Source organism: Rhodococcus qingshengii JCM 15477 (assembly GCF_023221595.1).
Taxonomy (GTDB): domain Bacteria; phylum Actinomycetota; class Actinomycetes; order Mycobacteriales; family Mycobacteriaceae; genus Rhodococcus_F; species Rhodococcus_F qingshengii.
The window spans coordinates 4,057,935-4,115,605 of sequence record NZ_CP096563.1 but is presented as its reverse complement, the minus strand read 5'-3'; the positions used below and the strand labels follow the sequence as shown (position 1 = coordinate 4,115,605).

The following is a 57,671-nucleotide window of genomic DNA, read 5'->3' as shown; positions in this document are numbered from 1 at the left end:
GGATCAGACGTCCACAGCCCGGCCATGTGATCGACGAAACTGTTCAGGAACCGCAACCAGTCGAGCGAGGGTACTTCGCCGCCGAACTGAGCAAGCTCGTGCTGGACCCCGACGAGGTCCTGGCGGTTCAATTCGCACACGATGACGTACTTGTTCGCGAAGAACTGGTAAAGCGTCCCAATCGGGACGTCAGCACGTGCCGCGACTTCTTCACAGGTGAACGATTCGAAACCGACATCGGTGAGGAGTTCCCGTGACGCAGCCAGGAGTGCGTCGAATTTACGCTGGCTGCGCTCTTGCGTCGGACGCTTGCGCGGCAGCAGTTCCTGCGGTTCTTCGAGGCTCTGGGGATTCTCCAGTGCTGGGTCGACTCGTCGCCGCGCGCGGTGACGAGTCGTGGGCTGCACGTCTTCCAGGCTATCGGTGTTTTCTGTCGAATTTGGGACTTGTGCATTATCCGGTGTCATCGGCCACCTACTTCGGCGGTCGTGATCGGTCGAAACGCACCGCGCAGGTGCGCGCACACGAGTCCCGATGCTGTTGCCACACCTCGATACTAGGTGACCAACTGTCCAGTAGCCGAAGAGGTTGCTGCGCGGTGTGGCGCAACGGCGATCCTGGCGCCTGCCTACGTCCGATTCGGGCAGACTGAGATTCTTCGGGCACACCGAGATTCGATGCCGAGGAGAGGGAGACGATGACGGAAGAACTGCGAACCGCGGTACGTGAACTCATGCCGCGTGCCCGTGAGGATCTGAGTGCACTTGTGGCGATGAAGTCCGTCGCCGATGCGCGGCAGTACCCGCCGGAAGAATGCGCGGCCGCTGCGCATTGGGTCCTGGAGGCATTCCGGGCTCAGGGTTTCGCCGATATCGAGGCGATCGAGACCTCCGACGGTTCGGCCGCGGTTGTCGGGCGTCGACCAGGCCCGGGCGGTGCTCCGACCGTTCTGCTGTACTGCCACTACGACGTTCAGCCGCCCGGAAACGAAGAGCTCTGGGGCTCCCCGCCTTTCACGCTCACCGAGCGCGACGGACGGTGGTACGGACGGGGCGCTTCCGACTGCAAGGGCAACGTCGTCATGCATCTGACAGCTCTGCGAGCGCTCGCCGCAGCCGGTGTGGATCCGAGCGTCCACCTGACGCTCGTCGCCGAAGGATCCGAGGAGATGGGCACTGGCGGTCTCGAGGATCTGGTGCGAGAGCGGCCCGAACTTTTTGCAGCCGACATGATCCTGATCGCCGATACCGGCAACACCGAAGTCGGGGAGCCGACGATCACGACGTCATTGCGCGGGATCGCGAACGTTGTGGTCCACGTGTCGACGCTCGAGGGTGAGATTCACTCCGGTGTCTTCGGTGGACCGGCGCCCGATGCGATCACCGCGCTGGTGCACATACTCTCGACGCTGCACGACAGCGCCGGAAACACCACTGTCGAAGGCTTGACCAACGACCAGGAATGGGCGGGTGTCAGTTATGACGGCGATCAGTTCCGCTCCGACGCCGGGGTGCTCGAAGGGGTGCAGCTGACTGGTTCCGGTTCGGTCGCCGAGCAGGTGTGGGCTCGTCCGGCGCTGACCATCCTGGGTATCGACTGCCCGCCGGTCGTGGGTTCGGCGGCGGCGATCACGCCCCGCGCGTCGGCACGCCTGAATCTTCGTGTCCCGCCTGGCACGGATCCGGCGCAGGCACAGAAGTTGTTGACGGACCACCTCCGCGCGGCGGCGCCGTGGGGCGTCCACATCGAGGTCGTTCCGGAATCGACGGGATCGCCGTTCTCGTCCTCGACGGAGGGTGCAGGTTTCGCGCAGCTGAAGTCCGCGCTCACCGATGCCTACGGCCGCGAAGTCGGATTTGCCGGCCAAGGGGGATCGATACCGCTGTGCAGTGCACTGGCCGAGCAGTTCCCCGACGCGGAGATCGCGTTGATCGGCGTCGAGGAACCGCAATGCCGCATTCATGCGCCCGACGAAAGCGTCGACCCGTCGGAGATCGAGAATCTCGCTTTCGCGGAGGCTCTGTTCTTGAGCCGGTACGGGCGTTAGACCGACAGATCGCGTCGTAGCTTGGCGACGTGGCCGGTGGCCCGGACGTTGTACTGGGCCACCTCGATCTTGCCTTCCTCGTCGACGAGGAACGTCGAGCGGATGACGCCCTGGACGGTCTTGCCGTACATCTTCTTCTCACCGAACGCGCCCCAGGCTTCGAGCGTCGCCTTCTCGGGATCGGAGAGCAGCGGGAAGGTCAACTCTTCGGTATCGCGGAACTTCGCGAGTTTTGCGGGCTTGTCCGGCGAGATTCCGATGACTTCGAGGCCGGCGCCGTTCAGCTCGGCGAGGCTGTCACGGAAGTCGCAGGCCTGCTTGGTGCACCCCGGGGTGCTGGCCGCCGGGTAGAAGTACACGATGACCTTGCGGCCGCGGTAATCGTGAAGGGAAACCTCGTTGCCATCGGCGTCTGGGAGCGTGAAATCCGGCGCGACGTCGCCGGCGGACAATCTACTGTTCTCGGTCACGGGAATCGAGGTTAGTCGAGAAATTGCGCGGCAGGTGGGCGCGAGGGCATTCTGCTCCTCTACGGTAGAGCGAAGTGTCGGCGCGCTGCGTCCGCACAGCAGACCCGCACACAGAGCAGCAGAACACAGACAAGTTGGAGGACACGTGCCCAGGGACACCGAGAGCATCGAACGCGAGATCGAGAAGGCGCGTAACCAGCTCGCGAGCACACTCGACGAACTGACGGTCCGCACCAACCCGAAGCGGCTGGTCGAGAACACCAAGAAGACGGTGCTCGCCAAGCTCAACGAGCCGGCAGTGAAGTACGCGCTGATCGCAGTCGGTTCAGTGGTGGGAATACTCGTGGTCCGGAAGATCATTCGCTGACCCGAGTTGTCGAAGACAAAACATGAAGAAGGCCCCCACCTGGTGAGGTGGGGGCCTTCTTGCAAGTGCGCCCACAGGGACTCGAACCCCGGACCCAGTGATTAAGAGTCACTTGCTCTACCAACTGAGCTATAGGCGCTCGCTCTTGCGAGACAGAACATTAGCCGACAGGCTCAGGAGTTTGCAAAACGCGTGTTCATCGTGGTGACGATGGTTACATCGCTTCCGGAATTCACGAGTGTGGAGGGTGCGAATCCGGCCAGCGGACGGTGCTTTCCAACTGCTGTGCGACGGCGAGAATGGTCGGTTCACCACCGCTGCGCCCGACCAGTTGGACGCTCAGGGGGAGTCCGCGTTCGGAGAACCCGGCGGGCACAGCGGCCGCCGGGTTGCCGCAGACATTCCAGATCGAACAGTACGCGGCGATCGGCAACGCCTTGCGGACTGCTGACAGAAGGCCGGTTCCTTCGAGTTGTCCGATCGGGCGTGGCAGCGCGGGCGTGGTCGGCATCAGGACCAGGTCGAAGGTGTCGAAGACCTGGTTGACCGTCGCTGCGATTCGCTCACCTTTGCGGTAAGCGAATTTCCCGACGCGCGCGGGAGCGGCTATCCGGCCGATCGACGCGAGTGCTCGTGTGCGCTTCTCGAGTAACGCTGGATGATCGACGCGCAGTGCTTCGTCGCGGACGCCGCCGAGCACCTGGGGGAGAAATGCTGCAGTTGCGTCCGGGTACTCGGGATCGTGCTCTTCGACGTGATGTCCCAACGCGCTCAACATCTCTGCGATCGAATGCACCGCGGCAACGACCTCCGGGGACGGGCGGACGCCCCGGACCGGACTCCGGGTCGACACTGCAATGCGAAGCGGCCCGGGCGCCGACGCGGCTGACTCGGCAAAGCTGGTGCGGAGCGTTTCGGCTGTGTAGTCGTCGATCCCGGTGGTACCGGTTATCACGTCGTACACGAGCGCGCTGTCCTCGACGGAACGAGTGAGAGGGCCTAGCGTGCCGAGTCCGCGCCAGAGGTTTCGGTTCGGCGCGGTGCTCACCCGACCGCGCTGCGGTTTGAGTCCGAACAACCCGCAGAACGCCGAAGGCAGTCGGATGGAACCGCCGCCGTCGCCGCCGATTGCCGCTGCGACCATTCCCGACGCGACGGCCGACGCAGATCCTCCGCTCGATCCGCCGGTGGATATGCCGGTGTCCCAAGGGTTTCTGGTGTAGCCGTTTGCAGCAGTCTCCGTGAAGGGCCAGATGCCGAACTCGGGCATCGTCGTCTTGCCGACGATCACCGCGCCGGCCTCGCGCAACCGCCGGACGACCTCTGAATCGGCCGATGCGATGCGCGTTGCTGCCGCACCGCCGTACGTCGTGGGCGTTCCGGCGACGTCGTTCTCGTCTTTGATCGCGATCGGGACTCCGTGCAGTGGGCCCAGGCTGTGGCCGTCGGCCTGGCGCTGATCGAGACGTGTCGCTTCGTCGAGCGCTTCGTCTGCGAGAACTCGCACAAAAGCATTGAGCGTCGAATCGAGGCGTTCGATACGGCGAAGTGTGTTCTCGGTGAGCTCGCGGGCCGATAATTCTCCGGACCGGATCAGAGCGGCCTGACCCGCAACCCCGGCAAATGCCAGCTCGCTGCCCGGCGTGGTTTCGCGCTCGGTCATCAATCCTCCAGGCCGTGGTTCCGATAACTGTGAAGTCTATTCACCACAACCTGTCCACCACGACACAAAGAAAAATCCCCACCTTCCGAAGAAGGTGGGGACCTTTGCAAGTGCGCCCACAGGGACTCGAACCCCGGACCCAGTGATTAAGAGTCACTTGCTCTACCAACTGAGCTATAGGCGCTCGCTCTTGCGAGACAGAACATTAGCCGAATCGCCGGTTCGGGAGCAAATCGCCAGGTGGAGGCGTCACCGCTGTAGTCCGATCGGAGGAAATCCGCTGAAAGCGGTAACAAAACGGACGGTTCGGAGCGATTGATACTTGAACGTTACTGACGGCGTGGCCTTTCATGACCGTTGGTAACGAGCGCGCCTGGCATCATTGGTGCAGCGCAGTCATACCGCAAGTCCCACTTGCCTTCCGGTAAGTGGGATTCGCATGTGACGCGGAAGTTAGTCGGAGAAATTGTGAAGCGGAGTCGAACGATGAGTCGTCAAAGGTGGGGTCTGTCCGTGCGCGGGGGGAACGGTCGAGCGTCGAAGGGCGCGGCGATGATCGCGGCGTCTCTCGGTGCTCTCGTTCTGATGACCGCGTGCACGTCGGGCGGCAAGGACGTCAGTACCGAAGGGTCGGCGCCGATCGATTCCAATCCGCTCACCGAACTCATCAAGCCGAAGCTCACCTCGACCGCTGCCGACGGCGCTGTCGGCTTCTCGCCGGGCGACCCGGTCAAGATCAACGTCGCTGACGGCGCTCTGTCCGACGTGACGATGGTCAATCAGGACGGCAAGGCAGTTGCCGGCGCGATTGCTGCCGACGGTGCGTCGTGGACCACCACCGAGCCACTCGGCTACAACCGCAAGTACAAAATCGAGGCCCGCGCATTCGGATTGGGTGGCGCCAGTACGACGGTCACGTCCTTCACCACCAGCGCGCCCGGCAACGTCACCAAGCCGTATGTCTTGCCCAACGAGGGTGACGTGGTCGGCATCGGTCAGCCCATCGCGGTGCAGTTCGACGAGAACATCCCCGATCGCAAGGCTGCCGAAGCTGCGATCACCGTCACCACGACTCCGGCCGTCGAAGGTGCGTTCTACTGGGTCAACAATCGTGAGGTCCGTTGGCGTCCGGAGAACTACTGGGCACCGGGCACCAAGGTCGACGTGAGCGTCAACGTGTACGGGCGCAATCTCGGCAAGGGAGTCTTCGGGCAGGAAGACGCGAAGAGTTCCTTCACCATCGGTGATGCCGTCATCGCCACGGCGGACGACAACACCAAGCAGGTCACTTTCCAGGTCAACGGTGAGACTGTCATGACCATGCCCACCTCCATGGGCAAGGACAGCACTCCTACCGACAACGGCGTCTACATCATCGGTGACCGCTTCGCGAACATGATCATGGACTCGTCCACGTACGGCGTCCCGGTCACCTCGGCGCAGGGTTACAAGACCCCCGTCGACTGGGCGACCCGAATGTCCTACAGCGGCATCTTCTTCCACTCGGCGCCGTGGTCGGTCGGGCAGCAGGGCTACTCCAACACCAGTCACGGCTGCCTCAACCTGAGCCCGTCCAACGCCAAGTGGGTCTACGACAACACCAAGCGTGGGGACATCGTCGTCGTCAAGAACACCGTCGGCGGCACTCTCTCCGGCACCGACGGCCTCGGTGACTGGAACATCCCCTGGAGCGTCTGGAAGACCGGCAACGCGGACGTCTGAGTGCGTCCCTGAAGCCTTGAACGGCAGAATGCCCCCGACCGTCCGGTTGGGGGCATTCTGCATCTGTACACCTTTTGTGAGCGAAAGTGCCTCTCGGTCTATCTGAGGCGACGGGAGGTACGTTCGCTCGGTGTCAGCGTCGACCGAACGCGTCCACTCCGGTCATCTCAGCGGACAGTGCCCACAATCTGCGTGCGTCGGCAGGATCGGTAGCCCAAGGCTTCACGCCGCCGACGCTCATGTCATCAGTCTGCGCGACGTCCGCGATGTTGCAGTCCTGGAGATACGCGCCGGCGTGATCGGCGAGTATCGGTGCCGTCGCTGCCCACACCGTTGTAGCGGCGCCCTGGGAGGGAGTCTTGAACCCCGGCACGGCGTCGCCATTCGACGTCGTCCATCCGAGATCGTGTTTCTCCGATGCCGAGAAGTGACGTTGAAGGGGAGTGAGGATGCTCCCGGGAAGAACGGAGAACGCACTGATACCGCGTGAAGCACCGGAGTTCGCCAGCTGTACAGCGAATAGAGCATTTGCAGTCTTGGCTTGACCGTACGCAAGCCAGCGGTCGTAACCGTTGCGGAAATGTATGTCATTCCAACGCACTCCCGACAGAAAATGTCCCGCCGACGAGACAGCGACTACGCGAGAACCGTTTGCGGGCATGGCTGGCACAAGCAGGTTCACCAGTACAAAGTGCCCGAGGTGATTGATCGCGAATTGTGATTCCCAGCCGGAGCCGACACGGAGTTCCGGGCAGGCCATGACCCCCGCATTGCAGATGATGATGTCCGGAGTGATCCGGGATTCGAGAATTTCTCGCGCACACGATCTGACACTGCTCGGGTCCGACAGGTCGCACGCTCGCACTTCGATACCCGGAAGGTCGGCCACCGCCCTCCGTGCCTGTTCTGGTCGGCGGGCAAGAACTACAACTCGCGCGCCGACCGAAGAAAGTGACTGCGAAATCTCATATCCGAGTCCGGAGTACCCGCCGGTGACCAAAGCCGTAGTGCCTGTTAAATCTTGTCCGGCAAGTACGTCGTCGGCAGTGGAGACTCGGGAGTATCCGGTGCTGATTTTGCGCTGGATGGAATTCATGACTGCGACCGTAAAATCTGGAGTGCACTCCAGGTCAAGGAAAGGTCGCCAGGTAATGCGCGAACTGTCAATCGGTGACGTCGCTGTCCAGACCGGAATCAGTATCGATTCCCTTCGATACTTCGAACGTGAGGAATTGCTCGTTCACGAGGTGGCGCGCTCGGCAGGTGGGCGTCGGGTGTACTCCGAAAGCGATGTCTCTTGGTTGAAGCTGTGCAATCGATTCCGAGACTCGGGTATGCCGATCGCAACGATCCGCGAATTCGCCGCACTCGTCAGGTCAGGGCCGGGAAACGAGAAAGAGCGGCTTTCACTTTTGCAGTCGCATGAGGAGTTGATTCGATCCAGGATCGCTGCGATGCAGGAAAACCTGAACGTCATCCACGACAAGGTTTCGGCGTACGAGCGACATGTTCGCGAGGGGACCGTCGCAGGTGTCTGGGAGCCGCAACCGTCGCCCGAGTGATCGACGGCTGGGGCTATTTGCGGCGAATTCCAGCTACCCCGATGTGAGCGAAAGTGGCTTTCGGTCTATCTGAAGCGACCAGAGGTACGTTCGCTCGGCTCGGGCACGGGTTGCTCGGGAGCGCGCGATTTGTCGCGGTCGCCACCCCACCCGGCTGTGGAAGGGGAGATTGGGGCTGGCGCACAAACCAAAAGAACCCCCGAAGATGTCTTTCGACATCTTCGGGGGTTCCGCTTGGGTGAGCGACGGGACTCGAACCCGCGACAGCCAGGATCACAACCTGGTGCTCTACCAACTGAACTACGCCCACCATTGCCTCGGCCACCGGTTTGACCCGGCTGCTTTGACGAAAGAGATACTAGCGCGAAAGTCGGTCAGGAAGCCAATCGGCAGGTCAGGCGGGACCCAAGCCCTCTACGACGGCTGCGATCTCCGCGCTCGACGGTCCGGGCGCCGCGACGAATGCAGTGCCGCGGTAGTACTTGAGTTCGCGGATGGATTCCTTGATGTCGGCGAGTGCCCGGTGGGCGAGACCTTTTTCGGGCTGGCCGAAGTAGATTCGCGGGTACCAGCGGCGGGAGAGTTCTTTGATGGAGCTGACGTCGATCATCCGGTAGTGCAGGTATGTGTCCAGTGCCGTCATGTCCCGTGAGATGAATCCGCGGTCGGTGGCGATTGAATTGCCTGCCAAGGGAGCCGTACCGGCGACGGGAACGTGCTTGCGGATGTACGCGAGCACCTCTTTCTCCGCCTCGGCGAGGGTGACCGTCGACTTACGAACCTCTTCGGTCAGTCCCGACTTTGCGTGCATCTTCTTCACGACGTCGGGCATTGCAGCCAACGCGTCGTCGTCGGCGTGGATGACGATGTCCACACCTTCGCCCAAGATGTTCAAGTCGCTGTCGGTCACCAGAGCCGCAATCTCGATGAGTTTGTCCGACTCGAGTCGCAGCCCGGTCATTTCACAATCGATCCATACCAATTTGTCCTGCACCAGGAACACAGTAGTGCGCGCGGGCGCGGGATAAGGTCTGCGGTGGAAACTCGACGTGTGTAAGACGGCGTTCGGGTGATGACAAGAACTTCGCCGCATTGCAACGAGGAGGGCTTTTCGATGACCGTGGATCCGAAGGACGGAGCAGCGCCGCTGACGCCGGCGGAGAAGGCGAAAGCTGCCAAGGCTGCCGCTGCCGAAGCCGCTCGGATTGCAGCTGAAGCCGCTGCAGCAGCTGAGGAAGCCGAGAAGGAAGCGGCTGCCGCTGAGGCCGAAGCATCGGCCGGAGCCACCCCCGCTGCTCAGGTGCCCTCGGGTGCTGCCGCTGAAATCGCGGCGGGCTATTCATCCGAGGGGCGGGCACTCGAGCTCGGCTCGGTGGTGATCGACGGTGTGGCAGATCCCACCGCACGGGTGCGGATTCCGTTGGCGACGATCAACCGTCACGGTCTGATCGCCGGTGCGACGGGTACCGGCAAGACCAAGACGTTGCAGGGCATCGCCGAGCAGCTGTCCGCCGCGGGTGTGCCGGTTGTGATGGCCGACGTCAAGGGCGATCTCTCGGGTCTGTCGAAGGCGGGGGATCCGAGCGAGAAGATGAAGTCTCGCGCAGTCGAGACGGGCGACGATTCGTGGACTCCCGCTGGGATGCCAGTCGAGTTCTTGTCGTTGGGAACGGACGGAATCGGTATCCCGGTGCGCGCGACCATCACCAGTTTCGGGCCGATCCTGCTCAGTAAAGTGTTGGGCCTCAACGAGACCCAGGAATCGACACTCGGGCTGATCTTCCACTGGGCCGACACTCAGGGCCTCGCCCTGCTGGACCTCAAGGATCTGCGTTCGGTCATCGCGCACCTGACGAGCGCTGAGGGCAAGGCCGATCTGAAGGGTATCGGCGGAGTTTCCTCGGCGACGGCGGGAGTGATTCTGCGCGCGTTGGTCAACCTCGAAGCAGATGGTGGTGACACCTTCTTCGGTGAACCGGAACTCGAAACCGAGGATCTGCTGCGTGTCGTCGGCGGTGCCGGTGTGATCACGCTGTTCGAACTCGGTGCCCAGGCGGCGCGCCCGGCAATGTTCTCCACCTTCCTGATGTGGGTGCTCGCGGACCTGTTCCAGACGCTGCCCGAAGAGGGAGATCTGGACAAGCCGAAGCTCGTGTTCATCTTCGACGAGGCGCACCTTCTGTTCGCGGACGCGTCGAAGGCCTTCCTGCAGCAGGTGGAACAGACGGTCAAGCTCATTCGTTCCAAGGGCGTCGGCGTGTTCTTCTGCACGCAACTTCCGACCGACATTCCGAATTCGGTGCTGTCACAGTTGGGTGCGCGGGTTCAGCACGCCCTGCGTGCCTTCACGCCCGACGATCAGAAAGCCCTCAACAAGACCGTCCGCACGTACCCGAAAACCGAGCACTACGACCTGGAAAAGGCACTGACTTCACTCGGCATCGGTGAAGCCATCGTGACCGTACTCTCGGAAAAGGGTGCGCCGACGCCGGTGGCCTGGACCAAGATTCGTCCGCCGAGGTCGCTGATGGACACCATCGGCAACGACGCGATCAAGGCGGCCGCGTTGTCGAGTCCCCTGAATCAGAAGTACGGCCAGACCATCGACCGCGAGTCGGCGTACGAGAAGCTGACGGCCAAGGTGGCCGGTGCTCCGACAGCGGATCAGTCCCTGGATCTTCCGTCGCTGCCCGATCTGCCGCCACCGTCGCCGGCCGAGCCGGAGGGCCCCAACATCGCCGAGCAGATCTTGGGCAACTCGGCTGTCAAGAGTTTCCTGCGCTCGGCGGCTTCGGCTGCGGGACGCGAGATTTCGCGAAACATCTTCGGCACCGGTAGTCGCCGCAGGCGCTGAGGCTCAGGCGCCCGCGAGGTCAGATGCCGACCTCGCGGGCCAGCAGGTCGTTGATCGATTCGCGCCTGATCAACGGCCGCGCAATCCCGCCCAGCACGGCGACGACCGGCGGCCGGCCGACGCTGTTGTAGGTGGAGGCCATGCTGTGGTGGTATGCACCCGTACACGGCACTGCCAACAGGTCACCTTCATGTAGGTCGGCGGGAAGCCTTGCTCCGACGGCAATTTCGTCGCCCGATTCGCAGTGTCGCCCGGCGACGGTGACTTCCTGGAGCGGTGCGCGCGAATGTCGGTTCACCAGTTCGACGTCGTAGTGGCTGTCGTACAACGACACCCGAGGGTTGTCGCTCATCCCGCCGTCGACGGAGACGAAGGTTCGTCCCCCGCTGATCGACTTGATGTTCTGTACGCGATAGAGCGTGACTCCGGCCCGCGCAGCGATCGCTCGGCCAGGCTCGAGCACGATTTCGGGGCGAGGGAAGCGGTTTCGGGTGCACGCGTCGTCGAGAGTTTCGTCGATGACGTGAGCGAGGCGGGTCAGATCCAATTGGGCATCTCCCGGCACGTAGGCGATCCCATGGCCACCGCCGAGATCGAGTTCGGTGAGGATGATTCGATGCGTGCGTCGTATGTCGTCCATCTGTGCGATCATCGTCTCGATCGCGGGGCGGAAGAGTTCGGGATCGGTGATCTGGGAGCCGAGATGGCAATGCAGGCCGATGAGCTGCAGGTGCGTCGCGTTGGCGACGACGGATACCGTATGTTCCAGTTCTTCGGAAAACGCTGGTAGGCCGAACTTTTGGTCCACGATGCCCGTGGACACTGCCTTGTGTCCGTGTATGTCGATGCCGGGTGTGACTCTGACCAACACCTTCTGTCGGTGGGTGCACACCGACGCGAGCCGTACCGCTTCGCTGGGGGAGTCGAGGACGATCCGGCCGACACCCGCGTTGACCGCCGCCCTCAGTTCGGAAACCGATTTGGCATTGCCGTGCAGGATGATTCGGTTGGGGTCCACGCCCGCGGCAAGCGCGACGGCGAGTTCACCGGCGGAACAGACATCCACCCCGAGTCCCTCGTCGGAGACCCAGGTAGCCATCGCTCGAATCATCAGTGCCTTGCCGGCGTACACGATCTCCGAGTCGGGGAAGATCTCTCGATACGTGCGGCAGCGGTGCCGCACGTCCGCCTCGTCGACGACGTACGTCGGTGTGCCGTACTGGTCCGCGATCTCTTCGAGGGAGACGTCGCCGATGCAGACACGCCCGCTGTGGTCGTGGCGAGTACTGATGGGCCACAACGCAGGATCCATACGCGGTGTCATTGCGCCGCGTAGGGAGGGGAAGATTTCGAGTAGCGTCACGTCGATCTCCTGAAGGTGACCCGCCGTGTTGCGGGCTACTTTCAGATCTACTCCCGAAGATCACCGGTGGGGCGGATCTTGACGCTTACTTGACGCGCCGCCGAACGAGGTTGACGCGGCTCTGACGGCCTCGGCACTGTGCCCGTGGACTCACTGTGCCCGTCGCCGCCTCCATCCGAACCAACCGAGCACCGCGAGCAATGCCACCGCGGCGCCTCCGCCGATGATCGTCGATCGGTCGGCGGACACACCAACGGACGGAGTTTCGCCGGCACTCGGGGCGTAACCGGCGCCGTACACGGACTCGACCGCCGCTTGGATGTCGAACCCGGTTTCGGTAGCCGGCCCGCAGCTGTGCCCCTCGTGCTCGGCGTCGACGTCGTACGGCGCAGAAACGAACATCAGCTGCTCGGTGCCGAGCACGTAGCTTGTGCCACAACCGTTCCCGTTCGCGAGTGTCCCCACCGACGTCACCGATGCCAGATCGCCTTTGTAGACCCGGCTGACGTCGAACAGGTAGGTGTCCTCGAACCCGTCCGAAGTTTTCTCCGTCGGAGTCCCGAGGAAAACGGTGCTGGAGACGCTCACGGCTTCTTCCGGGGTAGCCGATGATGCGCACGAACATGCATTCGCTGCCGAGGGCAGCAGTAAGGGCAACCCTCCGGTCAAAAGAAGGATTGCCCCGACTGCCAGTGTTCTTCGCATCGCCATTAACCGACTATATGGTCTGCTATGGCCTGCTCTGAGAAGTTTGAGTGAATCAGCCGCCGAGCTTCTTGTAGAACGTGCCCACGATCGGCGCAACGACGGCACGCGGGCTGTAACCGCCCGCGACGGACATCGCCTTGCTCAAGATGCCCGGTACGACGCGCATCTTGTTCTCGGCCAGGCCGTCGAGCGAGACCTTGGCGGTGTACTCGCTCGAGATCCAGAAGAAGTCCGGGACGAGCTTGTCGACGATCGACGCTTCGGCCGGGTCCGGGGTTTCGGTGCGTACGGGGCCTGGGGCGAGCAGGGTGACGTTCACTCCGGTGCCCTTGAGTTCACCTCGCAACGATTCCGCGAAGGTGTTCACGAACGCCTTGGTGGCGGCGTACGTCGCGTTGTTGGGGATCGGCATGTTTCCGGCCGCGGACCCGACCATCAGGATGGCTCCGGACTTGCGCGCGAGCATGCCCGGCAGCACGGCCAGCGTGAGATCGTGCACTGCAACGGCGTTGAGCTCGACCTGGTCGCGCTCGTATGCCGGGTCCAGCTCGGCGATCGGCCCGAAGGTGGCGATACCGGCGTTGTTGCACAGGATGCTGATGTCGCGGCCACCGAGTTCCTCGACCAGAACGGCACGCGCCGCGCTGTCGGAGAGGTCCGATGCACGGACCTCCACCTCGACGCCGTGCGCGGCGCGAAGCTTCTCGGCGAGGACCTCCATGACCTCGCCACGACGGGCAACGAGGATCAGGGAGTGTCCGCGTGATGCCAGATCAGCGGCCAGGGCCTCTCCGATGCCGGAGGAGGCGCCGGTCACTACGGCGCGGGCTGTGGTTGTGGGTGTCGGCAGGCTCACGATCAGTCAGCGTAGCCGGTCAGATCTTCGCGGCCAGTCGTGTGCCCTGTTCGATGGCACGCTTGGCGTCGAGTTCTCCAGCGACATCCGCGCCGCCGATGATGTGGGTCACCACGCCCGCGACGGTCAGTTCGTCCACTAGATCGCGAACCGACTCCTGCCCGGCGCAGATGACGATGGTGTCGACCTCGAGAAGTCGGGGCTTCTCGTGCTTCTCACCGAAGGTGATGTGCAGGCCGGCGTCGTCGATGCGCTCGTAGTTGACGCCCGAGAGCTCGTGGACGCCCTTGTTCTTGAGGGCCGCCCGGTGGACCCAGCCGGTGGTCTTCGCGAGGCCGGCGCCGATGCGTCCTGGCTTGCGTTGGAGGAGGTAGACCTCCCGCTCGGAGAGCTCTGGTACCGGAGTGGTGAGAGCGCCCGGGGCCATTTCGGGTTCGGTGACGCCCCATTCCTGCTTCCACTCCTTGAGATGAAGAGTGGGGGAAGTGGGGTGCGTGAGGAATTCGCTCACGTCGACGCCGATGCCGCCGGCACCGATGACGGCGACGGACTTGCCGACGTGTTTGCCCTCTCGGACGACCTCGGCGTAGGTCAGCACCTTCGAGTTCTCGATGCCGGGGATCTTGGGAACGCGCGGCGTCACGCCGGTGGCAACCACCACTTCGTCGAAGGATCCGATGAGATCTGCCGGTGCGACGCGGGTTTCGAGCTTGACTGTCACTCCGGCCACGTCCAGCATGCGGGTGTAGTAGCGAATGGTTTCGGCGAACTCTTCCTTACCCGGAATGAGCTGTGCGATCCCGAACTGTCCGCCGATCTTGTCCGAGGCCTCGAACAACGTGACCGAATGACCACGCTGAGCAAGATTGAGTGCTGCGGAAAGTCCGGCAGGACCGGCGCCGACGACGGCGAGATTCTTGGTCCGCCGAGTGGGGGAGAGGATCAGCGTGGTCTCACGGCCCGCGCGCGGATTGAGCAGGCAGGAGACCTGCTTGTGAACGAAGGCGTGGTCGAGGCAGGCTTGGTTGCAGGCGATGCACGTGTTGATCTCGTCGGACGCTCCGCGCTCGGCCTTGTTCACCCAGTCGGGATCGGCGAGCATCGGCCTGGCCATCGAAATCAACTGCGCGTCACCGCGGTTGAGGATCTCTTCGGCAGTCTCGGGCATGTTGATCCGATTCGAGGCGGCTACCGGAATGTCGACGTGCTTCTCGAGCTTGCTCGTGATGTCCACGAAGGCTGCTCGGGGAACCGAGGTGACGATGGTGGGCACCCGTGACTCGTGCCATCCGATGTCGGTGTTGATGATCGTGGCGCCGGCAGCTTCGACTTCCTTTGCCAATGAGACGATTTCATCCCAGGTCTGACCGCCCTCGACCAGGTCTGCCATCGACAACCGGAACACGATGATGAAGTTCGGGCCGACGGCCTTGCGTGTGCGTCGCACGATTTCGACTGCCATGCGTCGACGGTTCTCGGAACTGCCGCCCCACTGGTCGGTGCGCTTGTTCGTGCGCTCGCAGAGGAACTGGTTGATGAAGTAGCCCTCACCGCCCATGATTTCGACGCCGTCGTAACCCGCGGACTTGGCCAGACGCGCGCAGCGAACATAGTTCCGGATCTGCCAACGCACCCCACGGCCGGTCAGCTTGCGCGGACGGAACGGATTGATAGGCGCCTTGATCGACGACGCGGAGACACTGAACGGCTGGTAGCTGTAGCGGCCGGCGTGCAGGATCTGCATGGCGATCTTTCCACCCGCGTCGTGAACCGCCTTGGTGATCCGGCGGTGACGGCGCGCTTCGATGCGGTTGGTCAGCTTGGCACCGAAGGGTAAGAGCCAACCGGTGCGGTTGGGCGCGTAGCCGCCGGTGATGATCAAGCCGACTCCGCCACGGGCACGTTCGGCGAAGTACTCGGCCAAGCGGTCGGTGTCCTTCGCGCGATCTTCGAGGCCGGTGTGGATCGATCCCATGACGACGCGGTTCTTCAGCGTCGTGAATCCGAGGTCGAGCGGTTCGAGCAGGCGGGGGAACTGTGTATCCGTCATGACTGAAGATGTCCTTCCGTGGCGTACTCGCCAGTGTCTTCGGTGGCGGGCTCGCCAGTGTCTTCGGTGGCGTACTCGCCGGTGTCTTCGATGGCGTACTCGCCAGTGGGCAATGCGTCCAGAACTTCCTGGCACCAGTCGGTGAATCCTTCTTCGACGCGGATGCCGCCGCGAAGTACGAGGTACTGGTGCAGTGAAGAGCCGGAAAGCGCTGCTGGATTGGGGAAGTCACGCTTTTCGATGAGTCGGTAGACGTCGAGGCGGGCGGCGTGGCCGTCGCGGTGGCGAGCGACTTCGCGTCGTAGAGCGGGGAGATCGGCGTGCGCAGCGGCCCTGATCTTGATGGCCAACTCGTTGCGCAGGTGGTTCGGTTCGGACGGCTCTGCGATCCATCGGGTCAGTTCGGCGCGGCCGGCATCGCTGACGCGGTACATCTTCTTGTCCGGTCGGCCGTCCTGCGCGATGGCCTCCACCTCCACCCAGCCTGCCTCGTCCATTCGCTTGAGGACTCGGTAGATCTGCTGGTGCGTCGCGCTGTGGAAGAAGCCGATCGACTTGTCGAACCGGCGTGTGAGGTCGTATCCCGACGCATCCTGTTCGGAAAGGGAGACGAGCAACGCATGTTCGAGTGCCATGGAAAAAGTATCTATGCACTCAGGTGCGTATGCAACTAAGTGCGTACTAACTCGGGTGCATAGAGCGTCTTGTATGTCGACTTCGGAGAGAGGCGCCGAGTCGCCCGCGCGCAGTTAGGCTTCGCCGTATGAGCGCCGAGTCCACGAGCACGCAGGCAGAGCCACCCGCAGGCATCGGCGGTGCGGCCACGAAGAGTCAAGTGTTCGCATGGGGGCTGTGGGATTGGGGATCGGCCGCATTCAACGCAGTGATCCTCACGTTCGTCTTCTCGGTTTATCTCACCGACGCGGTCGGTGACGACCTTCCCGGCACGATTTCGGCAACTACGTGGCTCAGCTGGGCACTCGGAATCGCCGGCTTCTTCATCGCGATTCTCGCTCCGATCACCGGACAACGTTTCGATGCGTCGGGTAAACGTAAACTCTCGCTCGCGATACTGACCGGCATCACCGTGCTCTCGATGGCGGGCCTCTACTTCGTCGAAGACAACTACCGCTATCTGTGGCTCGGATTGGTTCTGCTCGCAATCGGTTCGGTGATCTTCGAGCTTGCCGGCGTTCCCTACAACGCCATGATGCGGCAGGTGTCGACACCGGAGAATCTGGGTAGAGTCTCCGGCTTCGGCTGGGCCATGGGATATTTCGGCGGAATCGTGCTGCTGTTGCTGTGCTACTTCGGGTTCATCGTCGGCGACGGTGACACTCGGGGATTCCTGGGATTGACCACCGACGGCGGCATGAACATCCGGATGGTGGCACTGCTGGCTGCAGTGTGGTTCGCGGTCTTCGCAATTCCGGTGTTCTTCAAGGTTCCAGAGTTGCCCAGCCCCGCGGTCGATCCGGGAGCGTCCAAGGCCGGGTTCCTCGACTCCTATCGGGTGTTGTGGCGCGATCTGCGCGAACTCTGGAACGTCGACAGGCGCACGATCTGGTACCTGATCGCGAGCGCACTCTTTCGTGACGGTCTGGCGGGCGTGTTCACCTTCGGGGCCGTGCTGGCTGTCAACGTCTACGGAATCAGCGCTGCCGACGTCCTACTGTTCGGTGTCGCGGCCAACGTGATTTCCGCAATCGGTGCATTGGTGGCCGGACGCTTCGACGATCGGATCGGACCGAAACAGGTCATCACCGTCTCGCTGGCGTCGATGATCGTGGTCGGCGCGATCCTGATCGCGGTGTCAGGGCCGGTGATGTTCTGGATCTTCGGTCTCGCGCTCTGCCTCTTCGTCGGGCCCGCTCAGTCGTCGGCACGAACCTTCCTGGCGCGCATCACCCCGCCTGGGCGTGAAGGTCAGATGTTCGGCCTGTATGCGACCACAGGCCGAGCAGTGTCGTTTTTGGCACCGACACTGTTCGGCCTGTTCGCATGGCTCTTCGGTGCAGACCGTGCCGGCATCATCGGACTGCTGGTGGTTCTCGGCGTCGGTCTTGCCGCATTGTCGATGGTGAAGGCGCCGGAAGGGGACAGTGCGCTTCCCGTCAATCCTTGAAGTAGACCAACTGGTGTGTCGTAGCGAGCAATGCGCCGTCACTGCCCCAAATTTCGGCCGACTGATCGAAGTACCCGTTGCCGAACCGTTGGGTCCGCGCGGTTCCCAGCACGGAATTGTCTGCCTGTTCGGTCAGCGTCTGAGCGTCGGCGTGGAAGTAGATGGTCATCGAGACCGTCCCAGCCGGTGCCATCTTGCCTCGGCGCAAGAAAACTCGTGGGAAGAAGACATCGCACAGTGCAGTCAGCGACGTGAAGTCGAGAGCGCGAGCCGGCCGATCGCGCACCCAGAGCGTCGTTGTCGAGTCGGGATGCTCGCCCGACTCCAGGTCGGGGATTGCACCTTCGACAAAGCGCATCTCGTAGTTCTGTGCCCAGGCGATGAACTCGGGGAACGGCAGCAGCGCAACGTCTTCGGCCGACGGAACCTCCGGCATCGTGATTTCGGTCGACGACCAGGTTTCACGCCTGGTACCGAACACTGCCGTCGCGGTAGTGGCGACGGTTCCGTCCTGAGAAAGTTCGATGGACCAGTGTTGCGTCGAGCGGTTGGTGCGCACCGGCCGGGCGGAGATCTCGAAGGCGCCCTCGGTGATCGGACCGGCAAAGTTGACGGTCAACGACAGCGGATCGCCGAGGCGTTCGGGGTGCTTCAGTACAGATTCGAGCAACGTGGCAGCGGTGACGCCGCCGAACGGCCCGACCATGTTGTTGTACGCCGGATTGGTCTCGCCGGTCGACAGGCCGGCGGTGAGTGGCGTCAATCCGACAGCAGCGTCGAAAGGATGGGGTGGTGCAACGGTCTCGGTCATCGCAGAACTCCTGGTGATGGAATCAACTCGGCTCTATGTATGACAACATACATAGAGCCGAATTCGTCGCGGCGATCAGGATCCTGCACGTGCGAGGATCGTCTCGGCCAACTCTTCGGCTCGCTCTTCCGGAATCCAGTGACTTCCGCCGTCGAGCACGACGAACTCGTAGGGGGCGTCCACGAATTCGCCACAGCGTTCTGCGCCTGCGCGGCCGAGCGCTGTGTCGCCGGTGCTCCAGACGTACGTAGTCGGCACAGTGGTGCGATCGATGTCGCCGAAGTCGCGGGTCATCGCGCGGTACCAGTTCAAGGCGCCGGTCAGCGCGCCCTCCCCGCTCAGGACACGAATGTGCTCGTCGGCGAATTCAGGATCGATCTGGCCGTCGAACATGGCACGCAGCCGGCGAAAGTTGTCCTCCGACAACACTTCCTCGGCTTTTCCCTCCTGTCGGAGAAGTCCGATGTAGGACGAGCGTTGCTTCTGGTCCTCGTCCTCGCGGAGTGCCCAACCGAAGGCGGTGGGGTGGGGGACCGAGATCGCCGTCAGGCTGCGGATCCGGTTCGGATGGCGACCGACGACCTGCCAGGCGACCGCCGAACCCCAGTCGTGACCGACAAGATGCGCGTCGGACAGGCCGAGCGCGTCGAGCAATCCGACGACGTCGGCTACCAGGTGCTCGATCTTGTAGGCATCCACCCCTTCGGGGCGTGCGCCGGCGGAGTAACCGCGCTGATTCGGTGCGATTACGCGGTAGCCCGCTGCGGTGAGCAGTGGTGTGACCTTGCCCCAGGATGCGGCGCTCTCCGGGAAGCCATGCAGCGCTACCAGCGGAATGCCGTCGTCCGGGCCCGAGATCAGTACGTCGAAGGTGAGGTCGCCAACGGGGATTTCGTATGTACTCGTGGAAGACATGACTCTCACCGTACGTCGAAAAGGTGAACCCGAGGTCAGTTTCGAGGTGGATTCCAGGTGGCCATTCCGAGCATGATGACTCGCAGTTGCTTCTCGGCTCGTGTGATGACGGCGGCTTCGTCGCGATACCCGGCGGTCCCGGCGTCCAGCAGTTCGACGACAGCACTGAACATCGTCGAGACGATCAGGTCGGCAGCCATTTCCAGATCGTCCGACGACCAGCTTTCCAGTCCGGCAATTCTGGAGAGGTCGATGGTCAGTTCGCTGACGAACAACCGCATTTCAGTGGCTATCGCACGTCGTACCTCACTGACGCCGCTGTAGCGTTCGCGGCAGAGGAACCGAAACTGTCGCTCGTGTGTATGCACTTGTCGCACAAGGATGCCCAGGGACGTAGCGGCGTCCTTGGTGCTGGGATTACGCCTTGCGTCGCGCAGCATCTGGCGCAACATACGCATGCTCTCTTCGACGAGGACGACACCGACGTCCTCCAGTGAAGCGAAGTGGCGGTAGAACGCCGTCGGAACGATCCCGGCTTCCCTGGCTACCTCTCGCAGGCTGATTCCGGCGAAGCCGCGATCGGCCGAGAGGTCCATGGCAGTGTCCAGGAGCGCTTGGCGTGTGCGTTCCTTCTTGGCGGCACGACTTTCCGGTTCCCTGTTGCCGGGCTCCCTGCGCTCTGGGTTCACCGGTCCGGCCTTCGTCACGACGTCGAGTGTAGGTACAGGCATTCCGGCTCCTTTCGGCAACTCGTGTAACTCGGATCACATTCTTGTTGACATGTACTTGTGTGCACCTGTCACACTATCTTCGGTGAACATTTGTACACTGAATTCACGCAGTCGGGGGAAGCTAGCCCAGCAATCGATACACCCGGCAATCGAAGTACGAGGAGGGTCATGACAATCGCATCTGCTCCTGAGAACACGACACCGAAGTCCGCACCTCGGCGCGGACTGTCCTTGGTGGGACTGATCGAAGCCATGGCTGCTCCACATCAGATCGATCGGTACCTCGAGCTGGTCAACCCGATGGCGACGGTTCGTGACATCCGCGCGCAGGTTGTCGCCGTCGACCATCCGACGGCTGACTCAGTCACTCTCACGCTGCGCCCGACTCGCCAGTGGCGCGGTTTTCAGGCGGGCCAGTTCGTGCAGTTGGGCGTGGTGATCGACGGTGTTCGTCACACTCGCTGCTACTCGCCGGCCGGGGGTGCGTCTACGCGCAGTGGGCTGATCGAGCTCACCGTGAAAGCGCATCCGGGTGGCCTGGTGTCGCAGTATCTGTACGCCAATGCGGCACCCGGACTCGTTGTCAGCCTCTCGCAGGCAGACGGTGTGTTCTCCCTTCCCGTCGACCGCCCGCGTCGGGTGTTGTTGATCAGTGGCGGCAGTGGAATCACCCCGGTCATGTCGATGCTTCGGACGCTGGTGGAGGAGCAGCACTCGGGCGAGATCGTGTTCGTGCATTACGCGAACACCGATGCCGACGTGGCGTACACGCGCGCGCTGAAGACCATCGCCGAGCAGAACCCGAACGTGAAACTGGTACTCGTGTACACCGAAAGCGGTGGAGGTGACCTCGAAGGTTTCTTCGATCGCGGGCACCTCAACGCGGTGGCTCCTTGGATCGCCGATCCGGACACGATCGACGCCCAGGCTTATCTCTGCGGACCTCCCGGACTGATGCGGGGAGTGCGTGAGGTGTTCCGTGAGGTCGACGTCGAGCACTTGCTCAACACCGAGGAGTTCGCGCCGGCGGTGGCCGAGCCGGGGGAGGCCGGCGGCGAGGTGTCATTCACCAAAAGTGGGGTGGCGGCCGAGAACTCCGGCGAAACACTTCTCGAACAAGCAGAAGCTGCGGGCCTCAATCCCGAGTACGGATGCCGGATGGGAATCTGCTTCTCCTGCACCTCCGTCAAGAAGGCGGGCCGTACCCGAAACGTGCGCACCGGTGAGACAGACGACGAGCCGGACAAGAAGATCCAGCTGTGCGTCAGTGCTCCCGTCGGCGACGTCACCGTCGACATCTGAAGTCCCATTTTCCACACGACTGTCTGGAGACCGACATGTTTGGACTTTCACTTCTCACCCTCCCGTTCCTCGGCAACGGTTCCGATGCGAAGGACGACGCTCCCGTCGTCCTGACGTACGAGCAGGTCGAGGAGATCGGCCGCGAGTTGGACGCATTGCGCGATCGCACCGTCGCCTCGCTCGGGGCGGAGGATCGGGAGTACATCTACAAGATCATCAAGGCTCAGCGCGGGTTCGAGGTCGCAGGTCGCGGCTTGATGTACCTCGGCTTCCTGCCTCCGGTGTGGCTCGCGGCAGTCGGTGCATTGAGCGTGTCCAAGATCCTCGACAACATGGAGATCGGCCACAACGTCATGCACGGTCAGTACGACTGGATGCGTGAACCAGGGCTCAATTCCGAAGTCTTCGAATGGGATACGGTGTGCCCGGCCGACCAGTGGCGTCACTCGCACAACTACATGCATCACACGTACACCAATATTCTCGGCAAAGACCGTGACATCGGATACGGCATCCTGCGTATCGACGACGCGCAGAAGTGGAACCCCTATTACCTCGGTAATCCGGTCTGGGCCTTCGCCTTGATGGTGCTCTTCGAGTGGGGCGTGATGATGCACGATCTCGAGATCGAGAACGTCATCCAGGGCAAACGCAAGTGGCACGACGTCAAGCCGCTCCTGAAGGGCTGGTGGAACAAGGCGGGCAAGCAAGTCCTCAAGGACTACGTCATCTTCCCGGTTCTCACGGGGCCGCTGTTCGTGACCACTCTCGCGGGGAATGTCACCGCCAACCTGGTCCGGAACGTGTGGACGTACTCGATCATCTTCTGTGGCCATTTCCCCACCGGTGTCCAGAGTTTCACCGAGGACGAGACGGCCGACGAGACTCGCGGGCAGTGGTACGTGCGTCAGATGCTCGGCAGCGCCAACATCGAGGGAAGCCCGCTCTTCCACATCATGTCCGGCAACCTCTCGCACCAGATCGAGCACCACCTGTTCCCGGACCTGCCTGCGCATCGTTATCCGGAACTCGCTCCCCAGGTGAAAGAATTGTGCGGGAAGTACGGTTTGCCGTACAACACCGGTGGGTTCTTCAAGCAGATCGGTTCGGTATGGGGCAAGATCTTCAAGCTCGCTCTTCCGCCCGGTTTGGTCAAGTCGACGACCCCTCCCGGTGTTATCGTCGAGCGCCAGCGAACTGCAGCCTGAGAGGCACACACTGATGGTCGGGAAATTCGAACGCCGCAAGGACACGGTCCAGGAACTGACCGAAAGTGCAGCCAACCACGTGGGCTCGATCGCGATGATCATCGCCGGGGCCGTTCGAGACGTGACGCGCGAGATCGGCGACTGGGTGTCCGACGGAATCGAGATGCGTGAAGCAGCGAAAAAGGCTGCAGCTGACGATCGTTCGGAGTCCGTGACCATCGAGCACGACGACAGCGATCCACCTGAAGACTGGCGTTGATTCACCGCGGCGGACGGCCTGATCGCGTAACCGCGAGCCGTCTCGCCTGAACGACCGCGTTGCCCTCCGTCACAGATGACGGAGGGCAACGCGGGTTTCGTGGACTGCCTCGGCGGCCGAAGACGCGGATCGAACGCCGATCACAAGTGAGGTCCTAAGCAGCGCTGCCGAGGCTCGCCGAGTCGAAGCTGCCGAGCCCGGTGCTACCGAGACCGCTGCTACCGACTCCGCCCAGTGCGAGTGCATTGCTGCTGCCCGCGCTCAGTAGCTGGACGATGATGTTGATGACGATGGGGTCGCCGGTGAGCGGAATTGTAGGCACAGGGGGACCTGCTTTCTGTTTCGAGATGTGGTGAGAAGGTGAGCGGCGACGGGATCGTCGACGTGGTCAGGCGGGCTGTTTCAGCCACTTCCGGTGCTGCCGAGCGACACGATGGAGCCGTTGCCGAAGCCGAGTGCTCGGGAGAGTGAGCCGAAGTCGATGACCAGGCTGCCCAGGGTGTGCTGGTTTATCACGGTGGTTCCTGTCTGTGCCGCGACTGTGTGATGCGAGCGGGTAAGTCGATCAGGGAGCAGGCGTCGTGGGAGTTTCGCCGCCGCCGCCAATCGGAGAGTTGTCGGTGTAGAGGAAACTGCTGCCGGCGTTGAACATCTGTAGGACGGTGTTCAAAACGACGGCCAAAGCGCCTGTGGTTGGTGCGGCGATCATGTGCTTGCTCCTGGTTTCAGCGGTGGCGACGTGGTGGTCACCGTGGTCACCGCCATCACAGTGTCAGGCGGCTTGGAGCGGGCCCTGTGCGAGAGATTCTCTCGCACAGGGCCCGAGATTCGTCCTAGGAGACGCCGCCGCCATCCGTCGAGCCCGTGCCGGTGCTGCCCGCGTTGAAGAGCTGCAGGATGGTGTCGAAGAAGGCACCGAGGAGAGCGTTATCCTGGCCGTTGATCATGTGTTTCCCCTTAATTGTTACTGGTTTGCGCGGTGATTCGCACCACACTTTTATAGCCCGGTTCGGAGCGGAAAAGTGGGGTCCAGGCGCCACACGTGGACAGCTAATAGCGAGGATGTGAGTGTTCACATTTTCGCTGGACGATTGTCCACATCAGTGCTTGCGAAGGTCAGCGAGATCATGGCAGCGCGCAGTTTGAGCAGTTCAGAGGGCAGGGCCGGATCCAATCCGGTCAGGGTTGCGATGCGCTTGATTCGATTGTCGACGGTGTTGGTGTGCAGGCCGAGCGCCGACGCGGTGCGCTGACGATGCTGGCCGTTGGCGAGATGTATGGACAATGTCTGCAGCAGTTCCGGATTGCCGTCGAGTGGCTTGAGAAGATTGATCAAGCTGTCGCGGCCTGCGCCACCCCGAGTGAGTTGATACTCGAGCGCGAGGTCTTCCATTCGGTAGGACCGCGCCGGCAGTCTCAGGCGCCGCACGAGTTGCGCCAATTCGTGAGTGGTTGCTTGGGCGGCGGCGATATCTCGTACCGCGGCGTTCTCGGCGATTGCTGTGATCTCCACCCCGACCGTTGCGCGTGCGCGTTGGATGACCTCGCACACTGTTCCCCAGTCGGGTGTGCCCTCGATCAGGACCAGACCACGTTGCGGTGCAGGAGCTTCGAGCAGCGCCGACCCGAAGTGGGCCGCGATTTTCGATTGAGCGACGGAGAGGTCACGGTAGGCCTGTATGCGCTGGTGGTTGCCGTTGCGTGCTCCCGGGCGGATGGGCGGCAGGTTCACCAGGAGCCGCAGGACGAGATAGCGGGGTGCGAGTTCAACGCCCATCTGCAACGCAAGCTGGGTGGGATCGTCGCCGTCCAGCATGGCTTTCACGAGAGCGCCGGCGGAGTATTCCCCGAGTTGGGAACCGGCAGGAAGAGCCGAAAGATAGCTGATCGAGATGAACGAGTGAAGCCGCTGCGCAAGTGCGAACAAGAACTCGTTGAGATCCCCGAGATTGGCGGAGTCCTCGGCGTCGGCCCGGCTGAGGATGAGGGTGCGAAAAGTGCTGATGCCCTCGTTGGTCAAGTTGAGGATCGCGCTGAGTGGCACGCCTTTCAATGCTTGTTGGACGGTCATCGTGTGAATGCCGTCCAACTCTTGGTCGGTGGGAAGTTTGCGGTGATCCAATAGCTGGATCCCCACTTGGAGCCCCTGCACGATCACCGCAATCAGTTCCCGACGTACTGCCTCCGTTTGGAGGGAAGTCAACGTCGGGTTGGCACGGGACAGGTGATCTACGAGATCGCTTGCCAGTGGGATGACGTCGTTGACCGCTGTGGAGGCGGGCTTGCCTCCCAACATGAGCGGTCCCGGGTTGTTCAGCAGCGCTGGGGACATGGGTGGCCTCCTCTAGACAGGTGCGTCGCCTGGCACAGGCACCCGGAGGCTCGGCGCGTTACGAAGCGGGGTACACGCTGAGGCCTTGTTCGGGGGCATACTCGCCGCTGAAATTTGCGGATCGAATTGCGCCAGGCGTTGTGATTTCTACCACATGAACGATCGTCCAACTGTGAAATGGACAAATGTGAAGATAAGTCCATATGCCCCACGCGCTGCGGACCTAAACAATCGTCCACTTACGGTGTTTTTCGACGTCAGAGCGGAAAACGGTTTCGGAGGACACCACGAGTTCCGTCTGGGATCATTGCCGCGCCTACGGTGCTCGTCGCGGGCGATTTGCTCGGAGCAAGCTCGAGGGCCCTGGGTCCTCGCGGACCCAGGGCCCTCGAGGCCTAGGTATTGATTCGACCAGTCCGATGTACGGGAACCGGTTCAGGGTGAAATCACCCTTTTTGTACTGCTGTCTGTGGTGCGGAAATCTCTAGATGACGCCCAGTGAAATCATGGCGTCGGCCACCTTCACGAAGCCGGCAATGTTCGCGCCGTGCACGTAGTCGCCGGGCTTTCCGTACTCGGCAGCGGTGTTGATGGTGCGCTTGTGGATGCCGCGCATGATTCCGGCGAGACGCTCGTCGGTGTACTCGAAGCTCCAGGAATCACGCGAAGCATTCTGCTGCATTTCGAGAGCGGAGGTTGCAACGCCACCGGCGTTGGCCGCCTTGCCGGGTGCGAAGGCTACGTTCGCGTCACGGAAGAGCTGGATGCCACCGGGGGTGGTGGGCATGTTCGCGCCTTCGGCAACGGCCTGAACGCCGTTGGCGATCAAGGTCTTTGCGGCATCTTCGTCGAGCTCGTTCTGAGTCGCGCAGGGGAGTGCGACGTCGCACGGCACGTCCCAGATGGAACCGTCGGCGATGAACTCGGCATGCGGAACTGCGTCGGCGTACTCGCTGATGCGGCCGCGGCGAACTTCCTTGATCTCCTTGAGGAGGTCGAGATCGATGCCCTTCTTGTCCACGATGTATCCCGAGGAATCCGAGCAGGCGATCGCGACGCCGCCGAGCTGGTGGATCTTCTGGATTGCGTAGATGGCGACATTGCCGGATCCGGAGATCACGACGTTCTTGCCTTCGAGGCCTTCACCCTTCGCCTTGAGCATTTCGGCGACGAAGTACGCGACGCCGTAGCCGGTGGCCTCGGTGCGAACCTGCGATCCGCCCCAGGTGATGCCCTTGCCGGTGAGGACGCCCGACTCGTACGTGTTGGTCAGCCGCTTGTACTGACCGAACAGGTAGCCGATCTCGCGACCGCCGACGCCGATGTCGCCGGCCGGAACGTCGGTGTATTCACCGATGTGACGCTGCAGTTCGGTCATGAAGGACTGACAGAAGCGCATGACCTCTGCGTCGGAGCGGCCCTTGGGATCGAAGTCCGAGCCACCCTTGCCGCCGCCGATGGGCAGGCCGGTCAGTGAGTTCTTGAAGATCTGCTCGAAGCCGAGGAACTTCACGATGCCCAGGTTGACGCTGGGGTGGAAGCGCAGGCCGCCCTTGTAGGGGCCGAGTGCACTGTTGTACTGAACGCGGAAGCCACGGTTGACGTGAACGTTGCCCTGGTCGTCGGTCCACGGCACGCGGAAGATGATCTGGCGTTCCGGCTCGCAGAGCCGCTCGATGAGTCCGGCGTCGGCGTAGCGGGGGTGGCGTTCGAGCACTACGTGAAGAGACTCGAAGACCTCTGCGGCGGCCTGATGGAACTCGGGCTCTCCTGCATTGCGAACCAAAACCTGATCGTAAATCTGCGCTACGCGGTCACGTACGGACACCGCTCACCTACCTCGTTGTGAGAACTCTTTTACATTTCCGTTACATACTAGGCGCCTTTATTGCTGTATCGGACAACTGTCCTGTGAAGGTGAAATCGGACACAGCTGTCACTTGTGTCAGTTGAACGGGCGATTTATAACAATTTGCTCAGCTTTCACTCTCTTAACACAGTCCAAATGGTTTGCTTCTGCGGTCGGGGATCACTGTGCCTGTGGTCCGAACGAGTCGAAATGATCAGAGGGGCTGCACGTGCGTAATAAACACTCCATGTCGGCGATGTTGTCGATAGGCGTCGTCACGATTGCCGCGACGATTGCCGCAGCACCGTCTGCGTCGGCGATCGGTGGACCGTGCGGTTCGGGAGGAAGTGGTTCCGCCGGATCGATGACGGGTTCGCTCGGCTCGCTGACCGGATCGCTCGGCAGTGGATCCGCCGGTACCGGCTCCCTCGCCAACGCGCTGCCTTGGATCACCGGCGCCCCCAACGGTGCTCTGCCGGTGCTGACCGGCCGCACCAAGGCGATCGAAATGGTCACTGGCCCAGGCAGTCCCAACAACACCATCGAGCGGTTCAACGTGTCGGGTACCGACCTCGGAATCATGTGGGACAACGGTCTTTCGGGGCCGGATCACGACGTGCTGATGGCATTCGGCGACACGGTGGGCGACTGCGACACCCCGGGTGACGACTGGCGCAGCAACGTATTGTTCCGCAGCAACGACACCGCCATTGCCGACGGGATGAAGATCGACAGTTCTCCTTTGGACGGCCCCAATCATTCCAAGGAGATCATTCCGGGATTCGGCATTCCGGGTGAGTTCACCACCATCCCGACCGCTGGAATCTCTTACGGTGGTGTGCAGTACATCAGATTCATGTCCGTTCGGTCGTGGGACGAACCTGGAGCCTGGACCACCAACTACTCGGCTCTGGCTTTCTCCACGGACAACGGTGAGAACTGGGAACTCGATCCGGGGACAGTTCGCGCCAATACCGAAGGACTTGGCATTCCGGGGATTCCGGCAGTATCGCCGATCAATTCCAACTTCCAGCAGAGCGCCTTCCTCGACGGTCGGGACGGCTACATTTACGAATACGGAACTCCCTCAGGTCGTTTCGGTAAGGCGATCCTGGCGCGAGTGGCCGGCGCCGACATCAGAAATCTCGGTGCCTACGAATACTGGGACGGCTCCGGTTGGAGTCCGCGAGATACCGATGCCGTTCAGGTCATCAAGGCACCGGTCAGTGAACTCGCAGTGCAGTGGAACGACTACCTGAACAAGTACGTTGCCATGTACACCAGTGCCGAGGGCAACCTGGTGATCCGTCAGGCCGACCAACCGCAAGGCCCGTGGAGTGGTACGCAGACCCTGTTGAGTGGAATCACGTTGCCCGCGTTGTACGGCGGATTCATGCACCCGTGGGCGAGCGGACAGTTCCTCGAATTCGTCGCCACCACGTGGGACCGTTACAACGTCATCTACATGCGGACCGATTTGAACGGACTCCAGATGGCGTCGTCGGATTCGCGCGATCGTCCTGACCCCGCGACCACCGGTGAGGCTCGCGTACTCGAAGTCACGATGCCGGAAGACCGCTAGCCGAGCAAGATTCGACAACTATGGCCTGCAACTCGATCGAGTTGCAGGCCATAGTTCTGTGGGTAGTGATATTCGGGTGATACTCAGAGAATGAAGAGCATTTCCTGATACGTCGGGAGTGGCCAGTGATCGTCGGCGACGATGGTTTCGAGGAAGTCGGCCGCTGCACGTACCTCTGCCATGGCGGGCAGGAGTGCGTCCTGTGCGTGCTTGGCCTGATCGAATGGCGTCTCGCCGGCGTCGGTGTCGATTGCTGCGCGCAGGGCCGCGAGCGCTGTGCGCAGAGCCGCAACGGGCGCCGACACTTCTTCGAGCGGTGCTGAATCCGGTTCGAGGCCGGCAGACTTCAGTGCGACGAAGTTCTGCGCAACTTCCGTCTGGTGGCGCACTGCAGCCGGAAGAATCAGCGTCGTACCGATTTCGGCGGCCAGGCGTGCCTCGACGCCGATGCTCAGTGCGTACTGTTCGAGTCCGACCTCGTAGCGGCTGTGCATCTCCCGGTGGTTGAAGACCTTGTACTTCTCGAAGAGTTCCATCGAGGATTCGGTGATCAGTTCAGGAAGGGCGTCCAGCGTCGTGCGAAGGTTCGGCAGGCCGCGAGACTCGGCCTCGATCTGCCAGTTCTCCGAGTAACCGTCGCCGTTGAAGACAACCGCACCGTGGTTGGTGATGATCTCGGTGAGCAGATTCTGGACGGCGGTGTCGAAATCGGCGCCGTCGGCGACCGCGGCCTCCAGTTCGGTGGCCATGTAGTCCAAGGCCTCGGCCATGATCGTGTTGATGGTGACCATCGGGCCGTTGACTGTTTGCAGCGATCCTGGCGCGCGGAACTCGAAACGGTTGCCGGTGAAGGCAAATGGGCTCGTACGGTTGCGATCGCCCGGGTCGGTCGGTAGGACGGGAAGGGTATCGGCGCCGATCATCATGGTGCCCTTGTCCTTCGACGATGTCGCGGCGCCCTTGGCGATCTGCTCGAAGACGTCGGCCAGTTGATCGCCGAGGAAGATCGAAATGATGGCCGGGGGAGCCTCGTTGGCGCCGAGGCGGTGATCGTTGGTTGCCGATGCGACCGACGCGCGCAGGAGGCCCGCGTATTTGTGGACGGCCCGGATGACTGCGGCGCAGAATACGAGGAACTGGGCATTGTCATGCGGATTGTCGCCGGGGACAAGCAAACTGCCGAGTTCGGAGTTGCCCAGCGAGAAGTTGACGTGCTTGCCGGAGCCGTTGACACCGTCGAACGGCTTCTCGTGGAACAGACATTCCATGCCGTGCTTCTTGGCGATTGTCTTGAAAGTGGTCATCAGCAACTGCTGGTGGTCCGCGGCGATGTTGCCTCGCTCGAACATCGGGGCGATTTCGAACTGGCCGGGCGCAACCTCGTTGTGCCGCGTCTTGGCGGGGATACCGAGTTTGAAAAGTTCCCGCTCGGTGTCCATCATGAATCCGAGCACACGTTCCGGGATCGCCCCGAAGTAGTGGTCGTCGAACTCCTGGCCCTTGGGCGGCTTTGCGCCGAAGAGTGTTCGGCCGGCGTTGAGGAGGTCGGGGCGGGCGAGGAAGAAGTGTCGATCGATCAGGAAGTACTCCTGCTCGGGTCCGCAGAACGACACGATGTGCTCGGGATCGGTATGGCCGAACAACTTAAGGATTCGTTCGGCGTGGAAACCCATTGCCTGTTGTGAACGCAGCAGGGGAGTCTTGTGGTCGAGCGCTTCGCCGGTCATCGAAACGAACACGGTCGGGATACACAGTGTGTTGCCGTTGGGGTTTTCGAGAACGTAGGCCGGGCTCGTGACATCCCAGCCGGTGTATCCGCGAGCCTCGAATGTATTGCGCAGCCCGCCGTTCGGGAAACTCGAAGCGTCGGGTTCACCTTGGATCAAGGTCTTGCCGGCGAACTCCGCCAGTGCACTGCCGTCGCCGACCGGCTCGAGGAAGCTGTCGTGCTTCTCGGCCGTCAACCCGGTCAGTGGATAGAAGACGTGGGCGTAGTGGGTTGCGCCTTTCTCCAACGCCCAGTCCTTCATCGCCGACGCGACCGCATCGGCGACCATGGGATCGAGCGGTTTGCCTTGCTCGATCGTCGACATCACCGATTTGTAGACGAGCTTGGGCAGTCGCTTCTGCATGACCACCTTGTTGAAGACGTTGGCTCCGAACACCTCTCCGGGTGTCTCGTCGGTCGTGAAACTGACCACCGGAGGTGTGTAGGCCTCGACGTCCTTGATCGCTTGCAAGCGAACTGCATTTCCACTCATGTGCTTACCCCTCGCCCGGGCCCAGGGCTGCGCTGCTGATTGCGAGCCCGACTTCGGCAAACCCTACGAACCTCCGGTATCGGGGGTGTTTCGTAGGTATTGCGCCTGTCCGCAAACTTCGAGTCACAACGGAAATGTCGATCTGTCGGAGGTCTACGGCAGACTTCGAGCGGAGGGGTCAACGCGGGTCAGACGAATCGGAGAGTCTTTGTGATCAGGGTTTTGGTGCCAACCACAGTGGAGCAGGGCGATCTCGCGGAAGTGCTTCGGTTGTACGACGAACTTGTCACCGAGACCCGAAAAGAGGACGGCTGCATCAATTACGAGTTACTGCAGCGCACCGACAATCCCTGCGAGCTCGTGTTGGTGGAGGAATGGGAATCTCAGGAGCACCTCGACGCCCACACCCATACCGAGCACTTCGTCAGGTTGGTTGAGGCGCTGGCCAAGCTCGAGACGGCAGCGCCGGCGCAGATCTTCACGAAGGTTCTGTAGCGGCGGAGTCAGGTCTCAGTGCTCGCTCAGGCGTCGAATGAACATTCCGGAGAGCCTCGAGTGTCAACTAGGCGACCCGTTCCGACACACGCGGAAACTGGTTTGCATCGACACGCCAGAATCATCGTAGGTCCGTCGAGTCCGCTGTAGGACAGCGCCTTCGGGCGCCAGCCGGGCCTCGTGCCGGTGTCGGCCGACCTGCACGGGCGCTCTATACGGTGACGTCGGAGTAGGGCATATGCTCTGACATCCAAGGAAATACGAATTCCATGAGTAGCAGCACCACCGCGACCACGAGAACGATCGCCAGCAGGGCCTTCACTGGTCGGGGGCCGGGGAGCGCTCCCCAGAGGTATCCGTACATTCATTGCTCCTGGAATGCCGCGGGAATGGTGCCCGAAGTCTTCGAGATTGTTTCGACGAGAACCGCGTGGACGATCAAGCGTTCGCTGTTCGAGTAGAGCGGATGGCACGTGGTCAGTGTCAACATACTTTCCAGCGTGGCGTCGGGCTCGGCCCAAGGGCTTCCGGGCAGCGGGGTGACGACCGCAACATCCCCGGGCACGGTGATGCGCCGCCCGAGGAGATGGACGTAGTCGCCTTCGGAAACACGATCGGCTTGCTCGGGATTCAAGCAGGCTTTCGCCGCAGCGCGACGTTCGGGCGAGGCCTGGTCGAGTGGGAGCAACCGGTACGTCATCCATTGGAACTCGGTCTCCACGACGACGGCATCGCATGCATCGAGTCGATCCAGGTGCTGGAAGACTGCGCCGGAACCATTGCGGTGCCCGGCGAGCGCGAAGTTGCCGGCTTCGCCGGGCATCTGCGAGTCCGGGTAGTGGCCGGGGCCGGCCCGCAGGTCCTCGTTGCGTGTGCCCTCGACGATTGCGTACGCGGCGCCGAGTGTGGGGAAATGCACGCGCGCGAATCCCTCGCCGAGCACAGGGATCAGCGGGGACACCGGCTGACCATCGATCGCTCCTGAGGCTTCGGGGACTTCGGCCCAGGATTCCTCCAGACTGTTGTTGAGCTCGTCCTGCAGCCGCCCTGAGACCATATTGGTCCAGAACGCCTCATAGATGACGAACAGCAAGATGACGACCCCGGCCGTGAGGAGCAGTTCGCCGATTACCTGGCCTGCGCCCGGCCGCCGACGCCCTGGAACTTTGGTATCGCTCACGAACCGGGGTCTCCTCTTCACAGATCTACCGAGCTAGCTGATGTGTCGCATTGGTGCCGTATCGAACTAGCTGCCCGCGTCGATCGTGGCGCTCCCGGTACCGCCGAGGAGATCGTAAAGGAGTACGGACAGGCGACCGAGGCCGTCGATCACGGCAGAACCAGTGGTCTCGATGCCTTCGATGACGATCGGGAACGGGAGGAATGACATGGTGTTTCTCCTTCGAGGGGTGGGCCGCGGCGGCGGCCGCGAGATAGATGCGTCGTGACGGTGAAACAGGGCGGGTGCGACCAGGTGTATGTCGCACCCGCCCTGTTTCGGTATTTCTGGTTGGGAGTTACTCCTGGCCGGGTGCACGCTTGCGGTTACGCAGGGTGAGCCATGCGCCACCGCCGATCAGTGTCAGCGCTAGACCGGCGAGCCAGATGACGTTCGCGCCGGTTACCGGCAGGGACGATGACTGGTCCGGTTTGGCCTGAGCAGGATTTCCCGGAGCAGGTGTGCCCGGAGCACCGTTGTGTCCACCACCGTTATTGCCGGGAGCGTTGTTGCCGGGAGTCGACACGTCAGTGCCTGATCCTCCGGGTACTTCAGAGCCCGGCCATGTCGGGATTTCCCACGGCGGCAGCGGGATCGGGATCGGGATGATGATCAGCCCATTGCTGCTGGTTTTGTTCTCGAGTCCCAGGACCACCGACTTGTTTGCTTCGCCGGTGAGCTTGACGGAAGTTGCGGTCGGTTCGCCGTCGATCTTCGAGACATCCGCCTTGCCTTCCTTGACGCCCCAGATCACTTCACCCCACTTGACGTTGGTGACGTCGGTGTGAGCACCGGTTTCTGTGAAAGTGATGTCGGTGTTCAGCGGGAACTGGACCCGGCCGTCGATGACGGCTGCGTCGCACTGGGCGGTCGGAGTGACCGAAGCGCCCGGCTTGACATCGAGAACACAAGACCGCGCCTCATTGTCGATGTCCGTCCACGTAGCCGTGACCTGGAAGATCGTGGATCCGTCTTTGGCTACCTGGCTGCCCTTGGGGCCGGTCACGATCTTGTCGATATCCACCTCGGTGGTCGGGATCGGGCGGTTGTGGATCTCCACCACAGCCTTCTCACCGGCCACCGCCTTGACGGTGTCGCGGTAATCGGCGTCACCGGCATCCGCGGAGACGTAGTAGTACGGCCGCGCCCAGTCGATACCGGCCAGTGGCTTGGGGTCGACCTCGGAGAAGGTGATCACGGTGTTCCGCGGCACAACCTCGTCGGACGTCCAGCTCCAGTCGTTTGCGGCATCGAGGGTGATGGTCTGGCCCACTGCCGGGAAATCAGTTCCAGCGGGGAGTGCCGGATCGATCCCGTCGATACGGACCTCGAACGTCGCGCTGTCAGGCAGGTCGGCCTCGGGTGCGCGGACGGGCTTGCCGTCAGCGTCGAGGATGAACTTCGTGAATTCGACCGATCCGAATTTCCACAGCGCCTCGTTCGACAGCGTGATCAGCCGACCGTCGGTCGGGTCGTCGGAGACTATGCCCGTCGCGGTGCCGTCGAGGTTCGAGTGCAGCCACGATTCGCCTTCCGGGCTGGTGCCCCAGGAGATCGTGCCCCACTCGACTCCGTCGACATCGGGACGGCCGGTCTCGGTGAAGGTCACCTCGGTGCCGACAGGGAGGTCGACGCCGAGCGGTGTGGTCTGTCCCTGCTTGACGCTCAGCACCTGGGTGCGGTACTCCACACCGTCGCGCCAACGCGCCTCGACCGTGAACTCCACGTCGTCGCCGACGGCCTCGGCGGCCTCACCGCCGACCTGCTTTGCAATGCGCAGAGTGCCGTCGTTGACGTCGACGAAGTTCGACACCTCGATCTTGCGCAGATCCTTGCCGATGGTCACCACGGCCTCGTTGTCCGGACTGATCCTGACATTCCCGGAGTATGCGGGCACGCCATAGGCGAGACCATCACCGTTTGCCGGAACCAGCTCTGTCAGTGTGACTTCGGTGCCGCCCGGCAGGTTCTCGCCGAACGGAACCGGGGTGCCGTCGGACGGAAGTGACAGCGTCTTGCTCTGCGGGTTGTCGTCCGTATCGAGCCAGGTGGCAATCACGTCGAAGCTGGCCGGTACGGCCTTGTCGGAAGCCTTCGGGCCCGTGAGCTTTTTGCTCACTTCGAAGGTGCCTTGCGTGATCGTGGCCTCGTTGGTGACGGAGACCGTGTTCGCCGACGCGTCGGTGCCGATGGTGAGCGTCTTCGGGCTGATCACCGGCAGCGACCACGTCACGAGGTCGGTGTTCGTCGGTTGAACCTCGGTGAAGGTGACTTTCGCTCCGATGGGCAATTTGCCCAGGTCGTAGTGCTGACCGTCCTTCAGGGTGAATTGACGCAGCTCGTTGCCGGCGGCGTCGTCACCGAAGGCGATCTCTGCGTTGACGACGAAAGCCTCGAGCCCCGTGCGCGCTCCGTCACCGATGACGGATTTGGTGATCCTCGCCGATCCCAGGCTCGCTTTGTTGAGCAGTGTGACACCGACATTGCTCTTCGGCGTGATGGTCACCAGCGCCTCGGTGCGGTCCCCGTTGAGCGTCACACCCTCCGACGGGCGGAACGTCCCTCTCTCGAAGTACACACCGTCAACGGTCGGGAGGTTGATCTCGGACAGGCGGATCTGCCAGCCGGTTCCGCGGGGGTTGATCCCACTGACGGGTGTCCCGTCAGCCTTCACCTTGATCTCGTAGGAGCTCACCGGGGCGTCGGTCGCTGGATCTTGCCCGGGGGCGAACTCCTCGACTTTCACAGTGAACTCGGTGTCTTCCGGGAATTTCTCGGAGAAGGGAGCGATCTCCTTCAGAAGCGAGAACGAGCCCCGCGACACACCTTGGCCGGTGCCGCCGCCGCCCCATTCCTGCTTGACGCTCTTCGACAGCGTCTGCTTGCCGGCATAGGTGAGGGTGTTGGAGTATTCCGTGTCGCGCTGGTCCAGTCCGCCGCTGCTGGTGCACAGGGTGTAGCTGACGAGGTACTTCGTCTGACGGCTGTAACCGTCCGCGTCCCGAGGGAGGGTGAGATCGAAACCGCCGTCGGCGCGCGCCACCGAGGTGGCGTCGGTTATATCGCGTTTCTTGTTGCCGTCGAAGAAGTCTTGCGCGACGACCTTGAGATTGAGGTTGCTCTTGAGATCGCCGCCGATTTCACACACCGTCATGTTCGGTGAGAACCTGTCGTTGATGACCGCCGGTTCCGTAAGGCCCTCGAGATCGTGTCCGGAGATTTCCACGGTCCAATTGAGGGTGGTGCCTGCCGGCTGCTCCACACCGCCGATCGTCTGCGACGTGGTGTTGATCGCGCCGTTCTTGCCGCTCGTGAACCCAGGTCCCTCAGTCTTTCCCGTGATCGACGTCTTGTTGACGACCGCCGAGTTGGTGAGATGGTCCTCGGAGTCCGGCACCTCGGTGGTGGTCAGGCAGGTCCGGTACGTGAAGTAGTAATACTGTTCTTCGTTGAATGTGTCCGGGTTATCCACAGTGATCGCCGCGGTGAAGGTACTCGCGCCGGCTACTGCGCCGATGGGAGCAATGGTGAATCCTGCGGCAGGAGTGCGGTAGTTGGGTTCGTTCTCCCGCCCTGGGAGGTAGTCAGACTTCTCGATGACTACCTGCACGCCCGAGGCACAGACCGCATGGGGGCCGCCGAAGGTGTCGGTGATGTCGATCTTGTGGTTGTTGGCGGCAATGTCGGTGCCCGGAACCACAATCGTCCAGACGGCTTCCATATTGCGCTTACCGCCGTCGAGGTAGCCGCCCTTCCAGGGCTCGGTCTGCGGCGCGTAGTCCTGTCCCACGCCATCCGAAGCCACCGTGTTGTCACCGATCGTCACGGAGTTGGTGTACTGAGTCCCCTTGAGATCCACAACGCCGCTGGTCGTGCATGAGGTGTACTCGATGCGGTAGAGCTTGCTGCCCTCGAAGGGCCCGCCGTTGTTGATGTTGATCGTGACCTGATCACCCGCGTCGGGTTGGGTGACGGTGACGCCGCCAGGGGTCTCTTTGAGATCGCCCGGGCGACCGGACCACAGCTTCGCGTTGAGCAGGCTGCCCGCACACACCTTCATGTTGTCGGAGAGCTCGTCGCTCAGGGTCACCGAACCGGTGTTGCCTGTGTCCAACTTGGCCAGATCTGCGCCGGGGATGTCGATGGTCCACCGCACTGACTGCTTGTTGTCCTGGAGTTTGCCGGACTTCGTCGACTCGCCGATTACGCGGCCGTCGGTGATGCCGCCCGTGCCGGGCAGGTCGACCTGCGTGACCTTGTTGTTGATCGTGAAATCCACAGTCTCTGACGTGGTGTACTCGACTGCCTTCGTGTAGACGAAGAAATCGCCCTTCACCTCGTCCGGCCGATCCGCCACAGCGTCGGAGAGCACGCAGGTCATGTGATTGGTGGAAGCAGCCAGATCGCATGTGCCCCAAACCGTCCCATCGTCGCCCTCCAGCGCGATCGTCGGGTTGGACTGAAGCTTCAGCTCGCCAGGGAATTCAATGGTGAACTGGTCGCCCGGCTGCGGACTCGCGCTTGACGCGTCCCAAATGCCCTTCACCGTGACGGAGTCCCCGACCGTGATCTGCTGGTCGTTCTTTCCTTCGACCTGGACGTCGGTGATTTTCACATCGATGCCGGGATTGACTCCGCGTGCGGCCAGTCGCTGCGCCGCCACAGGAGTCGTCGACGAGGACGCCGTCGTGATCGGCGGTTTCGCAGAAGTGGGTGACTCCGACGTGGAAGTAGGCGGTGCCGTCGTCTTCAGTGGCGCCTCCGTCGTAGTCGCGGGCGGCTTCGGTGTGGTAGGAACTGTTGTGGTCGGAACTATGGTGGTCGAGGTCCCGACGTCATCGGCCGAGGCAACCTGGACGAAAGAGAACGACGATACGACCAGCGCCAGGACCGCAACGATCATCCCCAAAGCTGCCCACCGAGACACCACCCCCTCCCCGGCACGGCGTGGGAAGACACGGTTACGCATGACGAACACCTTTCGTTCAGAACACATGATTTAGGCCCCGTTTCCGGGGCCGTCGAATAGGGAAACGGGACCTTTGAGCCGCTCTGGAGCCTGGTTGCGAGCGTTGGTGATTCTCAGGCGACCTACTGCGGAGCCGAACAGTTGGTAATCGGACCTGGTTGGCGCCAGCGCAGACCGACGGCCGGCTCTGGGTAGGCCAGGAAATTCCAAGAAAAATCGACCGCCGGTATTACCTAACGCGACGACCTTCGAGGTACTAAAGGCTGCGGCCGAGGATCTTTCCTGCGCGATTCATTGCAGTTCGAGCATGAGCACCATCCCGGATAGCAAAAGCAACAGTGCGATGGCTCCGAGGGGGGAGTCTTCGTGCTACGTGCTTCGCTGCCGTGACGGTTTTCATGAAATTCCTTTCTTTGGCACAACGTAAAGAAATGTGCGCGGGGCCGTTCGCGAGAAGATGCAAATTCCGCGCAAACAACGCAGAAGGCGCAAACCGGGCGATGCGCAATCAGGAATCTAACACGAGCAAATCGCATAGCTGGACACGCCATGGACGTGCGTCCATGCAAGAAAAACTGCGCTTACCTGGGTATATCTATCTTCCGTTGATTTCTTTCAAGTTAACTGGCTGGTTCATCACAATCCGATCTCGACCATCAGTTGCATGCCTGCCTTGGCACTTGTCGACAATCGGTGAGCGGCCGAGCCGAGTCGGCGCTGCTGTACCGAATGAGCCTTTATGCAGTTCACTGCCCCTTATTTGCTGTCGGAACGACAAGGTGTGGAGCGAATTATCTGTGTACACACGCTCGACATAAATGCAAATCATTTTTCTGTGTATAGGAGGAGGGTGAATTAGGGGGTGAATTCAGTCGCGGGTCATCGAAACCCCTGTTCTGAAATGATCCAGAGATAGGGGTCACATTAGATTCGTTTTTCTTAGCAGATTGGATTCCGGCCTCAGTTAACTGTCGATAATGCTTCGGGGGCCGACAGGGCATTTCGAGACGAAGAATCGCCCAGCTTTTTGTAGAAGGCCTTCGGTACGGTTACGTCAGTCCATCTGATCACGCGCCGCAGCGACTTTGGGCGACGCTCTTGTGCGCACGGATGAGGCACTGCCTGGGATGTGTGTGGATCTCGGAAAATGCCACGTCGGAGGCTTCTTCGAAGATCTCGAGACCTCGCAAGTTCAGGTCGTTCTCGCGCATCTCGGCACGATGAAATGGCTTACTTTTCAAGCGCTTTCGATGCCCGGAGTCAAATGGTGACGGTCGTTGCGTAGTCGCTGACGGCGGATGCGGCGGGTTCGATCGGTGCGCAGTCGCCACATCCGAGCAACCGCACCGAGTAGCTGCGAGGTCCCAGAGCCGGCGCCTCTCACGGCTCCCTGGAAACTTCGCGAAATTAGAACTTCGAATCGAGTTCTCGCTCAACCATTCTGACGCAGCTTGTGTCATTGGTGCTACGCCCACGGCCGCCAGCAAGGTCCGACTACTCCGGCTGCTGTTATACGCCCTGGGATCCGGAGCCCAGAGATTCTGTGACACTGTGCGGCGGCTCTGCTGAGCGTGTTGCATGCGACTCGGCTGGCATTGGTGCATTCTTGGCTACCGGCTCGTTGTCGTAGAACTTCGTGAGACGACCTTGTCGCAGTCGCAGGGAAGGGCTACAACGATTGGTCTGGCCCGGTCAACGAGGCGGGACCGGTAGTCGGTTGGTGTGCGCCGGTGAACCTCTCGACGACGGATACCACGACGATCGCGAGTGCCAGGATTCCAACGGTCCGGGCGAGTGACTTCAGGGTCTTCGGAAGTGCCTTCTTCATGCGTGGCAGATTACTGCGGACGGCACGTAATTTGTGGGCTAGGTTTCGGTCCGTATCGGACTGCTCTGCCCAGTGGCCGCTCGTCCACGCAGTGTGACTATCCGTGAATCAAATCTTGTGGTGCCCCCGGCAGGATTCGAACCTGCGACCAAGAGATTAGAAGGCTCTTGCTCTATCCCCTGAGCTACGGAGGCGCGTGGAACATCATACTCGAGGGTTCGGGATGTGACGCGCGCCGCCCAACTCCGACGCGTTGTCGTAGTCGGTTCGCGAAGGTCCTACCCTTGAGGTATGGCTACACCCGACCTCGCGCCGACAGATTCCCCACCGGAGTCCACTCCGCACAGCGGTGCACCCGCTTCTTCGACCGCGATATTCGTGGTCAGTGGACTCATCGCAGGGCTCACCGCAGCCATCGTGGTGGGATTCTCCGCGTCGCAGGCACTGACTCTTCTGGGCATCCCGGATCCAGGCCCGATCACCACATACGGCCTGCCCGCGATGCGCGCACTGGGGGAGATCGCCGCAGTCATCGCGATCGGGTCACTGCTTCTGGCCGCGTTCTTCGTGCCGCCGCAGAAGTCGGGTGTCCTCGACGTCGACGGCTATCGGGCAGTCCGAACTGCATCGCACGCCGCGATCGTGTGGGCGATCTGTTCGTTCATGATGGTGCCTCTGACGCTCTCTGACACGTCGGGTCAGCCGTTTGCCGAAGCGATCAAACCGGCGAACCTGTGGTCGGGACTCGATCAGGTCGAGATCGCCGGCGCTTGGCGTTGGACTGCGATCATCGCGGTTGTTCTGGCGATCTTGGCCCGACTGACACTGCGCTGGTGGTGGACCCCGCTACTGCTGCTGGTCGGTCTTCTCGGACTGATGCCGCTCGCTCTCACCGGTCACTCGTCTTCGGGCGGGTCGCATGACATCGCCACCAACAGCCTGATCCTGCACCTCGTGGCGGCTTCGCTCTGGGCCGGCGGCTTGTTCGCGCTACTGGCACACGCGCGGCGCGGCGGCGATTACACCGACGTAGCAGCCCGACGCTTTTCGACGGTCGCATCCATCTGCTTCGTCGTCATGGGATTCAGCGGCGTCATCAACGCGATTGTCCGTCTGCCTCTCGACGACGTATTCACCACGACGTATGGACGATTGATCGTCGCGAAAACAGTTGCACTGATCATCCTCGGGTTCTTCGGTTGGGCTCAGCGGAGTCGGGCGCTACCGGCGCTGGCGGAGAATCCGAAGAGTCGCTCTGCCCTGATTCGATTTGCCGGCGCTGAAGGCATCGTGATGGCGGCAACCATCGGCCTCGCGATCGGCCTCGGTCGTACCCCGCCGCCCCCGCCGCTGTCGATTCCCTCGATTCCCGAGGTCGAACTCGGTTACAACCTTCCGGACCCGCCGTCGTTCATGGCCTTCGTGACGGACTGGCGATTCGACCTCATGTTCGGCACCGCCGCCGTTGCTGCGGCGATTCTGTACGGCATCGGCCTTCGCAAGCTGGCCAAGCGTGGGGATTCCTGGCCTGTCGGCCGAACCATCGCCTGGATGAGCGGTTGTGCGGTGCTCCTGATCGCCACGTCGTCGGGCGTCGGCAAATACGCACCGGCAGTCTTCAGCGTTCACATGGGTGCGCACATGGCGCTGTCGATGTTGGGACCAGTCCTGCTGGTTCTGGGTGCGCCGATCACTTTGGCTCTGCGGGCCCTGGATCCGGCAGGCAAGGACGGCGTGCCCGGCATTCGCGAGTGGATTCTGACCGCTCTGCACAGCCCGTTCTCGCGATTCATCACCCACCCGATCGTGGCTGCAGTTCTCTTTGTCGGCGGTTTCTACGCGCTGTATCTCGGCGGAATCTACGGTGCGACGGTCGACTCGCACAGCGCTCACCTGCTGATGAACCTGCACTTCATCCTCAGCGGCTATCTCTTCTACTGGGTGGCGATCGGAATCGACCCGTCACCACGTCAATTGCAGCCAGTGACCAAGCTGGCAATGGTCTTCGGCTCACTTCCGTTCCACGCCTTCTTCGGCGTGGCATTGATGAGCACCACCGCCGTCATGGGCGGCGCGTACTTCCGTTCGCTCGGCCTCGGGTGGAACAACGACCTGATCGGCGATCAGCAGCTGGGCGGCAGCATCGCGTGGGCGACCGGCGAGATCCCGCTCATGGTGGTCATGCTCGCGCTACTGGTTCAGTGGTCGCGCAGCGATGGCAGGACAGCGCGCCGAACTGACCGTGCGGCCGAGCGTGACCACGACGCCGACCTCGCTGCTCACAACGCCATGTTCGCCGAATTGGCCAGGCGGGACCGCGAGGGGTGGAAACCGCGTGAGGCTGCTGACGCGGAGACTGCAAGCGAGGACTCTGCGGACGAGACACCCAGCGAGAAGAAATCCGACGAATCCTCCACTAGCACCTAGCTCCGACACTGCCCGGGCTGTTTGGCTCGGGCAGTGCTGTTTCTCCACAGCTGTTCCACCGATGCACAGGTGGAAATCGAAGATCCCGAGCCACGCGTTTGTCGTTCCACAATCGAAACTGCCGACGCAATGATCGGCCCCGCGGCAGTTGGCGGGTTCTGGAGTTCGAAGGGGGATCGGACATGTACGAAACGCATGCAACGGTTGTCGGAACCGTCATCACCAATCCGGTGAAGCGGCAGACCACCAATGGCGAAGAGGTGCTGAGCTTTCGGATGGCGAGCAACACGCGTCGCAAAGACGCGGTGACCGGAGAGTGGACGGACGGAGCGACCCTCTATCTCACGGTCAGCTGCTGGCGGCGGTTGGTCACCGGCGTCGGCGCATCCATCATGAAGGGTGATCCGGTCATGGTGGCGGGGGAGTTGCGCACCAACGAGTACACGACCAAAGAGGGTGTGCCTCGTTCCGATCTCGAGCTACGGGCGACTGCGGTAGGCGCGGACCTTGCTCGTTGCATCTCGAAGATCGAGCGTCAGAGCAAGCCGACGTCGGCGGAGAATGTCGAGGACGCAATCGACACCGTCGCTGCGTGAGGACTCAGACCGAAGGTTTCGGGCAGTCGCGGGGCCGCGAGTCGTGCCCCGCGTCCACTCGCTCGAGAAGTTCGGTGAGAGTTGCTCGCTCCGATTCGTCGAGGTCGTCGAACACATCCGAGGATTCGCGTCGTTGAGCTTTCGCGACGTCGGCAGCGAGGGTAGCGCCGGCGTCGGTGAGCTCGAGTAATACAGCTCGCCGATCGTTCGGATCGGGAGTGCGGCGCACCCATCCGGCCTCTTCGAGGGAATCCACGACGTCGGTCGCCGACCGCGGAACGATGCGCAATCGCTCGGCAAGAAACCCGAGTCGAACCGGCTCGCCCACTCGGGTCAGTACTCGCAGCGCTCGGCTTTGCGACGGCGAGAGACCGAATGGTTCCAGCGCTGCCACCTGACGTCGGCGGATGAGCCGTGCCACGGACATCACGACGTCGGTGAGTTCGCGCTCTCGGGAATGCATGGCGTCAGTCTAGCGTTGTTGGTGTCAGCCTCATAGTGAGGTAACCTCATCAATATGAAACTAGGGTGAGAAAGCCTCCAGGAGGTAGAACGTGAAACCAGATCACATGCGAAACATCGAACGATCCGCTGTCGAGATCACTCCGGCGGAATCCGTACCGGCAAAGCGCGTACTCGGACTGTTTGCGCCGTATCGAACTCAGATCGCCATCGTCACCGCGGTCATCACACTCAGCGCGATCGTGGCGCTGGGCAGCCCGCTGCTCCTACGCGAAATGCTCGACAAGGCGATCCCGGACAAGAACCTCGGACTCGTGAGCGTTCTGGCCATCGGCATGATCGCTATTGCCGTGATCACGAGCTGTCTCGGCGTGGCGCAGACCTGGATGTCCAACAGCATCGGCCAGAAACTGATGCACCAACTGCGCGTGCGGGTCTACTCGCATCTGCAGAATCAGTCGCTCGGATTCTTCGCTCGAACCCGAACCGGAGAAGTTCAGTCGCGTATTGCCAACGACATCGGCGGTATGCAGTCGGTGGTCACCAACACGGCAACGTCCATCGCGCAGAATGCAACGACCGTGGCAGCCACCATTGTTGCTCTGTTCCTTCTGGATTGGCGGCTTGCCATCTTCTCGCTGGCGATCTTGCCGGTGTTCATCCGTATCGCACGCAAGATCGGTGACGAGCGCCGCAAGATCTCGGGTAAGCGGCAGAAGCTACTCAGTGATCTGTCGGTCCAGGTGGAGGAATCTCTCTCCGTCAGTGGCATTCTCCTCGGCAAGACGACCGGCGCGAAGTCGGCTCTGACGGATCGATTCACCGAGCGTTCAGCGGAAGTCGCAGACGTCGAACTCCGGGCCATGATGGCCGGCAAGTGGCGCATGGCGACCATGTCGATCACCTTCGCAGCCATGCCTGCACTGGTCTACTGGTTTGCCGGATTCACTCTCGATCACGGCAACACCATCACCGTCGGCACCCTCGTCGCATTCACCACGCTGCAAACACAATTGTTCCGCCCCACCATGATGCTGCTCAACACGGGCGTCGAGGTGCAGAGCTCGATGGCACTGTTCAGTCGCGTGTTCGAGTACCTGGATCTGCCGATCGACATCGCGGATCCGGAAGAGTCGAAGAGCTTCGACCGCACCAAGATGTCCGGCGAACTTCGGTTCGACCACGTCGACTTCTCGTATCCAGGAACCGACAGCAAGACCCTCGACAACATCGACCTCACGGTCCCGGCCGGCGGAACCTTGGCGCTTGTCGGCTCCACGGGTTCGGGCAAGACCACTCTCGGATACTTGGCCGCACGTCTGTACGACCCGACTGCGGGATCGGTGAGAATCGACGACGTCGATCTGCGGGACCTCGATCTGGCGACGGTCTCCGACCTGGTAGGTGTGGTGTCGCAGGAGACGTATCTCTTCCACACGACGATTCGTGAGAACCTTCGGTTCGCGAAACCCGACGCCACGGACGCCGAGATCGAGCAGGCAGCGCGCATCGCGCAGATCCACGAGTTCATTTCCGGTCTCGACGACGGGTACGACACCATGGTCGGCGAGCGCGGCTACCGATTCTCCGGCGGTGAGAAACAGCGCATAGCGATCGCGCGCACAGTCCTGCGGAATCCGCCGATCCTCGTCCTCGACGAGGCGACGAGCGCCTTGGACAATCGCACTGAACGTGCGTTGCAGGACGCGCTCGACGAGCTGATGGTCGGACGCACCACTCTTGTTGTAGCGCACCGACTCTCCACGGTTCGAGATGCGGATCTCATCGCGGTCCTCGACCAGGGCGTGGTTGTGGAAAAGGGCACCCACGACGAACTTGTGCAACAAGGTGGGCGATACGCACAGTTGCTTGCGGCCTCGGGTAGCGACGCCGTCGAACTCCCGTCGGAACTGCAGACCGTGTGAGTGTAAGAAATGTCGGCCATTTCACTTCCGCAAGTTTCTAGAACGTGTTCTACTTTAATGGTCGTTGATCGACTATCAATGGAGGCGGAAGATCATGGGTCAGGTTCTGGACAACATCTCACAGTTCGCCGACGAGATCCGCGCCGACGGGGTCGAGGGCGACAAGCTGATGCGCTTGACGGACGGCAGCGCGAAGCGTTTGCGCGACGCCGGCGTCATCCGGATGTTGCAGCCGAAGGAGTTCGGAGGCCTCGAGGCGCATCCGCGTGAATTCGCCGAGACGGCAATGGCTATCGGTGCGATGGATGGTGCCACGGGCTGGGTCAGCGGCATCGTCGGTGTGCATCCGTGGGAGCTTGCGTTCTTCGACCGCAAGGCTCAGGAAGAGGTGTGGGGAACCGATCCTGATACGTGGATGGCGTCGCCGTATGCGCCGATGGGTGTGGCGAGGCCGGTCGAGGGTGGGTACATCCTCAACGGTCGTTGGTCGTTCTCCTCGGGTACCGATCATTGTGACTGGATCATGATCGGTGCGATGGTCGGTGACGAGTCCGGCAAGCCGTTGATGCCGCCGAAGATTCTGCACGTGTTGTTGCCGCGTTCGGATTACGACATCGACCAGGACAGCTGGAATGTCGTGGGCCTGCGCGGAACCGGGTCGAAGGATCTGATCGTCAAGGATGCGTTCTTGCCGACGTATCGGACTCTTGATGCGGGAAAGGTTTTCGACGGGACGGCGTGGAAGGAAGCGGGCCGTACGGAGACGTTGTACAAGTTCCCGTTCTCGTGCATTTTCCCGTTGGGGATCACTTCGTCGTTGATCGGTATCGCTGAGGGTGCGTTGGCGTGCAACATGGCGGCGCAGCGTGAGCGTGTGACGGTCAGTGGTGTTCCGATCAAGGAAGATCCGTACGTGCTGTTCGCGATCGGTGAGGCGGCGGCCGAGATCGCTGCTTCTCGGGCTGCGATCTTGGAGACGGTGGATCGTTTCTGGGACATGACGGAGAAGGGGCAGGAAGTTTCGTTCGAGCTTCGTGCGATCGGTCGCCGTACGCAGACTGCTGCGGCGTGGCGGGCGGTGCGGGCGGTGGACGAGATCTTTGCTCGTTCCGGTGGTGGCGCTTTGCAGTTGAACACGCCGATGCAGCGGTTCTGGCGTGACGCTCATGCCGGTCTCGCGCACGCGATCCACGTACCCGGTTCCATTTTCCATGCGTCGACGCTCTCGCAGCTCGGTGGCGAGCCGAAGGGCATCCACAGGGCAATGATCTGAGCCGTCCTGGGGACACCCGGAGGTGTCCCCATCGCGGTTTTCGTGGGGGTCGATGAGCATGTCGACGAATCTGGTCGATGACCTCGGACTGTCCGCAGAACCCGCATCGGAGTGAGCGCCAACGCGCAATGTGGGTTATAGGACAAACACCGATAGGCTGGCGGTCATGGCTGAGTTCATTTACACGATGAAGAAGGTGCGCAAGGCGCACGGTGACAAGGTCATCCTCGATGACGTCACGATGAGCTTTTACCCCGGCGCGAAGATCGGTGTCGTCGGACCGAACGGCGCTGGTAAATCCAGCATCCTCAAGATCATGGCCGGACTGGACCAGCCGGGCAACGGCGAGGCATTCCTGGCCCCGGGCGCGACCGTCGGCATCCTCATGCAGGAGCCGGAGCTCGACGAGACCAAGACTGTTCGCGAGAACGTCGAGGACGGTCTCGGAGAGACGATGGTCCAGCTCAAGCGGTACAACGAGATCGCCGAGCTGATGGCTACGGATTACTCCGACGAGCTCATGGAAGAGATGGGCGAGCTGCAGGAGAAGCTCGATCACGCAGATGCGTGGGAGATCGACTCGCAGCTCGAGCAGGCTATGGACGCCCTGCGCTGCCCCCCGCCGGAAGAGATGGTCACCCACCTCTCCGGTGGTGAGAAGCGACGCGTTGCGCTCTGCAAGCTGCTGCTGAGCAAGCCCGACCTCCTGCTCCTCGATGAGCCCACCAACCACCTCGACGCCGAATCTGTCCTGTGGCTCGAGCAGCATCTCGCTGCTTACCCCGGCGCAATCCTCGCCGTGACTCACGATCGCTACTTCCTCGATCACGTCGCGCAGTGGATCTGTGAAGTCGACCGCGGACGCCTGTACCCGTACGAGGGCAACTACTCCACCTACCTGGAGCAGAAGGCTGCACGCCTCGAAGTTGCCGGCAAGAAGGATCAGAAGCTGCAGAAGCGCCTCAAGGACGAGCTCGCATGGGTTCGTTCCGGCGCCAAGGCCCGCCAGGCCAAGAACAAGGCTCGTCTCGATCGCTACGAGGAAATGGCGAACGAAGCAGAGAAGACGCGCAAGCTCGACTTCGACGAGATCCAGATCCCGGCACCGCCGCGCCTGGGTGACGTGGTCGTGGAGGTCTCGAACCTCGACAAGGGCTTCGACGGCCGCGTTCTGATCAAGGATCTCTCGTTCACGTTGCCGCGCAACGGAATTGTCGGCGTCATCGGCCCCAACGGCGTCGGTAAGACGACGCTGTTCAAGACCATCGTCGGTCTCGAGGAGCCTGACGCCGGTGAGGTCAAGATCGGTCAGACGGTCAAGCTGAGCTACGTCGACCAGAACCGTTCCGGAATCGACCCCAAGAAGACGGTCTGGGAGACCGTGTCCGACGGGCTCGATTTCATCGTCGTCGGCCAGACCGAGTTCCCCTCGCGCGCGTACATCAGCTCGTTCGGTTTCAAGGGCCACGATCAGCAGAAGCCGGCCGGCGTCCTCTCCGGTGGTGAGCGCAACCGCCTAAACCTGGCGATGACGCTCAAGCAGGGCGGCAACCTGATCCTGCTCGATGAGCCCACCAACGACCTCGACGTCGAAACCCTCGGCTCGCTGGAGAACGCTCTCGAAGAGTTCCCCGGCTGCGCCGTCGTGATCTCGCACGATCGCTGGTTCCTGGACCGGACTTGTACCCACATCCTCGCGTGGGAAGGTGGCTTCGGCGACAACGAGGCAGCTTGGTACTGGTACGAGGGCAACTTCGAGGGCTACGAGGCGAACAAGGTCGAGCGACTCGGCCCCGACGCCGCACGCCCGCACCGCGTGACTCACCGCAAGCTCACCAGGGACTGATCCGGTGTCCGACGTGTACACAGCGCAGATCCAGGTCCGGTGGGGCGATTCCGACCGGTTGGGTCACGTCAACAACACGCGTTACGTCGAGTACATGCAGGAAGCGCGCATCCAGTTCCTGGAAGCGAAACTGGCGCCGCTCGGCGGCCGGCCGGGATACCTCGTGGTTCGAAAGATGACCGTCGAGTTCCTCAAGCCGGTCACCGATCGGTCCGGTCCCTTGAATGTGGAGATCTTCACGACTCACGTCGGGACTTCCTCGTTCACGGTTCGGCACGTCATCCGTGACAACGCGGGTGTCGAATGCGCTTTCGGCGACGCGTTGATGGTCGGATTCGACACGGTGTCCGAAAAGTCCAGACAGCTGGCGGACAGCGAACGCGCGGTGCTCGAAGCATCGCTTGTTCAGATGACGACATCGTAGATTTCGTTTCTCAGTTCACCCTAGGTACTGGTTGCCGCGGCTAGTCTCGAGTCAGAGATTGGTCGCGGCGATCAGAACCCACAAGGATGTGAGCCAGGAATGACAGACCGTGTACGGCAGCAGGGCACAGGCCTCGACGAAGCGACGTTGTTGACGCGTCTTCGCGAGGCCTTTTTCACGCATATCGACGAGGGTGACAGCGACGACGTCATCAACGGTCGATCGGATCGAGTCCTGCTCGCGCATCTTGCGCTCGGGAGGCAGCGGACCCCGGGCACGGCCGTATGGCGTGTGTACCGCCCGTCAGGATCCGAGGGTCTCGGCGCTGCCGTCCAGATCGTCACCGACGACATGTCGTTGCTCGTCGAGTCCGTTACCGCGATGCTCAACCGACAAGGTGTGGGAATCAGTCAATTCGCCCATCCGATCCTGACGGTTGAACGCGATGACTCGGGCAATCTGATGTCCTTGGGCGACAGCGGTATCCAAGAATCCTGGATGCACGTCCAGTTGGACTCCGAAGTCGAGGATTCCGCTCTCGACGCGATCGAAGCACACCTCGGCAAGGTGCTCGCGGACGTCCGCCAGGTGGTTGGTGACACCCCGGACATGAAGGCATTGCAACTGCGCGTTGCCGACGAGTTGGCGAGTGCCGCAGAAACTGCCTCCGGGAGGATCACCCCCGAAGAATTCTCCGACACCGCCCGGCTGCTGCGGTGGATGGCGGACGGAAACTATGCCGTGCTCGGATACCGGCGATTCGAGGGCACGAAGGACGGTTCACGTACGGTCGCGGGTAGTGGACTCGGTGTGCTGCGCTCCGACGCGGTCACCGAGGGCCCGATGAGCTTGCCTCCCGTCGCAGATCTCCCGGATCGACCGCTTCTGGTCCTGACTCAGGGATCGTTCCCCGCCACGGTGCACCGCGCTGTCTACCCGTACTTCGTGGGCGTCTCGATCCTCGACGACAACGGAAACATTGTGGGGGAGCACAGGTTCCTGGGAGTGTTCACCGTTGTCGCCCTCCACGAGAACGTCCTCGCGATTCCCCTGATCGAGCGCCGCGTCCGCGAAGTCATCGCGCGTGCCGGTGTCGACCTGCATTCGTACTCCGGTCAGGCGATGCTCGAGGTCATCCAGTCGTTCCCGCGCACCGAGTTGTTCTCGAGCGATGCCGAGACCTTGTTCGAGACTGTGCACGCCGTGCACAGCATCGGGCTGCGTCGACAGGTGCGACTCTTTGTCCGCGAGGACACGTTCGGACGCTTCGTATCCTGCTTGGTGTATCTACCCCGCGACCGGTACACGACGCGGGTGCGACTGGCGATGCAAAACCTGTTGTGGCGCGAATTCGGACCAGGCACAGTCGATTACACCGCCCGGGTTACCGAGAACGATCTTGCGCTGTTGCACGTGACGATCCGGCGCGATCCGGACAGTGAGCCGGTTCATCTGGATGTCTCCGAGGCCAACCGCGAGCGAGTTCAGGCTCTGTTGACCGAAGTCAGTCGTAGCTGGGACGACCGCATCAACGACCTTGTTCGTGAAAGTCCAGGTGTGGATCCGGAACTGGTGCAGCGGTATTCGCGGGTGCTTCCCGATGGATACAAGGAGGACTTCGAACCGTCACGCGCGTTGGCCGACATCGCCAGACTCGAGGCGTTGGCGCCAGGCGCGATCGACGTACTGCTCTATCGTGCTGTGGACTCCGCGCCCGGTGCCTGGCGCTTCACGCTCTTCGTCGGCGGCGACGGTATCTCGTTGAGCCAGGTGCTACCGGTGCTGCAGTCACTCGGCGTCGAAGTTCTCGACGAGCGGCCGCACGTCGTGCAGCGACTCGACGGCGTTCAGTGCTGGATCTACGATTTCGGATTGTCGGTACCGGCGGATCTTCGGGCGTCGGTCGAGATCGACCTCGATGCGCAGGTGCCGCTCGAGACCAGTACCGCCCCGCTGACCGAGGTCCAGAAGCGATTCACGGCTGCATTCGGTGCAGTCTGGTTCGGCCGGGCAGAAGCTGACCGATTCAACGAGTTGGTGCTGCGGGCCGGAATGTCCTGGCGGCAAGCCGTGGTGCTGCGTGCTTACGCAAAGTATCTGCGCCAGGCCACATTTCCGTACAGTCAGTTCCACATCGAAGGAATCGCGCTTACACACCCGCAGACCGCGTTTGCATTGGTGCAGTTGTTCGAGGCGATGTTCGACCCCGAGAAGCAGGACGACATTCGCGTCGCCGAATTGGACGAGCAGTTGCGTGCGTCCATCGACGAGGTACTCAGCTTGGATGCCGATCGCATTCTGCGTGGAATGTTCTCCTTGGTGAAGGCGACCTTGCGTACCAATTTCTACGTCGTCGACGCCGATGGCCGCTCTCGCGACTACCTGTCGGTCAAGCTCGATCCCTCACGGATCAGCGAGTTGCCCAAGCCGCGGCCGGCTTTCGAGATCTACGTGTACTCACCCGAGGTCGAAGGCGTCCACCTGCGATTCGGCGCAGTCGCGCGCGGCGGGCTCCGCTGGTCCGACCGGCGCGAGGATTTCCGCACCGAGGTGCTCGGCTTGGTGAAGGCTCAGGCCGTCAAGAACGCGGTGATCGTGCCGGTCGGCGCCAAGGGCGGCTTCGTCGTGAAGAATCCGCCTCTGCCGACGGGTGATCCGGCCGTTGATCGAATGGCGACGCTGGAAACCGGCAAGGCCTGCTACACCACCTTCATCTCCGGATTGCTCGACATCACCGACAACGTGCACGCGGCTACCGGCGAAGTTGTGACGCCGGATCGAGTGGTGCGCAAGGACGATCAGGATCGCTACCTGGTGGTCGCCGCGGACAAGGGCACGGCGACGTTCTCGGATCTCGCCAATTCGGTTGCCGCCAAGTACGACTTCTGGCTCGGCGACGCGTTTGCCTCCGGTGGCTCCGTGGGATACGACCACAAGGGCATGGGTATCACCGCTCGCGGCGCCTGGGAAAGCGTCAAGCGGCACTTCCGCGAACTCGGGGTCGACACGCAGACGCAGGATTTCACGACGGTAGGCGTCGGCGACATGAGCGGAGACGTGTTCGGCAACGGAATGCTCCTCAGTCGGCACATCCGTCTGGTGGGCGCGTTCGACCATCGACACATCTTCCTCGATCCGAACCCGGATGCAGCGAGCTCGTTCGTCGAACGTCAACGACTTTTCGAGTTGCCACGGTCGTCATGGGCCGACTACGACAAGAGCCTGATCAGTGAAGGTGGCGGCGTCTGGGACCGCACGGTCAAGTCGGTTCCGATCGCCGAAAGCGTCCGGATCGCACTGGGTCTAGCCGAGGGGGTCACGAAGCTCTCGCCGCCGGAATTGATGCAGGCGATTCTGTCGGCACCGGTGGATCTGCTGTGGAACGGCGGAATCGGTACATACGTCAAAGCGTCGACCGAGACCAATGCGCAGGTTGGCGACAAGAGCAACGACGCCGTGCGTGTCGACGGTCAAGATCTGCGGGTCAAGGTGATCGGGGAGGGCGGCAACCTCGGCGTCACTGCTCTGGGAAGAATCGAGTTCAGCGCCAGCGGCGGTCACATCAACACCGACGCCATCGACAACTCGGCCGGCGTCGACTGCTCCGATCACGAAGTGAACATCAAGATTCTTCTCGATTCGCTCGTGCGTTCGCAGTTACTGCCCACGCAGGAACGGAATCCGTTGCTGGCGTCGATGACCGACGACGTGGCGGCGCTGGTGTTGGCGGACAACATTGCTCAGAACGCGCTGCTCGGAATCTCCCGCGTGACCGCTTCTCAGATGCTCGGTGTTCACCGCCGTCAGTTGACGGATCTGACCAAGGCACGTGGCCTTGACCGCAAACTCGAGGCGTTGCCGACCGACAAGGAGATCGAGCGTCGACTCGAGGCCGGTGTGGGTCTGACGTCGCCGGAATTGGCGACGCTGACGGCGCACGTGAAGCTTTCACTCAAGGACGATCTGCTCGCAACCGAGTTGCCGGACAACGATTTCTTCGCCCAGCAGATCCCGCAGTACTTCCCGACCGCTGTTCGCGATCGGTTCGAAACGGAGATCAAGGCACACCCGTTGCGGCGGCAGATCGTCGCGACGATGCTCGTGAACGAAGTGATCGACAACGGCGGAATCACGTACGCCTACCGCTTGGCCGAGGAGACCGGAGCGAGCAGTACGGACTCGATCCGTGCCTACGCCGCTGTGCGAGAGGTGTTTGCGCTCGACGAGGTGTGGTCGCGAATCCGCTCGGCGGGCGTCAGTGCAGAGATCGAAAACGAGTTGATCGTTGAGTCGTGCCGCTTGCTCGACCGCGCGTCGCGGTGGTTCCTGGCCAATCGGCCCCAGCCGATCGCCGTCGGTGCCGAGGTTGCGCGTTACTCGGCGGCGTATCGGGCTACGGCACCTCTGGTCCCGGGGCTGCTTGCGGGCCATCAACTCGACGATCTGCTGGTGCGGGCTCAATCGGTGATCGATCGCGGGGCTCCGGAAGCGTTGGCGCTGGACGTGTTCCGACTGCTGGATGTCTACTGCCTGCTCGACATCGCGGATATCGCCGACATCGCAGATCACGACATCGCCGAAGTCGCGGAGCTGTACTACGCCTTGGACGCGCATCTGGGAATCGACTGGTTGCTGAGCGCGGTCTCGGGACTCGAGCGCGGCGATCGATGGCACTCGCTCGCGAGGCTCGCGTTGCGAGACGACCTCTACAGTTCGCTTCGGCAGCTGACGATGGAGGTTCTGGCCGGCGGCGAACCGGGGGAGTCGCCGCAGGAGAAGATCGACGAATGGGAGTCGACCAATGCCTCGCGTCTGAGCCGGGCGAGGGCAGCTCTCGTCGAGATCTTCGAGTCTGGGACGCTTGACCTCGCGACGCTCTCGGTGGCGGCGCGTCAGGTTCGTAGCATGGTGCGCAGCATGGGCACCCGATCGGAGGTAGGACGTTGAGCGAAGGATTCCACGCCGAAGTTGTGGTTCGGTGGTCCGACATGGATGCCTTCCAGCACATCAACCACGCACGGATGGTGACGTTGCTCGAAGAGGCGCGGATTCCTTGGTTGTTCGAAGACTCGCGCCCGACGGTCACCCTGCGTGACGGGGCCGTGATTGCCGATCTCCATGTGCGGTACCGCGGCCAACTGCGGCACGACGATTCGCCGCTCGACGTCTTCATGTGGGTGGAAAAGGTGCGCGCGGTGGACTTCACCATCGCGTACGAGGTTCGCCCCCGCGGTGCGGATCTCAGTGTCCCGCCGTCCATCGTGGCGTCGACTCAGATCGCGGCCTTCGATATCGACACTCAACGTTTGCGTCGCCTCAGCGGGCCCGAGCGCGAGTACTTGGAGAGCTGGCAACGTGCATGAACGTGTACTGACCGTGCCCGAGGAGGCCGAGCGAAAGAACTTGGCCGGCTTCATCGGTCATGCCTTGCGTTTGGACGAGTCCACGGTGATCCGGATGCGTCGACGCGGAGATGCTCACCTGAGCGTTTGGGCGTCAACGGGTTTCGACGCTCTCGCTACGCGAACCGTGGCGGGCACCATCAACCCTGACGACACCTCGGCTGCCGGCGATCAGTTGCTCTCGGCGGTGGAGCAGGCGACAAGTGAGCTGATCGATCCGGGGTTCGCCATGGATTCGGCGTGGCGTGGGGCGTTGCCGCCGATGGACGGCTTCGAGCACCTGGACGACGTACCCGCCCGGGTGCTGATCGAACTGGCGCAGCGGGGCAACGCCTTGGCACTGGAGCATGGAAGTAGTCACGGTCCGCCGGCGTCGTTGCTCGATCAGGACGTGCTCGAGGTCAGTGGTCCGTCCGGCACGGTCGGGATCTCGATGCGGGTTGTTTTTGCCTTGACCGCAATGGGATTCGTTCCGCACGCCGGGTCCGAGGCGATGACCGCCGACATCGACCTCGAGCAGATCGACGCCTCGGAACTGGTTCGGGTGCGGGCGAGCAAATCCTGGGTGCGGCTCGATGCACGGTTCGGTTCGATCTACCGTCACCGCGGTGGTTCGATACCGCTGATGGTCGCACGATAGGAGTTCAGGTGGCGGGTGCGTGTTCTCTCAGATCAGCCACGCCGCAGCGTTGACGGGTAGTTGACCGTCGACGAGTGGTGCGCTGCTCAACAGCAGCTGCCCGTTCGGCAGTGCGATCGGCACCTCCGTGGTGTTGAGAGCACAGATCAGACCACCGCGTCGACGGAAAGCGAGGCAGCCGGGGGGACTGCCGTACCAATCGATGTCGGCGCCGGAGAACTCCGGCCTGGCGCTACGAAGTTCGAGGGCGGCGCGATAAAGCGAGAGCATCGAGTCGACGTCCTCGATCTGCGCCTCCACCGTGAGTGTCGACCACTCGCGTGGCATCGGCAACCAGGTGCTCGCACCGGTGGTGAATCCGAACGGGGGTTCGCTTCCTTCCCACGGAAGGGGCACTCGGCAGCCGTCGCGTCCTCGCTCGGCATGTCCGGATCGTTCCCAGACCGGGTCCTGTAGTGCCTCGTCGGGCAGGTCGACGTTCGGCAGGCCGAGTTCGGCTCCGTTGTAGATGAAGCTCGCGCCCGGAAGCGCCAGTTCGACGAGGATCATCGCCCGTGCGCGTTGGGTTCCGATCTCACCCCCGCCGTAGCGCGTGACTTCACGTTCGACGTCGTGATTCGACAGCGTCCACGTGGGCACACCCCCGACCTCGGCGACGGCCGCAAGAGAGTTCTCCACGGCCTCCCGGACGGACTCGGCGGAGAATTCGGTTTCTGCAAGTCGGAAGTTGAATCCGAGATGCAGTTCGTCTGGCCGGATGTATTCGCCGAACTTCTGGTTGTCCTTCACCCAGATCTCGCCGACGGTCATCGCCTCCGGGAACTCGTCCATGACCTTGCGGATGCCGCGGTGGATTTCGTGAACTGCCGGGTTGTTGAACCGCGGGTCGTCGTCGGAATTGCGCATGAGCTCGTTGAGCTCCCAGTCGTGGTCCGGCAAACCGTCGGGCTTGGCCATTCCGTGGGCCACGTCGATGCGGAATCCGTCGATTCCGCGCTCGAGCCAGAACCGCAGAGTCTTGGCGAGGTCGTCGAAGACCTCGGGGTTGTCCCAGTTCAGGTCGGGCTGTTCCTTGGCGAAGATGTGCAGGTACCACTGGCCGGGTGTTCCGTCGGCTTCGGTGACGCGGGTCCATGCCGGGCCGCCGAAGATGCTCGGCCAGTTGTTCGGCGGTTCGTTGCCGTTCTCACCTTTGCCGTCTCGGAAGATGTAGCGGGATCGCTCCGCAGAACCGGGCGCTGACGCCAGGGCTGCCTTGAACCACTCGTGCTGATCACTCGTGTGGTTCGGGACCAGGTCCATCGTGACCTTGATTCCGCGCTCGTGGGCTGACGTGATCAGCGAATCCATCGTCGCCAGATCGCCGAACAGGGGATCGATGTCGCGAGGATCCGAGACGTCGTAGCCGTGGTCTGCCATCGGTGACTTCATCACCGGGCTCAACCAGATTGCATCGATGCCGAGCAGTTCGAGGTAGCCGAGTTTCTCCTCGACTCCGCCGAGGTCGCCGATACCGTCGCTGCCCGAATCGGCAAAAGAACGCGGATAGATCTGATAGAAGACCGCCTCGTTCCACCACGGGGCTTCGGGCCGGCTTACAGAGGACGAATCCGCGGGGGTGCTCACAGCAGTTCATAGTGCCAAACGTCTGGCACTCTCACGACTTGGACACGGCAAAAGCGTGACTCTTTACCTAGCCTTGGTGTACTTTGCATTCACGCGGTGACACCATGTGGCAACTTTGGTGTTACTGCCGGGGGAGAAGTATTCGGGAATTCAACCAAGGGGGCTTGGCCTTGACTTTGTCGGCAATCGAAGCGGTCAGTTTGGATCATGTACTGCTCGAAGATGATCCGATCAACCGCGACTGGATAATCTTCGGCACACCGGTTGCACGGTCGGCGCAATGGTCGGCGAGTAAAGACGGGACCACGACTACACACGTCTGGGATTGCACGAAGGGGCGCTTCCGTTGGTACTTCCACGCGGACGAAATCGTGCACATCATCGAAGGGTCGGTCACCGTTCAGGCCGACGGAATCGCCGAGCGAACCCTGAGTGTCGGCGATGCCGCACTCTTCCGTGCGGGCAGTTGGTCGGAGTGGGAGGTCGAAGAGTACGTGCGCAAGCATGCAATCTTGAGTTCGCCCCTGCATCCCACGGTGTCGTTCGGGGTACGAGCAGTCCGCCGGGTCGCGCGCGTGTTCAGGCCGAAGGCTAGGTAGACGGTCAGATAGCGGAGTTCACCATGGACGCGGCAGCCATCTCCATGTAGTCGATCAACTGCTTGCGGTGCACCGGGCTCAGAGTCTTCTCGTCGATGGACGCGATGGCGACGTGCATGCACCGCAGCCACGCATCACGCTCGATCGGGCCGATCACGAATGGATTGTGGCGCATCCGCAGACGCGGGTGTCCACGCTCCTCCGAGTACGTGTGCGGTCCGCCCCAGTACTGCTCGAGGAACATCCGCATCCGCCGCTCGGCCGGGCCGAGATCGGCCTCGGGGTAGAGCGGGCGCACAACCTCGTCCTTCGCGACCTCTTCGTAAAATCGCGCGGTGAGCTTGTGAAACGTCTCGGCTCCGCCGACGGCGTCGTAGAAGGTCTGCTGCACGTCGTGCTGTACGTCATTCATGGCAAGTTCCATTGTGCCTGACGGCCGTAGTGGTCGGTTTCCGGGTCGACGACGGTTGTATCGAGTCGGAGTGCGTACCCATTCACCGGAAATTCACCGGCCGTCCTGGCAATTTTGTTCGAAATGGGAGTGCGTAACGCGATCATCCGTGGTCAACTTGGGGGCAGTCTCCCGGAGGTCGTATGAAGAACCGACATGCTGCACGCAATCACCGACAACTCCAGCCCACTAGCGCGCGGAACGACCACGCGTTAGGGGCTGTTCTGGAAGTTGTTCCTGACGGGTTCGCGCACACTACCGACCCACTCTTTTCCGACGAGCATTCTCACCTCGAGATGTTCCCTCCCGATCGCGTCGTCCCCGAGTGGGTGAAACGTCGGGTGCTACTGCTCAACGTCACGTACGAACCGCTGACCGCCCTTCCTGCCAGGCGCGCGGTCGTACTGATGGCCTGCGGCAAGGCCGATACCGTCCACGAGGACGAACAGGGC

48 protein-coding genes, 4 tRNA genes and 1 pseudogene (2 of these 53 cut by a window edge) are annotated in these 57,671 nt (G+C 62.1%); 22 read left to right on the top strand and 31 right to left on the bottom strand.

Going from position 1 to position 57,671, the window contains the following annotated elements:
• A protein-coding gene (locus M0639_RS18715) for a TetR family transcriptional regulator (RefSeq protein WP_003945379.1) crosses the window boundary here: on the bottom strand, window positions 1–407 show its 5' portion. 295 nt of this gene lie to the left of the window's left edge; 407 of the gene's 702 nt are visible here — the first part of the coding sequence; the start codon lies at window positions 405–407; its stop codon lies off the left edge, out of view.
• Window positions 408–697: 290 nt separating this feature from the next.
• Between M0639_RS18715 and M0639_RS18710 the strand changes: the two genes are divergently transcribed.
• Window positions 698–2,047 carry a dipeptidase gene (locus M0639_RS18710; RefSeq protein WP_064075834.1) on the top strand — a complete coding sequence of 450 codons (1,350 nt, stop codon included), beginning with the start codon at window positions 698–700 and terminating at the stop codon, window positions 2,045–2,047.
• Here M0639_RS18710 and bcp read toward each other — a convergent pair.
• Window positions 2,044–2,517, bottom strand: coding sequence for a thioredoxin-dependent thiol peroxidase (gene bcp / locus M0639_RS18705; RefSeq protein ID WP_007733290.1), 474 nt, complete (start codon window positions 2,515–2,517; stop codon window positions 2,044–2,046). The two genes, M0639_RS18710 and bcp, sit on opposite strands and share 4 nt — an antisense overlap.
• 145 nt (window positions 2,518–2,662) lie before the next feature.
• Between bcp and M0639_RS18700 the strand changes: the two genes are divergently transcribed.
• Complete coding sequence (locus tag M0639_RS18700) at window positions 2,663–2,884, top strand: DUF3618 domain-containing protein (protein WP_007733292.1); 222 nt, start codon at window positions 2,663–2,665, stop codon at window positions 2,882–2,884.
• A 66-nt stretch (window positions 2,885–2,950) separates the two neighbouring features.
• On the opposite strand, the gene M0639_RS18695 is transcribed toward M0639_RS18700, so the two are convergent.
• From M0639_RS18695 to M0639_RS18685, 3 genes are all read right to left on the bottom strand, one after another.
• Window positions 2,951–3,023: transfer RNA gene (locus tag M0639_RS18695), tRNA-Lys, on the bottom strand.
• A gap of 93 nt (window positions 3,024–3,116) precedes the next feature.
• Window positions 3,117–4,547: an amidase gene (locus tag M0639_RS18690; protein WP_064075835.1), complete on the bottom strand. Its 1,431-nt coding sequence runs from the start codon at window positions 4,545–4,547 to the stop codon at window positions 3,117–3,119.
• A gap of 111 nt (window positions 4,548–4,658) precedes the next feature.
• Window positions 4,659–4,731: transfer RNA gene (locus tag M0639_RS18685), tRNA-Lys, on the bottom strand.
• 368 nt (window positions 4,732–5,099) lie between these two features.
• On the opposite strand from M0639_RS18685, the gene M0639_RS18680 reads away from it, so the two are divergent.
• The gene (locus tag M0639_RS18680) at window positions 5,100–6,269 is read left to right on the top strand and encodes a L,D-transpeptidase (protein ID WP_125052658.1); all 1,170 of its coding nucleotides are present in this window, start codon (window positions 5,100–5,102) and stop codon (window positions 6,267–6,269) included.
• Between the two features lie 133 nt (window positions 6,270–6,402).
• On the opposite strand, the gene M0639_RS18675 is transcribed toward M0639_RS18680, so the two are convergent.
• On the bottom strand, window positions 6,403–7,365 hold the full coding sequence (locus M0639_RS18675) for an oxidoreductase (protein WP_064075836.1): 963 nt from the start codon (window positions 7,363–7,365) through the stop codon (window positions 6,403–6,405).
• 55 nt (window positions 7,366–7,420) lie between these two features.
• Here M0639_RS18675 and M0639_RS18670 point away from each other — a divergent pair, with 55 nt between their 5' ends.
• Window positions 7,421–7,831 carry a MerR family transcriptional regulator gene (locus tag M0639_RS18670; protein WP_064074826.1) on the top strand — a complete coding sequence of 137 codons (411 nt, stop codon included), beginning with the start codon at window positions 7,421–7,423 and terminating at the stop codon, window positions 7,829–7,831.
• Window positions 7,832–8,068: 237 nt separating this feature from the next.
• Here the strand turns inward: M0639_RS18670 and M0639_RS18665 are convergent.
• Together M0639_RS18665 and orn are read right to left on the bottom strand one after the other, a co-directional pair.
• Window positions 8,069–8,141 (bottom strand) — tRNA-His (locus M0639_RS18665).
• A gap of 84 nt (window positions 8,142–8,225) precedes the next feature.
• Window positions 8,226–8,825, bottom strand: a complete 600-nt coding sequence (gene orn, locus M0639_RS18660; RefSeq protein WP_024487359.1) for an oligoribonuclease — start codon at window positions 8,823–8,825, stop codon at window positions 8,226–8,228.
• Window positions 8,826–8,945: 120 nt separating this feature from the next.
• Here orn and M0639_RS18655 point away from each other — a divergent pair, with 120 nt between their 5' ends.
• The gene (locus tag M0639_RS18655; RefSeq protein ID WP_064074825.1) at window positions 8,946–10,685 is read left to right on the top strand and encodes a helicase HerA-like domain-containing protein; all 1,740 of its coding nucleotides are present in this window, start codon (window positions 8,946–8,948) and stop codon (window positions 10,683–10,685) included.
• A 19-nt stretch (window positions 10,686–10,704) separates the two neighbouring features.
• On the opposite strand, the gene lysA is transcribed toward M0639_RS18655, so the two are convergent.
• The 5 genes and pseudogenes from lysA to M0639_RS18630 all read right to left on the bottom strand — a co-directional run.
• Window positions 10,705–12,048, bottom strand: a complete 1,344-nt coding sequence (gene lysA, locus M0639_RS18650) for a diaminopimelate decarboxylase (RefSeq protein ID WP_047270266.1) — start codon at window positions 12,046–12,048, stop codon at window positions 10,705–10,707.
• Between the two features lie 150 nt (window positions 12,049–12,198).
• Window positions 12,199–12,636: a hypothetical protein gene (locus tag M0639_RS18645; protein WP_064074824.1), complete on the bottom strand. Its 438-nt coding sequence runs from the start codon at window positions 12,634–12,636 to the stop codon at window positions 12,199–12,201.
• A 172-nt stretch (window positions 12,637–12,808) separates the two neighbouring features.
• Window positions 12,809–13,612, bottom strand: a complete 804-nt coding sequence (gene cmrA, locus M0639_RS18640) for a mycolate reductase (protein WP_019749133.1) — start codon at window positions 13,610–13,612, stop codon at window positions 12,809–12,811.
• 19 nt (window positions 13,613–13,631) lie between these two features.
• A complete protein-coding gene (locus M0639_RS18635) occupies window positions 13,632–15,662 on the bottom strand; it encodes an NADPH-dependent 2,4-dienoyl-CoA reductase (RefSeq protein WP_064074823.1) in 2,031 nt (676 codons plus the stop codon).
• 110 nt (window positions 15,663–15,772) lie between these two features.
• A pseudogene (locus tag M0639_RS18630) lies at window positions 15,773–16,297 on the bottom strand (PadR family transcriptional regulator); the annotation flags it as partial.
• Window positions 16,298–16,425: 128 nt separating this feature from the next.
• Here M0639_RS18630 and M0639_RS18625 point away from each other — a divergent pair.
• Complete coding sequence (locus M0639_RS18625) at window positions 16,426–17,787, top strand: MFS transporter (RefSeq protein WP_007733331.1); 1,362 nt, start codon at window positions 16,426–16,428, stop codon at window positions 17,785–17,787.
• Here M0639_RS18625 and M0639_RS18620 read toward each other — a convergent pair.
• From M0639_RS18620 to M0639_RS18610, 3 genes are all read right to left on the bottom strand, one after another.
• Complete coding sequence (locus tag M0639_RS18620; protein ID WP_003945359.1) at window positions 17,777–18,598, bottom strand: acyl-CoA thioesterase; 822 nt, start codon at window positions 18,596–18,598, stop codon at window positions 17,777–17,779. The two genes, M0639_RS18625 and M0639_RS18620, sit on opposite strands and share 11 nt — an antisense overlap.
• A 75-nt stretch (window positions 18,599–18,673) precedes the next feature.
• Window positions 18,674–19,513: an alpha/beta fold hydrolase gene (locus M0639_RS18615; RefSeq protein ID WP_064074822.1), complete on the bottom strand. Its 840-nt coding sequence runs from the start codon at window positions 19,511–19,513 to the stop codon at window positions 18,674–18,676.
• Window positions 19,514–19,548: 35 nt separating this feature from the next.
• Entirely contained in the window at window positions 19,549–20,244 is a 696-nt protein-coding gene (locus tag M0639_RS18610) for a TetR family transcriptional regulator (protein WP_082893231.1), read from the bottom strand.
• A 168-nt stretch (window positions 20,245–20,412) separates the two neighbouring features.
• Between M0639_RS18610 and M0639_RS18605 the strand changes: the two genes are divergently transcribed.
• Genes M0639_RS18605 through M0639_RS18595 form a run of 3 tightly spaced genes read left to right on the top strand, consistent with a single transcriptional unit; the run spans window position 20,413 to window position 23,013 of the window.
• Entirely contained in the window at window positions 20,413–21,546 is a 1,134-nt protein-coding gene (locus tag M0639_RS18605) for a ferredoxin reductase (RefSeq protein ID WP_003945343.1), read from the top strand.
• A 35-nt stretch (window positions 21,547–21,581) separates the two neighbouring features.
• The gene (locus M0639_RS18600; RefSeq protein WP_064074821.1) at window positions 21,582–22,754 is read left to right on the top strand and encodes a fatty acid desaturase family protein; all 1,173 of its coding nucleotides are present in this window, start codon (window positions 21,582–21,584) and stop codon (window positions 22,752–22,754) included.
• Between the two features lie 13 nt (window positions 22,755–22,767).
• Window positions 22,768–23,013, top strand: coding sequence for a hypothetical protein (locus M0639_RS18595; RefSeq protein ID WP_003945295.1), 246 nt, complete (start codon window positions 22,768–22,770; stop codon window positions 23,011–23,013).
• Between the two features lie 154 nt (window positions 23,014–23,167).
• Here M0639_RS18595 and M0639_RS18590 read toward each other — a convergent pair whose 3' ends face one another.
• The 4 genes from M0639_RS18590 to gdhA form a co-directional block, all read right to left on the bottom strand.
• Window positions 23,168–23,335 carry a hypothetical protein gene (locus M0639_RS18590; protein ID WP_003945367.1) on the bottom strand — a complete coding sequence of 56 codons (168 nt, stop codon included), beginning with the start codon at window positions 23,333–23,335 and terminating at the stop codon, window positions 23,168–23,170.
• 243 nt (window positions 23,336–23,578) lie between these two features.
• Window positions 23,579–23,722 (bottom strand): hypothetical protein, encoded by a 144-nt coding sequence (locus tag M0639_RS18585; protein WP_003945326.1) that lies wholly within the window; start codon window positions 23,720–23,722, stop codon window positions 23,579–23,581.
• A 363-nt stretch (window positions 23,723–24,085) separates the two neighbouring features.
• Entirely contained in the window at window positions 24,086–25,345 is a 1,260-nt protein-coding gene (locus tag M0639_RS18580; RefSeq protein WP_003945374.1) for a PucR family transcriptional regulator, read from the bottom strand.
• Between the two features lie 484 nt (window positions 25,346–25,829).
• Window positions 25,830–27,173 (bottom strand): NADP-specific glutamate dehydrogenase, encoded by a 1,344-nt coding sequence (gdhA, locus tag M0639_RS18575; RefSeq protein WP_003945368.1) that lies wholly within the window; start codon window positions 27,171–27,173, stop codon window positions 25,830–25,832.
• A 268-nt stretch (window positions 27,174–27,441) separates the two neighbouring features.
• On the opposite strand from gdhA, the gene M0639_RS18570 reads away from it, so the two are divergent.
• Entirely contained in the window at window positions 27,442–28,776 is a 1,335-nt protein-coding gene (locus M0639_RS18570; RefSeq protein WP_064074820.1) for a glycoside hydrolase family 183 protein, read from the top strand.
• Window positions 28,777–28,859: 83 nt separating this feature from the next.
• Here M0639_RS18570 and M0639_RS18565 read toward each other — a convergent pair whose 3' ends face one another.
• Window positions 28,860–31,037 (bottom strand): glutamine synthetase III family protein, encoded by a 2,178-nt coding sequence (locus tag M0639_RS18565; RefSeq protein WP_064074819.1) that lies wholly within the window; start codon window positions 31,035–31,037, stop codon window positions 28,860–28,862.
• 225 nt (window positions 31,038–31,262) lie between these two features.
• Between M0639_RS18565 and M0639_RS18560 the strand changes: the two genes are divergently transcribed.
• Window positions 31,263–31,532, top strand: a complete 270-nt coding sequence (locus M0639_RS18560; RefSeq protein ID WP_231915233.1) for a putative quinol monooxygenase — start codon at window positions 31,263–31,265, stop codon at window positions 31,530–31,532.
• Window positions 31,533–31,743: 211 nt separating this feature from the next.
• On the opposite strand, the gene M0639_RS18555 is transcribed toward M0639_RS18560, so the two are convergent.
• The 7 genes from M0639_RS18555 to M0639_RS18525 form a co-directional block, all read right to left on the bottom strand.
• Window positions 31,744–31,896: a hypothetical protein gene (locus M0639_RS18555; RefSeq protein ID WP_197486193.1), complete on the bottom strand. Its 153-nt coding sequence runs from the start codon at window positions 31,894–31,896 to the stop codon at window positions 31,744–31,746.
• Window positions 31,897–32,712, bottom strand: coding sequence for a class E sortase (locus M0639_RS18550; RefSeq protein WP_064074818.1), 816 nt, complete (start codon window positions 32,710–32,712; stop codon window positions 31,897–31,899).
• A 66-nt stretch (window positions 32,713–32,778) separates the two neighbouring features.
• A complete protein-coding gene (locus M0639_RS18545) occupies window positions 32,779–32,922 on the bottom strand; it encodes a hypothetical protein (RefSeq protein ID WP_197486192.1) in 144 nt (47 codons plus the stop codon).
• A gap of 127 nt (window positions 32,923–33,049) precedes the next feature.
• Window positions 33,050–37,654, bottom strand: a complete 4,605-nt coding sequence (locus M0639_RS18540) for a DUF5979 domain-containing protein (protein WP_064074817.1) — start codon at window positions 37,652–37,654, stop codon at window positions 33,050–33,052.
• A gap of 1,133 nt (window positions 37,655–38,787) precedes the next feature.
• Entirely contained in the window at window positions 38,788–38,931 is a 144-nt protein-coding gene (locus M0639_RS18535) for a hypothetical protein (protein WP_197486191.1), read from the bottom strand.
• Window positions 38,932–39,389: 458 nt separating this feature from the next.
• On the bottom strand, window positions 39,390–39,548 hold the full coding sequence (locus M0639_RS18530; RefSeq protein ID WP_003945304.1) for a hypothetical protein: 159 nt from the start codon (window positions 39,546–39,548) through the stop codon (window positions 39,390–39,392).
• A 118-nt stretch (window positions 39,549–39,666) separates the two neighbouring features.
• Window positions 39,667–39,742: transfer RNA gene (locus M0639_RS18525), tRNA-Arg, on the bottom strand.
• Window positions 39,743–39,839: 97 nt separating this feature from the next.
• Here M0639_RS18525 and M0639_RS18520 point away from each other — a divergent pair.
• Together M0639_RS18520 and ssb are read left to right on the top strand one after the other, a co-directional pair.
• On the top strand, window positions 39,840–41,975 hold the full coding sequence (locus M0639_RS18520) for a bifunctional copper resistance protein CopD/cytochrome c oxidase assembly protein (protein WP_064074816.1): 2,136 nt from the start codon (window positions 39,840–39,842) through the stop codon (window positions 41,973–41,975).
• Between the two features lie 182 nt (window positions 41,976–42,157).
• Window positions 42,158–42,571, top strand: a complete 414-nt coding sequence (ssb, locus tag M0639_RS18515) for a single-stranded DNA-binding protein (RefSeq protein ID WP_030537584.1) — start codon at window positions 42,158–42,160, stop codon at window positions 42,569–42,571.
• Between the two features lie 4 nt (window positions 42,572–42,575).
• Here the strand turns inward: ssb and M0639_RS18510 are convergent, their stop codons facing one another.
• Window positions 42,576–43,034, bottom strand: coding sequence for a MarR family winged helix-turn-helix transcriptional regulator (locus M0639_RS18510; protein ID WP_003945320.1), 459 nt, complete (start codon window positions 43,032–43,034; stop codon window positions 42,576–42,578).
• A 106-nt stretch (window positions 43,035–43,140) separates the two neighbouring features.
• On the opposite strand from M0639_RS18510, the gene M0639_RS18505 reads away from it, so the two are divergent.
• The 7 genes from M0639_RS18505 (at window position 43,141) to M0639_RS18475 (ending at window position 54,543) form a co-directional block, all read left to right on the top strand.
• Complete coding sequence (locus M0639_RS18505) at window positions 43,141–44,958, top strand: ABC transporter ATP-binding protein (RefSeq protein WP_054801009.1); 1,818 nt, start codon at window positions 43,141–43,143, stop codon at window positions 44,956–44,958.
• A gap of 94 nt (window positions 44,959–45,052) precedes the next feature.
• Window positions 45,053–46,231, top strand: a complete 1,179-nt coding sequence (locus M0639_RS18500) for an acyl-CoA dehydrogenase family protein (RefSeq protein ID WP_064074815.1) — start codon at window positions 45,053–45,055, stop codon at window positions 46,229–46,231.
• Between the two features lie 166 nt (window positions 46,232–46,397).
• The gene (gene ettA / locus M0639_RS18495) at window positions 46,398–48,077 is read left to right on the top strand and encodes an energy-dependent translational throttle protein EttA (RefSeq protein WP_007730925.1); all 1,680 of its coding nucleotides are present in this window, start codon (window positions 46,398–46,400) and stop codon (window positions 48,075–48,077) included.
• A 4-nt stretch (window positions 48,078–48,081) separates the two neighbouring features.
• Complete coding sequence (locus M0639_RS18490) at window positions 48,082–48,501, top strand: acyl-CoA thioesterase (RefSeq protein WP_054801010.1); 420 nt, start codon at window positions 48,082–48,084, stop codon at window positions 48,499–48,501.
• 99 nt (window positions 48,502–48,600) lie between these two features.
• Window positions 48,601–53,448, top strand: coding sequence for an NAD-glutamate dehydrogenase (locus M0639_RS18485; protein WP_064074814.1), 4,848 nt, complete (start codon window positions 48,601–48,603; stop codon window positions 53,446–53,448).
• A complete protein-coding gene (locus tag M0639_RS18480) occupies window positions 53,445–53,864 on the top strand; it encodes an acyl-CoA thioesterase (protein WP_003944573.1) in 420 nt (139 codons plus the stop codon). Before M0639_RS18485 ends, M0639_RS18480 begins: the two co-directional genes overlap by 4 nt.
• Window positions 53,857–54,543, top strand: coding sequence for a DUF8010 domain-containing protein (locus M0639_RS18475; RefSeq protein ID WP_030536651.1), 687 nt, complete (start codon window positions 53,857–53,859; stop codon window positions 54,541–54,543). Before M0639_RS18480 ends, M0639_RS18475 begins: the two co-directional genes overlap by 8 nt.
• Window positions 54,544–54,570: 27 nt before the next feature.
• Here M0639_RS18475 and M0639_RS18470 read toward each other — a convergent pair whose 3' ends face one another.
• Window positions 54,571–56,169, bottom strand: coding sequence for a glycoside hydrolase family 13 protein (locus M0639_RS18470; protein WP_007730939.1), 1,599 nt, complete (start codon window positions 56,167–56,169; stop codon window positions 54,571–54,573).
• 170 nt (window positions 56,170–56,339) lie between these two features.
• Between M0639_RS18470 and M0639_RS18465 the strand changes: the two genes are divergently transcribed.
• Window positions 56,340–56,768: a cupin domain-containing protein gene (locus M0639_RS18465; protein ID WP_228401110.1), complete on the top strand. Its 429-nt coding sequence runs from the start codon at window positions 56,340–56,342 to the stop codon at window positions 56,766–56,768.
• 4 nt (window positions 56,769–56,772) lie between these two features.
• On the opposite strand, the gene M0639_RS18460 is transcribed toward M0639_RS18465, so the two are convergent.
• Window positions 56,773–57,180: a globin gene (locus M0639_RS18460; protein ID WP_003944464.1), complete on the bottom strand. Its 408-nt coding sequence runs from the start codon at window positions 57,178–57,180 to the stop codon at window positions 56,773–56,775.
• A 182-nt stretch (window positions 57,181–57,362) separates the two neighbouring features.
• On the opposite strand from M0639_RS18460, the gene M0639_RS18455 reads away from it, so the two are divergent.
• Window positions 57,363–57,671: the 5' end (the start) of an HNH endonuclease gene (locus M0639_RS18455; protein WP_172403517.1), read on the top strand. 390 nt of this gene lie beyond the right edge of the window; only the first 309 of its 699 coding nucleotides appear in the window; the start codon lies at window positions 57,363–57,365; its stop codon lies beyond the right edge, outside the window.

What these genes read in the sequence shown, in the direction of transcription:
- M0639_RS18585 (WP_003945326.1), bottom strand. Translation starts at nt 23,722, where the DNA reads ATGATCGCCGCACCAACCACAGGCGCTTTGGCCGTCGTTTTGAACACC.
- M0639_RS18505 (WP_054801009.1), top strand. Translation starts at nt 43,141, where the DNA reads ATGCGAAACATCGAACGATCCGCTGTCGAGATCACTCCGGCGGAATCC.
- M0639_RS18500 (WP_064074815.1), top strand. Translation starts at nt 45,053, where the DNA reads ATGGGTCAGGTTCTGGACAACATCTCACAGTTCGCCGACGAGATCCGC.
- M0639_RS18485 (WP_064074814.1), top strand. Translation starts at nt 48,601, where the DNA reads ATGACAGACCGTGTACGGCAGCAGGGCACAGGCCTCGACGAAGCGACG.
- M0639_RS18670 (WP_064074826.1), top strand. Translation starts at nt 7,421, where the DNA reads ATGCGCGAACTGTCAATCGGTGACGTCGCTGTCCAGACCGGAATCAGT.
- M0639_RS18690 (WP_064075835.1), bottom strand. Translation starts at nt 4,547, where the DNA reads ATGACCGAGCGCGAAACCACGCCGGGCAGCGAGCTGGCATTTGCCGGG.
- M0639_RS18595 (WP_003945295.1), top strand. Translation starts at nt 22,768, where the DNA reads ATGGTCGGGAAATTCGAACGCCGCAAGGACACGGTCCAGGAACTGACC.
- M0639_RS18535 (WP_197486191.1), bottom strand. Translation starts at nt 38,931, where the DNA reads ATGCGCGAGAACGACCTGAACTTGCGAGGTCTCGAGATCTTCGAAGAA.
- M0639_RS18580 (WP_003945374.1), bottom strand. Translation starts at nt 25,345, where the DNA reads ATGTCCCCAGCGCTGCTGAACAACCCGGGACCGCTCATGTTGGGAGGC.
- M0639_RS18570 (WP_064074820.1), top strand. Translation starts at nt 27,442, where the DNA reads ATGTCGGCGATGTTGTCGATAGGCGTCGTCACGATTGCCGCGACGATT.
- M0639_RS18655 (WP_064074825.1), top strand. Translation starts at nt 8,946, where the DNA reads ATGACCGTGGATCCGAAGGACGGAGCAGCGCCGCTGACGCCGGCGGAG.
- M0639_RS18600 (WP_064074821.1), top strand. Translation starts at nt 21,582, where the DNA reads ATGTTTGGACTTTCACTTCTCACCCTCCCGTTCCTCGGCAACGGTTCC.
- M0639_RS18545 (WP_197486192.1), bottom strand. Translation starts at nt 32,922, where the DNA reads ATGTCATTCCTCCCGTTCCCGATCGTCATCGAAGGCATCGAGACCACT.
- M0639_RS18615 (WP_064074822.1), bottom strand. Translation starts at nt 19,513, where the DNA reads ATGTCTTCCACGAGTACATACGAAATCCCCGTTGGCGACCTCACCTTC.
- M0639_RS18710 (WP_064075834.1), top strand. Translation starts at nt 698, where the DNA reads ATGACGGAAGAACTGCGAACCGCGGTACGTGAACTCATGCCGCGTGCC.
- M0639_RS18605 (WP_003945343.1), top strand. Translation starts at nt 20,413, where the DNA reads ATGACAATCGCATCTGCTCCTGAGAACACGACACCGAAGTCCGCACCT.
- M0639_RS18540 (WP_064074817.1), bottom strand. Translation starts at nt 37,654, where the DNA reads ATGATCGTTGCGGTCCTGGCGCTGGTCGTATCGTCGTTCTCTTTCGTC.
- M0639_RS18635 (WP_064074823.1), bottom strand. Translation starts at nt 15,662, where the DNA reads ATGACGGATACACAGTTCCCCCGCCTGCTCGAACCGCTCGACCTCGGA.
- M0639_RS18680 (WP_125052658.1), top strand. Translation starts at nt 5,100, where the DNA reads ATGATCGCGGCGTCTCTCGGTGCTCTCGTTCTGATGACCGCGTGCACG.
- M0639_RS18625 (WP_007733331.1), top strand. Translation starts at nt 16,426, where the DNA reads ATGAGCGCCGAGTCCACGAGCACGCAGGCAGAGCCACCCGCAGGCATC.
- M0639_RS18555 (WP_197486193.1), bottom strand. Translation starts at nt 31,896, where the DNA reads ATGTACGGATACCTCTGGGGAGCGCTCCCCGGCCCCCGACCAGTGAAG.
- M0639_RS18520 (WP_064074816.1), top strand. Translation starts at nt 39,840, where the DNA reads ATGGCTACACCCGACCTCGCGCCGACAGATTCCCCACCGGAGTCCACT.
- M0639_RS18510 (WP_003945320.1), bottom strand. Translation starts at nt 43,034, where the DNA reads ATGCATTCCCGAGAGCGCGAACTCACCGACGTCGTGATGTCCGTGGCA.
- M0639_RS18610 (WP_082893231.1), bottom strand. Translation starts at nt 20,244, where the DNA reads ATGCCTGTACCTACACTCGACGTCGTGACGAAGGCCGGACCGGTGAAC.
- M0639_RS18565 (WP_064074819.1), bottom strand. Translation starts at nt 31,037, where the DNA reads ATGAGTGGAAATGCAGTTCGCTTGCAAGCGATCAAGGACGTCGAGGCC.
- ssb (WP_030537584.1), top strand. Translation starts at nt 42,158, where the DNA reads ATGTACGAAACGCATGCAACGGTTGTCGGAACCGTCATCACCAATCCG.
- ettA (WP_007730925.1), top strand. Translation starts at nt 46,398, where the DNA reads ATGGCTGAGTTCATTTACACGATGAAGAAGGTGCGCAAGGCGCACGGT.
- M0639_RS18620 (WP_003945359.1), bottom strand. Translation starts at nt 18,598, where the DNA reads ATGACCGAGACCGTTGCACCACCCCATCCTTTCGACGCTGCTGTCGGA.
- M0639_RS18460 (WP_003944464.1), bottom strand. Translation starts at nt 57,180, where the DNA reads ATGAATGACGTACAGCACGACGTGCAGCAGACCTTCTACGACGCCGTC.
- M0639_RS18675 (WP_064075836.1), bottom strand. Translation starts at nt 7,365, where the DNA reads ATGAATTCCATCCAGCGCAAAATCAGCACCGGATACTCCCGAGTCTCC.
- M0639_RS18530 (WP_003945304.1), bottom strand. Translation starts at nt 39,548, where the DNA reads ATGAAGAAGGCACTTCCGAAGACCCTGAAGTCACTCGCCCGGACCGTT.